The organism is Nostoc sp. C117 (assembly GCF_043099735.1).
GTDB lineage: Bacteria > Cyanobacteriota > Cyanobacteriia > Cyanobacteriales > Nostocaceae > Nostoc.
Genome location: NZ_CP170991.1, coordinates 6,866,413 through 6,924,083 on the forward strand (window position 1 = coordinate 6,866,413; position 57,671 = coordinate 6,924,083).

At 40.4% G+C, this 57,671-nt stretch carries 53 protein-coding genes, 1 tRNA gene and 1 pseudogene (2 of these 55 only partly in view); 33 read left to right on the plus strand and 22 right to left on the minus strand.

Annotated features, from left to right (window positions below):
- From ACFG4S_RS29390 to ACFG4S_RS29400, 3 genes are all read left to right on the plus strand, one after another.
- Window positions 1-514 carry the 3' portion of a DUF2231 domain-containing protein gene (locus ACFG4S_RS29390; protein ID WP_392532421.1) on the plus strand. It extends 38 nt beyond the left edge of the window, so the window shows 514 of its 552 coding nt (coding positions 39-552); its start codon lies off the left edge, out of view; its stop codon occupies window positions 512-514.
- 194 nt (window positions 515-708) lie between these two features.
- Window positions 709-1,125 (plus strand): DUF2809 domain-containing protein, encoded by a 417-nt coding sequence (locus ACFG4S_RS29395; protein ID WP_392532422.1) that lies wholly within the window; start codon window positions 709-711, stop codon window positions 1,123-1,125.
- Window positions 1,103-1,330: a DUF167 domain-containing protein gene (locus ACFG4S_RS29400; protein ID WP_392532423.1), complete on the plus strand. Its 228-nt coding sequence runs from the start codon at window positions 1,103-1,105 to the stop codon at window positions 1,328-1,330. The genes ACFG4S_RS29395 and ACFG4S_RS29400 overlap by 23 nt, the downstream gene beginning before the upstream one ends.
- A gap of 123 nt (window positions 1,331-1,453) precedes the next feature.
- On the opposite strand, the gene ACFG4S_RS29405 is transcribed toward ACFG4S_RS29400, so the two are convergent.
- On the minus strand, window positions 1,454-2,071 hold the full coding sequence (locus ACFG4S_RS29405) for a glutathione S-transferase family protein (protein ID WP_392532424.1): 618 nt from the start codon (window positions 2,069-2,071) through the stop codon (window positions 1,454-1,456).
- A 201-nt stretch (window positions 2,072-2,272) separates the two neighbouring features.
- Between ACFG4S_RS29405 and ACFG4S_RS29410 the strand changes: the two genes are divergently transcribed.
- The 5 genes from ACFG4S_RS29410 to ACFG4S_RS29430 all read left to right on the plus strand — a co-directional run bounded on the left by ACFG4S_RS29410 (window position 2,273) and on the right by ACFG4S_RS29430 (window position 6,502).
- On the plus strand, window positions 2,273-2,998 hold the full coding sequence (locus tag ACFG4S_RS29410; RefSeq protein ID WP_392532425.1) for an SOS response-associated peptidase: 726 nt from the start codon (window positions 2,273-2,275) through the stop codon (window positions 2,996-2,998).
- 327 nt (window positions 2,999-3,325) lie between these two features.
- Window positions 3,326-3,847, plus strand: coding sequence for a photosystem I assembly protein Ycf3 (locus ACFG4S_RS29415; protein WP_392532426.1), 522 nt, complete (start codon window positions 3,326-3,328; stop codon window positions 3,845-3,847).
- Window positions 3,848-3,993: 146 nt separating this feature from the next.
- On the plus strand, window positions 3,994-4,284 hold the full coding sequence (gatC, locus tag ACFG4S_RS29420; RefSeq protein ID WP_392532427.1) for an Asp-tRNA(Asn)/Glu-tRNA(Gln) amidotransferase subunit GatC: 291 nt from the start codon (window positions 3,994-3,996) through the stop codon (window positions 4,282-4,284).
- Between the two features lie 825 nt (window positions 4,285-5,109).
- Window positions 5,110-5,364 (plus strand): hypothetical protein, encoded by a 255-nt coding sequence (locus ACFG4S_RS29425; RefSeq protein ID WP_392532428.1) that lies wholly within the window; start codon window positions 5,110-5,112, stop codon window positions 5,362-5,364.
- 625 nt (window positions 5,365-5,989) lie between these two features.
- Entirely contained in the window at window positions 5,990-6,502 is a 513-nt protein-coding gene (locus tag ACFG4S_RS29430; protein WP_392532429.1) for a hypothetical protein, read from the plus strand.
- Between the two features lie 176 nt (window positions 6,503-6,678).
- Here the strand turns inward: ACFG4S_RS29430 and ACFG4S_RS29435 are convergent.
- A pseudogene (locus ACFG4S_RS29435) lies at window positions 6,679-6,852 on the minus strand (thioredoxin family protein); the annotation flags it as partial.
- 110 nt (window positions 6,853-6,962) lie between these two features.
- Here ACFG4S_RS29435 and ACFG4S_RS29440 point away from each other — a divergent pair.
- The gene (locus ACFG4S_RS29440) at window positions 6,963-7,481 is read left to right on the plus strand and encodes a DUF2996 domain-containing protein (protein WP_392532430.1); all 519 of its coding nucleotides are present in this window, start codon (window positions 6,963-6,965) and stop codon (window positions 7,479-7,481) included.
- A 52-nt stretch (window positions 7,482-7,533) separates the two neighbouring features.
- On the opposite strand, the gene ACFG4S_RS29445 is transcribed toward ACFG4S_RS29440, so the two are convergent.
- Window positions 7,534-8,028 (minus strand): TM2 domain-containing protein, encoded by a 495-nt coding sequence (locus ACFG4S_RS29445; protein WP_392532431.1) that lies wholly within the window; start codon window positions 8,026-8,028, stop codon window positions 7,534-7,536.
- 668 nt (window positions 8,029-8,696) lie between these two features.
- On the opposite strand from ACFG4S_RS29445, the gene acsF reads away from it, so the two are divergent.
- Together acsF and ACFG4S_RS29455 are read left to right on the plus strand one after the other, a co-directional pair.
- The gene (gene acsF, locus ACFG4S_RS29450; protein WP_392532432.1) at window positions 8,697-9,773 is read left to right on the plus strand and encodes a magnesium-protoporphyrin IX monomethyl ester (oxidative) cyclase; all 1,077 of its coding nucleotides are present in this window, start codon (window positions 8,697-8,699) and stop codon (window positions 9,771-9,773) included.
- Between the two features lie 493 nt (window positions 9,774-10,266).
- Complete coding sequence (locus ACFG4S_RS29455) at window positions 10,267-11,223, plus strand: aldo/keto reductase (protein ID WP_392532433.1); 957 nt, start codon at window positions 10,267-10,269, stop codon at window positions 11,221-11,223.
- Here ACFG4S_RS29455 and ACFG4S_RS29460 read toward each other — a convergent pair.
- The 4 genes from ACFG4S_RS29460 to ACFG4S_RS29475 form a co-directional block, all read right to left on the minus strand.
- Complete coding sequence (locus ACFG4S_RS29460) at window positions 11,220-12,401, minus strand: cysteine desulfurase family protein (protein ID WP_392532434.1); 1,182 nt, start codon at window positions 12,399-12,401, stop codon at window positions 11,220-11,222. The genes ACFG4S_RS29455 and ACFG4S_RS29460 overlap by 4 nt on opposite strands.
- A gap of 5 nt (window positions 12,402-12,406) precedes the next feature.
- The gene (locus ACFG4S_RS29465; protein WP_392532435.1) at window positions 12,407-13,033 is read right to left on the minus strand and encodes a restriction endonuclease subunit R; all 627 of its coding nucleotides are present in this window, start codon (window positions 13,031-13,033) and stop codon (window positions 12,407-12,409) included.
- Window positions 13,034-13,227: 194 nt separating this feature from the next.
- The gene (bcp, locus tag ACFG4S_RS29470; RefSeq protein WP_392536107.1) at window positions 13,228-13,719 is read right to left on the minus strand and encodes a thioredoxin-dependent thiol peroxidase; all 492 of its coding nucleotides are present in this window, start codon (window positions 13,717-13,719) and stop codon (window positions 13,228-13,230) included.
- Window positions 13,720-13,883: 164 nt separating this feature from the next.
- The gene (locus ACFG4S_RS29475; RefSeq protein ID WP_392532436.1) at window positions 13,884-15,659 is read right to left on the minus strand and encodes a serine/threonine protein kinase; all 1,776 of its coding nucleotides are present in this window, start codon (window positions 15,657-15,659) and stop codon (window positions 13,884-13,886) included.
- A 190-nt stretch (window positions 15,660-15,849) separates the two neighbouring features.
- Here ACFG4S_RS29475 and ACFG4S_RS29480 point away from each other — a divergent pair, with 190 nt between their 5' ends.
- Complete coding sequence (locus ACFG4S_RS29480; protein ID WP_392532437.1) at window positions 15,850-16,683, plus strand: FAD-binding domain-containing protein; 834 nt, start codon at window positions 15,850-15,852, stop codon at window positions 16,681-16,683.
- A 53-nt stretch (window positions 16,684-16,736) separates the two neighbouring features.
- Here the strand turns inward: ACFG4S_RS29480 and ACFG4S_RS29485 are convergent, their stop codons facing one another.
- Window positions 16,737-16,949 (minus strand): hypothetical protein, encoded by a 213-nt coding sequence (locus ACFG4S_RS29485; RefSeq protein ID WP_392532438.1) that lies wholly within the window; start codon window positions 16,947-16,949, stop codon window positions 16,737-16,739.
- On the opposite strand from ACFG4S_RS29485, the gene ACFG4S_RS29490 reads away from it, so the two are divergent.
- Window positions 16,920-17,774: a bifunctional class I SAM-dependent methyltransferase/HIT family protein gene (locus ACFG4S_RS29490; protein WP_392532439.1), complete on the plus strand. Its 855-nt coding sequence runs from the start codon at window positions 16,920-16,922 to the stop codon at window positions 17,772-17,774. The two genes, ACFG4S_RS29485 and ACFG4S_RS29490, sit on opposite strands and share 30 nt — an antisense overlap.
- A gap of 227 nt (window positions 17,775-18,001) precedes the next feature.
- Here the strand turns inward: ACFG4S_RS29490 and ACFG4S_RS29495 are convergent, their stop codons facing one another.
- The gene (locus ACFG4S_RS29495) at window positions 18,002-18,763 is read right to left on the minus strand and encodes a Uma2 family endonuclease (RefSeq protein WP_392532440.1); all 762 of its coding nucleotides are present in this window, start codon (window positions 18,761-18,763) and stop codon (window positions 18,002-18,004) included.
- Between the two features lie 522 nt (window positions 18,764-19,285).
- Between ACFG4S_RS29495 and serA the strand changes: the two genes are divergently transcribed.
- A complete protein-coding gene (gene serA, locus ACFG4S_RS29500) occupies window positions 19,286-20,866 on the plus strand; it encodes a phosphoglycerate dehydrogenase (RefSeq protein WP_392532441.1) in 1,581 nt (526 codons plus the stop codon).
- Between the two features lie 193 nt (window positions 20,867-21,059).
- A complete protein-coding gene (gene prmA, locus ACFG4S_RS29505; protein WP_392532442.1) occupies window positions 21,060-21,980 on the plus strand; it encodes a 50S ribosomal protein L11 methyltransferase in 921 nt (306 codons plus the stop codon).
- 53 nt (window positions 21,981-22,033) lie between these two features.
- Here prmA and ACFG4S_RS29510 read toward each other — a convergent pair whose 3' ends face one another.
- The 4 genes from ACFG4S_RS29510 to ACFG4S_RS29525 all read right to left on the minus strand — a co-directional run bounded on the left by ACFG4S_RS29510 (window position 22,034) and on the right by ACFG4S_RS29525 (window position 24,720).
- Window positions 22,034-22,198 (minus strand): hypothetical protein, encoded by a 165-nt coding sequence (locus tag ACFG4S_RS29510; RefSeq protein ID WP_392532443.1) that lies wholly within the window; start codon window positions 22,196-22,198, stop codon window positions 22,034-22,036.
- Window positions 22,199-22,474: 276 nt separating this feature from the next.
- Window positions 22,475-22,843 carry a winged helix-turn-helix transcriptional regulator gene (locus ACFG4S_RS29515; RefSeq protein ID WP_392532444.1) on the minus strand — a complete coding sequence of 123 codons (369 nt, stop codon included), beginning with the start codon at window positions 22,841-22,843 and terminating at the stop codon, window positions 22,475-22,477.
- A 251-nt stretch (window positions 22,844-23,094) separates the two neighbouring features.
- Window positions 23,095-23,598, minus strand: coding sequence for a 2TM domain-containing protein (locus tag ACFG4S_RS29520; protein ID WP_392532445.1), 504 nt, complete (start codon window positions 23,596-23,598; stop codon window positions 23,095-23,097).
- A gap of 306 nt (window positions 23,599-23,904) precedes the next feature.
- On the minus strand, window positions 23,905-24,720 hold the full coding sequence (locus tag ACFG4S_RS29525) for a creatininase family protein (RefSeq protein WP_392532446.1): 816 nt from the start codon (window positions 24,718-24,720) through the stop codon (window positions 23,905-23,907).
- A gap of 205 nt (window positions 24,721-24,925) precedes the next feature.
- Here ACFG4S_RS29525 and ACFG4S_RS29530 point away from each other — a divergent pair, with 205 nt between their 5' ends.
- Both ACFG4S_RS29530 and ACFG4S_RS29535 read left to right on the plus strand, forming a co-directional pair.
- Window positions 24,926-25,642, plus strand: a complete 717-nt coding sequence (locus tag ACFG4S_RS29530; RefSeq protein WP_392532447.1) for an ROK family protein — start codon at window positions 24,926-24,928, stop codon at window positions 25,640-25,642.
- Window positions 25,643-26,097: 455 nt separating this feature from the next.
- Entirely contained in the window at window positions 26,098-26,655 is a 558-nt protein-coding gene (locus ACFG4S_RS29535) for a peptidoglycan-binding protein (protein ID WP_392532448.1), read from the plus strand.
- Between the two features lie 100 nt (window positions 26,656-26,755).
- Here ACFG4S_RS29535 and ACFG4S_RS29540 read toward each other — a convergent pair whose 3' ends face one another.
- Window positions 26,756-29,176 (minus strand): sucrose synthase, encoded by a 2,421-nt coding sequence (locus ACFG4S_RS29540; RefSeq protein WP_392532449.1) that lies wholly within the window; start codon window positions 29,174-29,176, stop codon window positions 26,756-26,758.
- A gap of 600 nt (window positions 29,177-29,776) precedes the next feature.
- Window positions 29,777-29,849: transfer RNA gene (locus ACFG4S_RS29545), tRNA-His, on the minus strand.
- 128 nt (window positions 29,850-29,977) lie between these two features.
- Here ACFG4S_RS29545 and ACFG4S_RS29550 point away from each other — a divergent pair.
- The 3 genes from ACFG4S_RS29550 to cobA all read left to right on the plus strand — a co-directional run bounded on the left by ACFG4S_RS29550 (window position 29,978) and on the right by cobA (window position 32,104).
- Entirely contained in the window at window positions 29,978-30,361 is a 384-nt protein-coding gene (locus ACFG4S_RS29550; protein WP_392532450.1) for a DUF4359 domain-containing protein, read from the plus strand.
- Between the two features lie 220 nt (window positions 30,362-30,581).
- The gene (locus ACFG4S_RS29555; protein ID WP_392532451.1) at window positions 30,582-31,328 is read left to right on the plus strand and encodes a sirohydrochlorin chelatase; all 747 of its coding nucleotides are present in this window, start codon (window positions 30,582-30,584) and stop codon (window positions 31,326-31,328) included.
- Window positions 31,325-32,104 (plus strand): uroporphyrinogen-III C-methyltransferase, encoded by a 780-nt coding sequence (gene cobA / locus ACFG4S_RS29560; RefSeq protein ID WP_392532452.1) that lies wholly within the window; start codon window positions 31,325-31,327, stop codon window positions 32,102-32,104. The genes ACFG4S_RS29555 and cobA overlap by 4 nt, the downstream gene beginning before the upstream one ends.
- 142 nt (window positions 32,105-32,246) lie before the next feature.
- Here cobA and ACFG4S_RS29565 read toward each other — a convergent pair whose 3' ends face one another.
- The 5 genes from ACFG4S_RS29565 to ACFG4S_RS29585 form a co-directional block, all read right to left on the minus strand.
- Window positions 32,247-33,365: a response regulator gene (locus ACFG4S_RS29565; protein ID WP_392532453.1), complete on the minus strand. Its 1,119-nt coding sequence runs from the start codon at window positions 33,363-33,365 to the stop codon at window positions 32,247-32,249.
- Between the two features lie 1,330 nt (window positions 33,366-34,695).
- Window positions 34,696-35,187, minus strand: coding sequence for a hypothetical protein (locus tag ACFG4S_RS29570; RefSeq protein ID WP_392532454.1), 492 nt, complete (start codon window positions 35,185-35,187; stop codon window positions 34,696-34,698).
- Window positions 35,188-35,573: 386 nt separating this feature from the next.
- Complete coding sequence (locus tag ACFG4S_RS29575; RefSeq protein ID WP_392532455.1) at window positions 35,574-36,959, minus strand: nitrate/sulfonate/bicarbonate ABC transporter ATP-binding protein; 1,386 nt, start codon at window positions 36,957-36,959, stop codon at window positions 35,574-35,576.
- 25 nt (window positions 36,960-36,984) lie between these two features.
- Window positions 36,985-38,718 carry an ABC transporter permease gene (locus tag ACFG4S_RS29580; protein WP_392532456.1) on the minus strand — a complete coding sequence of 578 codons (1,734 nt, stop codon included), beginning with the start codon at window positions 38,716-38,718 and terminating at the stop codon, window positions 36,985-36,987.
- Between the two features lie 131 nt (window positions 38,719-38,849).
- A complete protein-coding gene (locus ACFG4S_RS29585; protein WP_392532457.1) occupies window positions 38,850-38,981 on the minus strand; it encodes an Hsp70 family protein in 132 nt (43 codons plus the stop codon).
- Between the two features lie 200 nt (window positions 38,982-39,181).
- Between ACFG4S_RS29585 and ACFG4S_RS29590 the strand changes: the two genes are divergently transcribed.
- Window positions 39,182-39,808, plus strand: a complete 627-nt coding sequence (locus ACFG4S_RS29590) for a Uma2 family endonuclease (RefSeq protein ID WP_392532458.1) — start codon at window positions 39,182-39,184, stop codon at window positions 39,806-39,808.
- 159 nt (window positions 39,809-39,967) lie between these two features.
- Here ACFG4S_RS29590 and ACFG4S_RS29595 read toward each other — a convergent pair whose 3' ends face one another.
- Window positions 39,968-40,330 (minus strand): response regulator transcription factor, encoded by a 363-nt coding sequence (locus tag ACFG4S_RS29595; RefSeq protein WP_392532459.1) that lies wholly within the window; start codon window positions 40,328-40,330, stop codon window positions 39,968-39,970.
- A gap of 43 nt (window positions 40,331-40,373) precedes the next feature.
- Window positions 40,374-41,777 carry a response regulator gene (locus tag ACFG4S_RS29600; RefSeq protein ID WP_392532460.1) on the minus strand — a complete coding sequence of 468 codons (1,404 nt, stop codon included), beginning with the start codon at window positions 41,775-41,777 and terminating at the stop codon, window positions 40,374-40,376.
- 836 nt (window positions 41,778-42,613) lie between these two features.
- Between ACFG4S_RS29600 and ACFG4S_RS29605 the strand changes: the two genes are divergently transcribed.
- The 12 genes from ACFG4S_RS29605 to ACFG4S_RS29660 form a co-directional block, all read left to right on the plus strand.
- A complete protein-coding gene (locus ACFG4S_RS29605) occupies window positions 42,614-43,288 on the plus strand; it encodes a VWA domain-containing protein (protein ID WP_392532461.1) in 675 nt (224 codons plus the stop codon).
- A 50-nt stretch (window positions 43,289-43,338) separates the two neighbouring features.
- Entirely contained in the window at window positions 43,339-44,121 is a 783-nt protein-coding gene (locus tag ACFG4S_RS29610) for a PP2C family serine/threonine-protein phosphatase (protein ID WP_392532462.1), read from the plus strand.
- A gap of 55 nt (window positions 44,122-44,176) precedes the next feature.
- On the plus strand, window positions 44,177-46,345 hold the full coding sequence (locus ACFG4S_RS29615) for a tetratricopeptide repeat protein (RefSeq protein WP_392532463.1): 2,169 nt from the start codon (window positions 44,177-44,179) through the stop codon (window positions 46,343-46,345).
- A 963-nt stretch (window positions 46,346-47,308) separates the two neighbouring features.
- The gene (gene rfbF, locus ACFG4S_RS29620; RefSeq protein WP_392532464.1) at window positions 47,309-48,082 is read left to right on the plus strand and encodes a glucose-1-phosphate cytidylyltransferase; all 774 of its coding nucleotides are present in this window, start codon (window positions 47,309-47,311) and stop codon (window positions 48,080-48,082) included.
- Window positions 48,083-48,165: 83 nt separating this feature from the next.
- On the plus strand, window positions 48,166-49,389 hold the full coding sequence (gene lhgO / locus ACFG4S_RS29625; protein ID WP_392532465.1) for an L-2-hydroxyglutarate oxidase: 1,224 nt from the start codon (window positions 48,166-48,168) through the stop codon (window positions 49,387-49,389).
- A 566-nt stretch (window positions 49,390-49,955) separates the two neighbouring features.
- Entirely contained in the window at window positions 49,956-50,984 is a 1,029-nt protein-coding gene (locus ACFG4S_RS29630) for an NAD-dependent epimerase/dehydratase family protein (RefSeq protein WP_392532466.1), read from the plus strand.
- Between the two features lie 94 nt (window positions 50,985-51,078).
- Window positions 51,079-52,362 (plus strand): methyltransferase domain-containing protein, encoded by a 1,284-nt coding sequence (locus ACFG4S_RS29635; protein WP_392532467.1) that lies wholly within the window; start codon window positions 51,079-51,081, stop codon window positions 52,360-52,362.
- 153 nt (window positions 52,363-52,515) lie between these two features.
- On the plus strand, window positions 52,516-53,523 hold the full coding sequence (locus tag ACFG4S_RS29640) for a glycosyltransferase family 2 protein (protein ID WP_392532468.1): 1,008 nt from the start codon (window positions 52,516-52,518) through the stop codon (window positions 53,521-53,523).
- Between the two features lie 49 nt (window positions 53,524-53,572).
- Window positions 53,573-54,424, plus strand: a complete 852-nt coding sequence (locus tag ACFG4S_RS29645) for a phytanoyl-CoA dioxygenase (protein WP_392532469.1) — start codon at window positions 53,573-53,575, stop codon at window positions 54,422-54,424.
- Window positions 54,425-54,587: 163 nt separating this feature from the next.
- Window positions 54,588-55,145, plus strand: a complete 558-nt coding sequence (gene rfbC, locus ACFG4S_RS29650; RefSeq protein ID WP_392532470.1) for a dTDP-4-dehydrorhamnose 3,5-epimerase — start codon at window positions 54,588-54,590, stop codon at window positions 55,143-55,145.
- A 46-nt stretch (window positions 55,146-55,191) separates the two neighbouring features.
- Window positions 55,192-56,430: a glycosyltransferase gene (locus tag ACFG4S_RS29655; RefSeq protein ID WP_392532471.1), complete on the plus strand. Its 1,239-nt coding sequence runs from the start codon at window positions 55,192-55,194 to the stop codon at window positions 56,428-56,430.
- A gap of 236 nt (window positions 56,431-56,666) precedes the next feature.
- Window positions 56,667-57,671, plus strand: the 5' portion of a protein-coding gene (locus ACFG4S_RS29660) for an NAD(P)H-dependent oxidoreductase (protein ID WP_392532472.1). The gene runs 309 nt beyond the window's last position; the window shows 1,005 of its 1,314 coding nt (coding positions 1-1,005); the start codon lies at window positions 56,667-56,669; its stop codon lies off the right edge, out of view.

The following is a 57,671-nucleotide window of genomic DNA, read 5'->3' on the forward strand; positions in this document are numbered from 1 at the left end:
TTTTCCAAATATCCCACCAGTTATTGAAAGTAACGACAGTGAGTATCGTGATACTGGCGTACCTAGCACAGTGGCGATCGCTGGACATCCTCTTCACCCTCTGAGTGTGATCTTTCCCATCGCCTTCTTAGCCGCCGCCTTGGGAAGCGATATCGGCTACTGGTTAACTCGTGATTTCTTCTGGGCTAGGGCTTCACTATGGTTAATCGGACTCGGATTAGTTGGCGGTCTTCTTGCAGCAGCGATCGGGTTGAGTGACTTTTTCAAAATCGAACGAGTCCGCAAACGTAGCGCAGGGTGGGCGCATTTGATACTTAATGTTTCTCTGCTGGTTTTAACCCTTGTCAATTTTCTCCTGCGTTTGGGCGATCCAGAAGCCCGAATACTTCCTTGGGGACTGGTTATCTCATTGATTGTTGGTACACTGACTAGCCTGTCTGGATGGTTTGGTGCTGAACTTTCCTATCGCCACAAAATTGGTGTAGTAGGTGCTGGTAGTCGAAGATATCCATAATTATGGGGACTGGTGACTGGGGACTGGTATGTTTGAGTAGATTTAAGAAAGTTTTTGGCTATTTACATACATATGTTCTCCAGTTCATACTATGCAGTCCTAGTCCCTTATCCCCAGAGGAGACCCCACTTTCCCCAGTCCCCAATCCCTTGTACAGAGGCTAAAATTTTGCTTAGTCTCTAGGCTTTGAGAAAATGCGCCAAAACCAAAATCAAACAATATTTATTATTCTTTCTATGCTCATCGTTGTACCGATGGGTCTTTTGTTTAAGTACTATGCTGGGTTTGCCCATCAGTGGTTTAATGACTACGGAGGAGATATATTTTACGAAATATTTTGGTGTCTGGTTGGATTTTATTTTTTCAGAAGTCGGGCGGCAATAGTTCAAATTCCCATATGGGTTTTTGTTATCACCTGTATAATAGAGTTTTTGCAACTTTGGCATCCGCCACTATTAAACGAAATTCGCACTACATTGATAGGTAAATTGTTACTGGGTACTACCTTTGCTTGGTGGGATTTTCCTCATTATGCGTTGGGTTGTGTTTTAGGTTGGTTGTGGCTGCAACAATTACAAAAAATCGGTTATGCAAAAAAAAGTCAAGGTTAAACCTAATTCAAAACAGCAAAAAATTGAAGAACAACTAGATGGTAGCTTGACAGTTTATTTAAAATCGCCACCAGTTGATGGTAAAGCTAATGAAGAGTTAATTAAACTCCTAGCAGAGAAATTTAATGTAGCCAAATCTGACATCAGAATTAAGTCCGGTTTGTCTTCTCGGCAAAAGCTAATTGAAATTGACACAGTTATTTAATGTTGATTATTTGCTCGCTAATGCTTTGCTAACTGTGAAAACTTCTCGTAATCTCTGAATGTGATACCATACAATATTTGATGGCAAAAGGAATCAAGAGACAGAGATGAGAAAACATAATTTTTATTCTTGTGTATCTTTGATACTAATATACCTGGGCTGAGCTTTGACTCTTTCTATCCAAGCTTTGATGGCAGGAAATTTTGTTAAATCAAACCCACCTTCATCAGCTACATGAGTGTAAGCGAACAAACCAATATCAGCAATTGTGTAACGCTCTCCTACAAGAAAAGTGTGAGAAGTTAAGTGTTTTTCCATCAGGTTAAGTGCTGTATAACCTGGCTCACGTTTTTCCTCGATCGCTTCACTATATTCTTTGGCTTTACCTAAAATAGAAATCCAAAATCTCGATCTGGCAATAAAAGGTTGATGGCTATATTGTTCAAAAAATAACCATTGCAGCACTTGCGCTCGTAAAAAGCGATCGTAGGGTAAAAATTCTGTACCTTCACTCAAATAGACTAATATGGCATTTGATTCTGCCAAATATTTTTCTGGCTCGATTTCGAGAACAGGAATCCTCCCATTGGGATTTTTACTTAAAAATTCTGGTGTTCGAGTCTCGCGTTTCAAGATGTTAACCTCTACCCTTTCAAAAGGCATACCTAGTTGTGTCAATAAAAGACGTATCTTATAACCATTGCCAGAAGGTAAAAAATCGTACAAACGTAGTAGTTCCATGTTAAAATACAGTAAGTAATATGTTGATGGGTAAGGGTTCAAAATACAATATCTTACCAAAAGATTTTGCCAAAACCGGATATATTTTTTATATATTTAGCTTCTGAGTACTAGATAAAATCATCCCAAAAAATAAAAAAGTATTATTTATTTATTTAGAGATTGAGATGTTTAATTCATTCGGGGTTTAAGAAGAAAAGTATGTGTGGAAGATTTACTCTAAATCAGTCAGCAGAAGCTTTAGTTGAAGTTTTCGGTCTCCACCAAGTTCCTGATTTAGCAGCCCAACATAATATTGCACCTACGCAAATGGTGGCAACAGTGTTACAAAATCCTGAAAGCGAAAAGCGTGAATTTAAGCAGTTGCATTGGGGGTTAATTCCCTCATGGGCGAAAGATCCAAAAATGGGGGCAAAGTTAATCAACGCTAGGGCGGAAACTGTTGCTGAAAAACCTGCTTTTCGGTCAGCTTTTAAGCATCGACGCTGTTTAGTGTTAGCTGATGGTTTTTATGAGTGGCAACGCCAACAAGGTAAAAAGCAGCCGTTTTATTTTCGTCTCCAAGATGGGCAGCCCTTCGCCTTTGCAGGTTTGTGGGAAAGATGGCGATGCCCACGGCAACCCCAAGGGGAAACGCCCACTAACGACGAAATAATCTCTTGTACAATTTTGACAACGGCAGCCAACGAATTACTCCAACCCATCCACGAGCGTATGCCAGTGATTCTAGAGCCGCAAGATTACGATTTATGGCTAGATTCCCAAGTGCAAACTCCCGAAACCCTACAGCAGCTATTGCATCCCTATCCAGCGCCAGCAATGGCTGCCTATCCAGTTAGCACCTTGGTAAACAACTCTCGGCATAATAGTCCCGAATGCATTATGCCCCTAACTGAGAAGAATGCTCCCACAAATCAGTTAAATTAACTATTGAGTGTACTAGGGGACTGGGAGGAGATGAGGAGATGGGGAGATGGGGAGATGGGGAGATGGAGAGAGAATTACACCCCATCACCCCATCTCCCCACCACCTCAATGCCCAATGCCCCATGCCCACTTGCCCTGAGCGACTCGTGCCGAGCGGACTTGTACTGAGTTTCGACTACGCGGAAATCGAGCGTTCGCGTAGCGTCTCCGTTAGGAGAAGTCGAGATTCAACTACCGCAAAGCCGAAGTAGCCGAGGTAAGTCGTTCGCGTAGCGTCTCGCAGAGAAGGGATGCCCCATACCCAATACCCAATACCCAGAGATAAATATGCCAAGAACGCAAAAAAACGATAACTTTATTGACAAATCTTTTACAGTGATGGCGGATATTATCCTGAAGATACTGCCAGCTAACAAAAAAGCCAAAGAAGCGTTTGTTTATTATCGAGATGGTATGTCAGCGCAAGCCGAAGGAGAATATGCCGAAGCATTGGAATACTATGAAGAAGCTCTCACGCTAGAGGAAGATACCAACGATCGCGGTTATATTCTCTACAATATGGGGCTAATCCATGCCAGCAACGGTGACCACAACAAAGCTTTAGAGCTATATCACCAGGCAATTGAGTTAAATCCACGCCTACCCCAAGCTTTGAACAACATCGCCGTGATTTATCACTACCAAGGCGAAAAAGCAAAAGAAGCTGGAGATAACGACGGCGGCGAAGCACTATTTGACCAAGCCGCAGACTATTGGATTCGAGCTATTCGCATGGCTCCTAATAACTATATCGAAGCCCAAAACTGGTTAAAAACTACAGGGCGATCGCAAATTGACGTATTCTTTTAGTCATTTGTCATTAGTTCTTTGTCCATAAACAATGCCCTTCACAAGTGCTGTTAGCAGATAGCTAAGGTTTAGCCCGTGCTGAGCCAGGAATCTCACTTATTTACTCGGAATTATTTTGTCCAATGCCCAATGCCCAATAACAATTTATGATTGACCAAGAACAAGTCCACAAAGTAGCTAATCTTGCTCGCTTAGAGTTAACTCCAGAAGAAGAAGAACAATTCACAACTCAATTAGGAAGTATTCTGGATTATATTCAACAACTCAACGAACTTGATGTCAGTAATGTAGCCCCGACAACACGGGCAATTGATGTCAGTAATGTCACACGAGAGGATGTGTTACAACCCTATGCTGACCGCGAAAGCATCCTCAATAGTGCGCCTGAACAAGAAGGCGAATTTTTCAAAGTACCAAAAATCCTCAATGCTGAATAGTTAAAAGCTAGGAATTCAGGAGTCAGAAGTCAGAATCCAGAATCATTGGAAAATCAAGAAGCGATCGCAAGCTTGATTTTTTTAGCTGATTAACCTTGGATATCAAAGTCTTCTGAATCCTGATGTTAAAAGTTAAGCTAATTGTCATTTAAATTGGATTTTTGCCTCTTTGCGTACTGATCCTGATTATGGAATTTAAAAGCACATCAGCTTATTTTTATTCCTGACTCCTCATGTATAAGTTAATGGTATCGGGCTGTCTCAAAAAACATTGATTTTGGCGAAACACCCGTCATAAAATACAAATACTGAAATTCACGACATATAAATAGTGTCTAAATAGACAATTAGAGCTATGAAATTAGTTTTCCCAAGCAGTTAATTTTTTCATTCTTATTACCTAATTGTTGAAGATTAATTTTATAGCTCTATACCAATTATGATTGGTATGTATGAGCCGATATATGGGTTTAGCTATTAATTATCTGAATCCCGTACAGAGTAATTCTAATACGAGGGATTGACGTGTTTAACTGGCAAACTTCTAACACATAAACGTGATTCAGAAATATTCCGTTTGCGTATTGGGTTAACAACGTCATTAAACGACTAATTTTCAGCACAATTTTACAGCAAACAAATTAAATCTTATGAATACGACACTCTACTGGCTCAAAGATTTGAAAAATCGTATTGGTTGTCAAAAAAATCAGTAGATGTCGTATTTGTGTGTGAGGAATAGGAGAAACAGGTAGTAAAGATGCCAATCTTGTTTTCAACAATCGTGTCAGGCTAAATCTCACCAGTAGCTTTAATGGCACAGACTTGTTAATTGTTGGACTCCAAGCTTACAACTTTAGAGCAACTGATTCACTGTATAGCCGAGGAACCATTCAAGGACAATTATTACCAAATTCGAGTTTTTTGGGCGCAGGTTCAACTAAACTCAGCTTTGAACCTCAATTTCCTGGTTTTAATGCTCAGACATTGCAACCTGATGGTGGAGCCAATTCAGTTAATCTTTATAATGCTAAGGGGTGGGGTACAATGACTCTGAAAATCATTGCCAGCCAAGCATAGGCAAGCAATAGGCAACAACCAATCATTGCTAGCTAAGTTCTGCTCAGCTTCATTTTTAGGTAAAATGCCCAGCATCAAAGCACAGTGAGAGATCGATTATCCTCAAGTAACTAAATGCGATCCTGTAAGATAGCCCAAGAGGGAATCGCTAAATAATTAACTTGTGAGCAAGTTTTTCTTGAGTTTCTACGGTTATGGCAGAAGCCGACATTAGGATACACTGGCTTTTGAATACACTAGAAGTTCATCAGCGAGTTGGTTTGTTGTTCGTGTTTACTTCATCCTTAGTATCCTCGCTTTTTCTTGTATGAAACTTACTCAAATCTACGGTAAGTCCCCTTAAGAAGGTTTTTCCGCATCTACTTAAAGACTCCACTGTTTTGGGCTATAGCCTTAGAATATTTACAAGCATTAATTACAAATTAGCTTTCTCTAGAAAAAGCGCTGTCTTTGTTGTCTAAGCTCACATCCTAGCTGTTTCTATCCTGATTTGTATAGCTTAGCCAATCAGCAGATTCAATTAATATTAAGCCTGTTTTACTATTTAGTTTCTTACTCTGACCTATTAGCCCCCTAGTGTTCATCTCATTTTGTTCATCAATAGCTTTTAGCCCTTATCGCTCCCATGCTGACCCATCATCGCAAGCCCGTGTGCTTATCAATTATTTCTACTGACTTACCAATCTGGTCTGTTGTTGAAACTGCTGGTACATTGTATCAAAAAGATACTAACCGATTTCATTTGCTGTTAACCGCACCGCCCCTAATTACTTGCGAAGTAGAGAGTGTCCTCAGTCCAGAGGAGACTTCTTCACAAACGAAGAGCAAACCTTATGCCCCTAGTAGTCCGAGAATTTTGTGGTTGGAGATTTCCCCATACCGAGTAATTATGACTATGCAAGGTAATGCCCAAGTTAGTTACCGTCACTTCTGGGAACAGGGCGTTTATGGTATTAGTCGTTATTGGTTACCAACTGAGTCATTCCAATCTAACGACCCCATTCGTTTACGAAATTTTACTAGTAGCCTAATTCTTAGCGGACATCCCTTACCAGAGCATTTGCGGCTCGAATATGAATTGTGGGCAGAAAAAGTCCAACTAGGATGCTACATCCTGAATTTGGAAATTAAGCATTGATATTTGGAAACTGGGGACTGGGGACTGGGGACTGGGGACTGGGGACACTTCTCTGCGAGAGGCTGCGCCAACGACAAGCTCAGTGCATCACTGGGGACTGGGGATAGAGAGACAGAATTCCTAACTCCTTGGAAGCGGAGCTTTCCTGGCTCCGCTCAACAATCAACAGTCAACAGTCAACCAAAATAACTCGGTTGTTTTCCAGGTTTCCATTTAATATTGCAACCAACACTCGGCTTTTGCTCAGTCGTAAGAGGTTTATCCACGAGTAGTGCGTCAATGGCTGCACGCAAATCTGCACCCAAATCTGCACCCATTACGGGTTTACCATTACTAGGACGACTATCATCTCCTTTATCTCCGACTCTTTACTGCTGCACTATTATGTCAGAATGAAAATAACAAACATCTCAAGGTGAGCGATCGCTCCGAAAGCTAGATTAAAGGATTGACCTGAGCAATGGCAGAAGAACCCAATCACAATCAAGCGGGAGAAGTAGCTCCCAGTGTCGCCGAAGAAAATGCTTCTAGTACAGACTCACGTGAAGCACCCAAGACAGAAAAACCCGCCGCCGCAGCTAAAGCCGCTAAAAAAGAAAAAGCCCCATCTGTTGAAGATAAACCATTTGTAGAGTTTATTGAGCAATACTACTTGCCAGCTTTACAAAAAGCGATCGCTCAGCAAGGTGTGCAAGATTTAGAAGTGGCTTTTGCAAAACAGAAAGTGCCAATCAAAGGCTTTGAATCAGCCGAAGAATCCTGGCAAGTGATCGGTAGTTTACAAAACGGTCTGTTTCACTTTAATCTGTATTTCCCTGAAGAAGATATTCAAGGGAAAAAGGGTTTTTCTTGTTATGAAGGCAAAAAAGCCAGTACTCTGGAGTCATTCTTAATTGATGAGCGCAAAATTACACTAGACCTATTGGTATTTGGTCTAGTGCAGCGTTTGGACGGTCAAAAGTGGCTAGGTAGAAATTAGTCATTAGTCATTGGTTTTTAACAAAGGACAAAGGACAAATGACAAAGGACAATTAAAGTTCGTGGAAATGGTAGATAACGGCTCCAGTATTGGGGTCGTTATCAATTTTTACATAACCTGATTTATACATCTCTTTGAGAGTATTTTCGACTTCAGCAAAGCTGGCTCCTGTGGCCTTCACCCCTTGAGTGACGGTGAGAGTACCACCTTTGCTTTCCGCCACTTCAATTAGTTTAATCATGAGTTGGTTACCGGTTGGGCGGTGAACTTGAGAGGCGATCGCAGTTTGGTTTAAAGGTACACCAAAGGGAGATACACCAGCTTTTAGTCTCAGGTTGGTTTCGTATTCGTCAACCATGTTGGGGATGAGAAGCAGATCCACTACCTGCCCTATATAAAATAAACCAAAAGTACACAGCCACAACAATCCTGTCCCAATTTTGCCATTGTATAAACGGTGTAGCCCTCCGACGCCGAAAAATCCGACTCCACACAAAATGTAAGAGACAAGAAGCCGGTCTTTATGCTGATTGTTTTCAAGATTCATCTTGTTGTCAACCCTTTGGATTCACTCTTGTTGTCTAATATGGTTTCCCATACTGTTTTGCCTGAGATTCAGTACGGATAGCTAGATTCACATCTTGCACTAGTTGCTTGATGACAATTTTTGTAGTCTTGACACTGCTTAGCGATGGCTACGCCCGCCGTTCGCGTAGCGTCTCGCAGAGAAGGCATCGCTCAAACCCTGATTTTTATCTTGTGGAGAGTGCCTTATCTACGGTTATTAAAATGCTGCAATCTCTTCAGTAGAGTCATATATAAGTATGTAGTAATTGTGCCAGTCATAGAGTGTTAATCCTAAGGCGATCGACTTAAATAATTAAGACTGCTTAATTTATTGTAGTAACAACCACGGAAAATTACTGAGAGAGTGCTAGGTTCCTGGAAGGAAGTTGCACGCGAGTTGCTTTAAGGGCTATTTTTATTTTTGGAGTTACCCTACGTTAACTTGACTACTAATCCGCCATTTTTGATTCCGCAAAACTTGAATGATTGTTGCAACTCTTAATGTTTTGCTTACTAGTTTGTCACCCGCAGCTTGGTAGACTGAATTTTATACTAAATTGATTATTGTCGGCTGCTGTATTCTGTGAGAGCATTCCCTTTGGCTTTCTAGTGTACTCAAGATAATAAAGACGAAAGAGCAATCAAGACATGGTAGATTCCCTCAAAAAACCAGGCTTTGAAGAAATACGGCCAGGAATTAAAGTCCCGGCAAAAGAAACCCTATTAACACCTCGGTTTTACACTACCGATTTTGAAGAAATGGGGCGGATGGATATTTCCGTCAATGAAGACGAGTTAAGAGCGATTCTCGAAGAGTTTCGCGCTGACTACAACCGCCATCACTTTGTTCGGGATGCCGAGTTTGAACAATCCTGGGATCATATTGACGGTGAAACTCGCCGGTTATTCGTTGAATTTCTAGAACGTTCCTGTACGGCAGAGTTTTCCGGATTTTTGCTGTACAAAGAACTCGGCCGTCGCTTAAAAGGCAAAAGCCCCGTTTTAGCAGAGTGCTTTAACCTGATGTCACGGGATGAAGCGCGTCACGCTGGCTTTTTGAATAAAGCTATGTCGGACTTTAATCTGTCCTTAGATTTAGGGTTTTTGACTAAGAGCCGCAATTATACCTTCTTTAAGCCGAAATTCATCTTCTACGCCACTTATCTTTCTGAAAAGATTGGTTATTGGCGCTATATCACCATTTATCGTCATTTAGAAGCGCATCCCGAAGACCGGATTTATCCGATTTTCCGCTTCTTTGAAAACTGGTGTCAAGATGAAAACCGTCACGGTGATTTCTTTGATGCGATCATGAAATCCCAACCGCAAATGTTGAATGATTGGAAAGCACGGCTATGGAGTCGGTTCTTCTTGTTATCGGTGTTTGCAACAATGTATCTCAACGACATCCAACGCAAGGATTTTTATGCGACCCTTGGACTGGATGCACGAGAATACGACATCCATGTAATTAAGAAGACCAACGAAAACGCAGGTAGAGTGTTCCCACTCATGCTGGATGTAGAAAATCCAGAGTTTTATCAGCGCTTAGATACTTGTATCAGCAATAATGAGAAACTGAGTGCGATCGCTAACTCTAATACTCCCAAATTCCTGCAATTCTTCCAGAAACTTCCGCTTTACATCTCTAATGGCTGGCAATTATTGCGGCTGTATTTGATGAAACCGATTGATGCTGTTTCTGCTCAAGGTTTAGCTCGTTAAGTAATAATAAATTTGCGAAAGCTTTAGTGGTTCTGTTTCGTGCAGAACCACTTTATTTATGCGAAATTTTAACCTAAAGGCTATATGCCGTCTTTTGAGTATGCTATCACTCACAATCTGTCTTTATCTACTTGTTCTGACAACTTGGCAATATCTTCAGTGAATCCCATCTTGTTTGCTCCTGGTAGATCAGTGAGTATTGATAAAACTTTTTCCTAAAATTGGAGTGATTGTAAGGAAAAATAGTACATTTGAATTGAAAGTGTTAGCGCGATCGCCTTCTTGATCACTCCTATAAAAGTATTCCCTAATAAGTAGTACTCTGTAACACTGATGAGTTGTTCATAAGTGCAATTGCAACTTTTGAATACTAAACAAGTAGTTATTAGCTGTCGTGTTTACACTAGGGATCGTTCACACCTGAGATAGCGGTTAAGAAAACATTTGCAGCGTACACTACTAATTGACTCAAAAATTCTTGGAGAAAGTATACATGCAAACTAAACAGCTTGGTAATTCGGAGCTGCACATTACCCCAATTGGCTTTGGTGCTTGGGCGATTGGTGGAGGTGATTGGACTTTTGGTTGGGGAGCGCAGGATGACCAAGAATCGATCGCTGCGATCGCTCATGCTCTCGATCTCGGCGTTAATTGGATTGATACCGCAGCTGTCTATGGTTTGGGACATTCGGAAGAAATTGTCGCTCAGGCGCTCAAAGGTCGATCTAATCGCCCCTACATTTTCACTAAATGCTCGTTGATTTGGGATGAAAAGGGCAAAATTGGTAACAGCCTCAAAGCAGATTCTGTGCGGCGGGAGGTTGAAGCTAGTCTGCGCCGACTGGACATTGAAACTATCGATCTCTATCAAATCCACTGGCCTAACCCTAACTCAGACATCGAAGAAGGATGGACAACTCTCGCCAAACTAAAAGATGAAGGTAAGGTTCGTTACATCGGGGTTTCCAACTTCAATGTAGAACAATTAAAACGTGCCCAGGAGATTGCACCAGTTACTTCATTGCAACCACCTTATTCACTAGTTAAGCCCGATGTCGAAAAAGAGATCCTGCCTTTTTGCAAGGAAAACAACATCGGTGTGATTGTTTATTCACCAATGCAATCTGGCTTGCTGACAGGAAAGATGACGTCTGAACGGATTGCTAATTTTCCTGATGATGATTGGCGTAAGAACAGCAGTGAATTTCAAGAGCCACGTTTATCTCGTAATCTAAAATTGGTCGAGGTTTTGCAACACATTGGCGAAAAACACGATCGCTCACCTGGTGAAGTGGCGATCGCTTGGACTTTAAATAATCCAGCTGTGACTGCGGCGATCGTTGGCGCACGCAATCCCAAGCAGGTGGAAGGAATCATTGCTGCTGGCGAATTTCGCCTGAATCAGCAGGAATTAAATGAGATTGACACTTTTATCCGCGAGAATCCCTAGTCCCCAGTCCCCACAGTGACAAAAGCGGCATTACGTAAACTTTGAATAGTGGCGATCGTATGTTTTGCCACAATATCAATTTCCTCTTGTGTATTAAACCTGCCAATACCAAACCGTACTGATGGATACGCTAGTTTTTCTGAGTGTCCTAGTGCTGTGAGAACATGAGAGGGTGCGGTGGTTGCTGACGAGCAAGCAGAACCAGAAGATACTGCCATCACTGGCTGCAATCCTAGCAAAAGTGCGGCTCCATCCACCCCCTCAATACTGATATTCAAATTTCCCGCCAATCGCGCTTGCGGATGTCCGTTGAGATGAATTCCTTCAAGTTGCGAAAGTTGTTCCCATAATTTTTGCCTGAGTTCGGTGAGGCGTTGGTTTTCTGTGGTTAGTTCAGCCAAGGCGATTTCTACAGCTTTCCCCAAGCCGACAATTTGCGGTGTATACAATGTTCCAGAGCGCATTCCCCGCTCATGTCCTCCACCATGCTGCTGAGGAGCCAGTTGTACTCTAGGGTTGCGTCTGCGGACATATAGCGCTCCGATCCCCTTTGGTCCATATACTTTATGTGCGGTGAGAGACATTAAGTCAATTTTCATTGCTTGCACATCCAAGGGAATTTTACCAATAGCTTGGGCGGCATCGGTGTGGAAAATGATTTGGCGATCGCGGCACATTTCCCCAATTTCTGCCAAAGGCTGCAACACCCCAATTTCGTTATTTGCAGCCATCACCGATACTAAAATCGTCTCCGGACGGAAAGCTTTTTCTAATTGGGTTAAATCAATCAACCCATCTTTTAAAACTGGAAGAATAGTAATTTCAAAACCCAGACTTTTTAAATAATTACAAGGGTCTAAAACTGCGTTATGTTCTGTCACCACAGTAATAATATGCTGACCTTTTTTAAAATAAGCTTCGGCAACACCTTTAATTGCTAAATTATTGGCTTCTGTCGCACCACTGGTAAAAACAATTTCTTCGGGAGTGCCGTTAATTGCTGCTGCTAAAACTTCTCGCGTTTGTTTGACAGCCGCTTCTGCTTCCCAACCATAAACATGACTAATACTGGATGCGTTACCAAAGTGTTGTGTAAAATAGGGGAGCATTGCCGCTAGTACTCGTTCATCTACAGGTGTAGTTGCGTGACAATCAAGATAAATAGGGCGAATAGACATAATTATTAACTCAAAATTTTACTCAAATTTTTTAATATACTTAGAACCTGATACAGTTCATTTTTTCTCTTCAAAAGTGTAAATTGGTCAGAAATACCATACTTCGGCTGATTTTCTTTGCTAAGTTTTAGGAAAATAAAATCACTACCATTTGTTACTAATCCAAAAGTAGGTTTGTCTTGACTAGGATTAGCTAGCATATAAACAAGTGCTTGAGGTACGGCTTCTAAAAGAGAAAAGCTAGACCTTTTAGATTCAATTACTAACAACCATAATTGTTCTTGAATAACTAAAAAATCAATTCTACCTCTAATGATTTCTCCTTCATCTTCCGTCGCAATTTCTAGTGATTGTTCGCCTCTCATATAAAAAGGGTCATCATAAAATCCAGCTAAATTGAGTAAAGGAGATAAAACTACTAATTTAACCGTTTCTTCTGACAAAGGAGGATATTTTACTAAACGGAGAAAATGAAGTTTTATTTTGTCTAAATCTTGCTTTTCTAAATCTGTAATTTCCGGTAAATTTTCCAACCATTCGGCGAAGAATGCTTCATCTTCGACTAACTCTAGACTAAATCTGTCCTCCAAATAAGCCAGCCCGATATTTTGTGCTTGGATAAATTGAACCATAATTCATTTAAAATATCCAGTATAGCTATAATTATACTGTTCCAGTATTAAGCTAGATAGCAATAGCAAAGATAATTATCTGGAAATTTTAACGGACTTTAGCTATCAGCCAGGAACTTTAGTCATAGGCGGTTTATGTCTAGGTTGAAATAGCCCTACTGAACTATACTTACATCCAATCATCTTTACATAACTCATTTTTGACTTTGCGTGGCTGCTAATTCCCGTAATTTAGTTAGCACTATTTGAGCATGACCTTTGGTTTTCACATTTGGCCAAATATAGGCAATCATTCTATCAGGTGAAATGAGAAAAGTTGAGCGAGCAACACCCATATATTCTTTGCCCATAAACTTCTTTAAGCGCCAAGCACCGTAGGCTTCTATCAAAGTATGTTCGGGATCGCTCAACAGGGTAATTGACAAGTTATGTTTGCTGATAAATTTACAATGGGACTTACCCGAATCTGGACTTACGCCTAAGATTTTCGCTCCCAGTGCGCTGAAGTCTTGATACAATTGAGTGAAATCTTTTGCTTCGGTGGTACAGCCTGGTGTATCATCTTTGGGGTAGAAGTAGAGGACAATCCACTGATTGCTGAGGTCATCAAGAGTTAGTAGATTGTCGTTTTGGTCAGGGGTGGAGAAATCTGGCGCTGCTTGTCCGATTTGGGGAATGTTACTCATTGTAAGGTTATAAGAGATTCGGTAGGTGTTACCCGTCGTAGACATTGCTTTAGAATTGTACATAGATTGAGCGATCGCACGTAACCACTAATTACAAATAGTATTAGTTTGGCTTGAACAAGAGCAAAACCCAAACAATTACAAGTAATTTTACTTACAAACTACTACTTGACGGAGAAGGTATCAACGCTTGCTTCAAATACTGGTAAGCGTGCTTCAAATTCATTGGCACTAGTAGAAAAAATTACAGCCCTAATACTGCTTTTATCTTTAATTAAATAGTATATTTGTTTAGCATCCCGAAGCCGTATTTCTGTGATTATTTTTCCTAATTCATAACCTTCAATAGATCCTGTCTTGACATTTATCACCTGAATATCAGAAGGAAACTTATTGAGTGTCTCTTGTAAATAAGTTTCTAAATTCATATTGATAGGTATTTTTTCATAGGAGACAATTACATTAGTTGGGAAGTTTGATTCACCCTTGTACGAGTCAAAAGCCAAGATAGAAAAGGCCGAAGGGTTTAGTTTCAGCATTTGAGCAGACCCTTCCCAGTTTGAACCAAGGCTTTTTATTTTTCTAATCATTGCATCTAGGTTTTGACTGGGATCGCCACCTTCCCAACTTGGAGGTAACCACAATTCTGCACCACCACCCTCAAACTTATTCCAACCAGATGGAAGACCTGAAGATATATTTTCCTCGGAAATAGAAGGTTGTTGACTCGTTGAATCAGTACTTGCTTGCTCAGAATTACTTGCTTGCTCAGAATTACTTGCTTGTAGCTCGGTTGGTGTTGAAGTTACCACTGGCTGACTTGGATGAGATTGAAAAGGCTTATAGATTTCTCGACTACCGAATTTAATTAAAAATAGTATAGCGAAAGCAATTACTCCACCTGTGAATTGGGCAGTCTTACTAGAGAATATATTGGTTTCAGTTTTTGAAGATTGAATTTGAGTAGTCGTTGACGTTTTAACTGGCCTACTGTGTTTAGGCTTTTCTATTTCGGTAGGTGGTAATTGTGATGCTGAAGAACCAGTAGAATATGACTGCCCAGATGATTCTGATAGACACCTCAGAATCATCTGAGCATTTTGAGGACGCTTGCCAGGAAATGCTTCCATCAGATAATCAATCAAACCAGCTACCTGCTTAGATATTTGTGAGGCATTATCTCGCCACATTAACTTACCAGTTCGCGGGTCTTCAGAAAATTGATCTGGAGATTTGCCAGTAAGTAAATAAACAAATGTGCGACCGAGGGCGAAGAAGTCTGATTGTGGTACGGCTTTACCATTGGCTTGTTCTAGTGGTGTATAACCTGGTGAAAAAATCCCTGTTATATTCTGCCCTGCTGCTTTTTGATGATAGGTTGGTGTAACTTCTCTTGCTGTACCAAAGTCTATCAAAGCCAGATGTCCATCTGCTTTGAGCATAATATTTGGTGGCTTGATATCTCTATGAAAAAAATTCTGTTGATGCACCTCATGCAAAATATTTGCCAACTGAGTTAGCCATAAAAGTGCTAACTTTTCATCAATGGGGCGATTACCTCGTTGTTCCATATATTGGTACAAATCCAACCCCTCAATTTTCTCCATTACCAAGCAATGCAGTGGCGCTTGGCTATTTTTGGGAGAGAATGTAAAGTACCCATCTCCCTTTGGAATCCCTGGATGATTCAGATGGCTTAAGACTTGTGCCTCTTGCTGAAACAGTGATACAGCTTTGGCATCATCCAGCATCAGAACTTTTAAGACTTTGAGGGTGTTAGCGTGGTTGACTTCAAATGTCTTGGCAAAACCACCAGCACCTAATTGGCGAGTCACTCGATACCGTCCTTCCAAGAGCAATTCTGAGCCACAGGCTTGACAAAACAGTATATTTTCAGAATTTTGAGGTCTTGGGCAGTGGGGATTAATGCAGAGGTTCATGGTGTTTTTTACAACACAGTTTGCCCTAATAGTCTAGCCTTACTGAGATATTGACGTCACCAGTAAAAATTAGGACAATAAGCAATACCTTCGGTCTACGCTTATATTTGTCCTCTATAATAGTGATTTAGCCTGTTAGTATTTTTATTTAATTAGGAATTACGAATTATCCCCACGCTTCAAAGTTGAAATGACTAAAGATATGCAACGCGAATTTACCAACCGCGATGAGTTGGTAGCCTACCTCCGCGAACAATTCCCAAATGCAGCCGAACGCGATCGCCACATCAGCGAAACGGTGGGAGGACGCAAAGCCGCAGAAAAAGCCCTACACCAAATCGATCCAGTACGCTACGCGCAAACACGTAATTTTTTCACAGGTGCAGTCACGCGTCTTTCGCCTTACATCCGCTATGGCGTTTTGAGTTTGCGCGAAATTCGAGATTATGTGCTTGAGAACGTACAGCACCAAGAAGATGCTACGAAACTAATTAACGAGTTAGGTTGGCGCGATTATTGGCAACGATTATATGTAAAGTTAGGGGATGGAATCTGGAAAGAGCAAGAAGAGTACAAAACTGGTTACACTGTGGCTGAATATGCGCTTGAATTACCCCAAGATATCAAACAAGCAACCACAGACAGAGTTTGCCTTGACAGTTTCAGTCGTGATTTGAAAGAAACTGGCTATTTACATAACCACGCGCGGATGTGGCTGGCGGCTTACATTGTCCATTGGCGGCGTATTCGTTGGCAATCTGGGGCTAAGTGGTTTCTCGAACATCTTTTAGATGGCGATCCTGCTAGTAATAATATGTCCTGGCAGTGGGTTGCTAGCACTTTTAGTCATAAACCGTATTTTTTCAACCGTGAAAATTTAGAACGCTATACCAAAGGCATTTATTGTCAGAAATGTCCTCTTTACGGTCATTGTGATTTTGAAGGCAGTTATGAAGAATTAGAACAACGACTTTTTCCCAAAGGAAAATTTAGCAAACAGCCTAATAGCAAGAGTTGGCGGTAAATTTATTGGGTAAATTTTGCACCTAAGTGATTGATTATCGGAGTTATTTCCAGTTAATAGAGCAAATTTGACCATTTTACTTTTTGTCTGCTTTCAACGGTAAACGATCGCCTGGTTGCACAAATGTCTTCAACCTCTCCAGCAATTAGCCATGAGTCGCCAAGCACTCTGAGGCGATCGCATAACCTCATGGAATGCTGGGAATAATAATTTTGGGACACCAGCACCAAAATTCCATGAAACAGCAAAAAAATCAATTCAGCCATCTTACTGCAATCGAAAGAACTTATCTATCATTTCCTGCACAGTTTTTATTAAATCAAAATCTGCTCCAAGGGAAAATACTAGACTTTGGTTGTGGCTTAGGTAACGATGTTAAAATATTGGGCAAAAAAGGCTGTGATATTACAGGCTATGACCCTTATTATTTTCCAGAATATCCTCAAAATAAATTTGATACAATAATCTGCTTTTATGTTTTAAATGTTTTGTTTAAGGAAGAACAATCTAATACTCTTATGGAAATATCCCACTTATTAAAACCGGGAGGTAAAGCTTATTATGCTGTGAGAAGAGACATTAAAAAAGAAGGTTTTAGAGAGCATTATGTCCATAAAAAGCCTACTTTTCAATGTATTGTTAAACTTCCATTTCCTTCAATTTATTCCGATGAAAAGCGTGAATTATATGAATATATTCATTATAATTATCAGCGGAATTCATTGAATTATTGTATATTTTGTAATCCGCGTAAAAATCTAAAATTATTAACTGAATCTGCAACTGCTTACGCTATCTTTGATGGCTATCCTTTAAGTAAAGGACATGTTTTAGTTATTCCGAAACGTCATGTTAGCAATTATTTTGAACTACCATTTAAAGAACAATCTGCTTGCTGGTTTATGGTGAATAAAGTACAAGAAATTATTAGAACTAAATTTGAACCTGATGGCTTTAATGTAGGAATGAATATCAATCAAGAAGCAGGTCAAAATATTATGCACGCCAGTATTCATATTATACCTCGTTACAAAGGTGATACTCTCTCTACTAAAAGTGGAATCAGAAACGTTATTCCTAAAAACCAATAGTTTTTCTGTAATAATTCAATGGTTTTGAAACATCTGTATTTAGTTAGGGAAATCCAATAAATTATCCGGCTTGAAGTTACTAACTGTGGTCACTGAATCTCGACTCACTTCGACGCCGCTCAGTGCAAGTCGCTCGATTTGAGCATAGCCGAAATGAACCGAAATGAACCGAAATTAGCCGAAGTATTGACTGTGAACAGTGGGATATTTTTTTATTTGGAAGTGCCTTAAGCAAGATTATTTGGATCTATTCCCAGCGCTCTTAATTGTTCCGTCAACTGTTGAACGCGTTGTTCTGCAACCTCAGCGCGTTGTGCTTCTTGTTGAGCGCGTTGTGCTTCTTGTTGAGCGCGTTGTGCTTCTTGTTGAGCGCGTTGTGCTTCTTGTTTTATTTGTTCTGCGGGTGTGAGATACCGTTGTCCTTGCTCATCATACCAATACATCCATTCCCGCGTTACACCGCAATAATTTCCCCTTTCGCAACCAATTCCTAAGCCAATTTCTGGTAACCAAACTGGGTTTCCTTCTTGCAATTCATACTTACCATTAACTAACTTATGTACTTCCAGATGGGGTTTGCGGCGGCGACGAGATGAATAAATTACGTAGTAAAGTACACCCAAAGCTTCATATTCATCCAATTTAGTAGTGTATTCCTTGCGATAATTTTGGGAAACTACTTCTAGTACGAAAATCGGTACGACATTTTCATCCCACAGCACATAACTGGGACGCAGTTCTTCATCATAAAATCGCTCTACCCCTAAGCTCAAAAACCCATCTGGCACAATGGGCGGTTTATCAGGGTGATAATAAATACCCATATCTATGGCAAACAACCAGTCTATGCGTTCTGCCCAAAGTATCAGTAAGATCGCCTTGAGTAAGCCTGGTATCAATTCTTGTAGTTCATTATCCACAGGTGTTTCATCAGAGTCGGGTAGTTCTTCGGCTGAGGGCAAGTACCTTGGCAAGTTGTACTCTAACATGGCTGATTTTCCCAAAACTCAAATGATATTTGGTTCTTTTGGCTCACGAAAATTATAGCGATTTTCAGTGCAAGATGTGTTCTAATAAATCTATGCGATCGCCTACCTACTTGTTTTTGCCTGGGCGATCGTGGATCTATTGCCAGTATAGTTGCGATCGCCTCATAAATAGAGAACGCCTAGAAGTGTAGACTCATTTACCTTAGCAATCTGGCATATTCCGCAAAGTTGCTAAACTCAAGAAAAATTTTGGTAACTCTTAACTATTAATAAATATATAGGTGTTTGATCCTATTCATGCTTTATATTTAGCCACAGGGTAGTGCAAACACTCATTCATCTTCAAATACTAGGAGGCAGTACATATCACCTGGAGCAACTCACGCTCTGATACCTTCAGTACACAGTGTAAGTCAAGGTTAAGTTGATATTAAAACCCATAATCTTTGCTGAATTGCGACAGATAAAGACTAAACTAAAAAGTCTTGTGCAGCAAAACCTGTAGCTTTAAATGAAGTAATCATGTCTAAGGTTCTTGTATCTGATTCTATTGACCAAGCTGGAATTGACATCCTTTCGCAAGTTGCCACCGTTGATGTCAAACTAGGTCTAAAACCACCCGAACTGATCGAAATTATTGGTCAGTACGACGCGCTAATGATTCGCTCTGGTACACGCGTCACCCAAGAAATTATTGAAGCCGGCACTCAGCTAAAAATCATCGGTCGTGCTGGTGTGGGTGTGGATAATGTGGATGTTCCCGCCGCCACCCGCCGGGGAATCGTGGTAGTCAATTCTCCAGAGGGAAACACAATTGCCGCTGCCGAACACGCGCTAGCGATGATTTTGGCTTTGTCTCGCCACATTCCTGATGCTAACGCTTCGGTGAAACGCGGTGCGTGGGATCGCAATAGCTTTGTTGGCGCGGAAGTCTACAAAAAAACTCTCGGCGTTGTCGGTTTGGGTAAAATTGGCTCCCATGTTGCCGCTGTAGCTAAGACAATGGGGATGAAACTCTTAGCTTATGACCCATTTATTTCTACAGAACGAGCCGAACAACTTGGCTGTCAGCTAGTAGAGCTAGATTTACTCTTCCAGCAAGCAGACTATATCACCTTACACATCCCGAAAACCCCAGAAACTACCCACTTAATCAATGCCACAACTCTGGCAAAGATGAAACCCACAGCTCGGATTATCAACTGCGCTCGTGGTGGGATCATTGATGAAGTCGCTTTAGCAGCGGCTCTGAAAGCAGGTAAAATTGGCGGTGCAGCCTTAGATGTGTTTGAGTCAGAACCACTGGGCGAATCGGAATTGCGATCGCTAGGTAAAGAAGTTATCCTCACTCCCCACTTAGGAGCCTCCACCACGGAAGCTCAAGTAAATGTAGCCATTGATGTCGCCGAACAAATTCGGGATGTTCTTTTGGGACTACCAGCACGTTCTGCCGTGAACATTCCCGGACTCGGCCCCGATGTGTTGGAAGAACTCAAACCCTACATGCAACTAGCAGAAACCCTAGGTAATCTGGTAGGACAGCTAGCTGGCGGACGAGTGGAAGTACTCAATATTCGACTGCAAGGCGAACTCGCAACCAACAAAAGTCAGCCTTTGGTAGTAGCGGCCTTGAAAGGATTACTTTACCAAGCTTTGCGGGAACGGGTCAATTACGTGAATGCCAGCATAGAAGCCAAAGAACGCGGAATTCGGGTGATTGAAACCCGCGATGCTTCCATTAGAGACTATGCCGGTACACTGCATCTAGAAGCCACAGGTACTTTAGGTACTCATTCTGTTACAGGCGCTTTGTTGGGTGAGCGGGAAATCCACCTCACCGACGTTGACGGTTTCCCAATTAACGTTCCACCCACCAAATATATGCTGTTTACCCTACACCGGGATATGCCAGGAATTATCGGCAAACTCGGTTCCCTGCTTGGCAGTTTTAATGTGAATATTGCCAGTATGCAAGTAGGTCGTAAAATTGTCCGTGGTGATGCAGTTATGGCTCTCAGTATAGATGACCCTTTACCTGAGGGCATTTTAGATGAGATTATTAAAGTCCCTGGTATTCGGGACGCGTATACAGTAACTCTGTAAAGTGCTGAGTGCTGAGTAACGAGTGCTGAGTGAATAAAAGTTAGGAGTGAATACTTAGGAGTAAACAGTTAAACACCAAAACTCCTAATTCCTAACTCCTAACTCCTAACTCCTAACTCCTAACTCCTAACTCTCTCATACTCAGCACGGGCTAAACGCCCCGCTATCCATGTACAGCACTCAGCACTCAAAAATGGCAAACACCTGGTGGGAACTACAAATTTTATGTGAGCCAGACCTAGAAGATTCGATCTTTTGGCGACTGGAAGATTTTGGCTGTCGTGGTACAGCTAGTGAAAGCAAAGGAAATTCCTCCTTAATCAGGGGTTACTTGCCCACAATTCAAACACAACTATTAGATTTGGCAGCACTATCGCTGTTGCTGCGACAAGATGCTCTCTGTGTAGGACTTTTATCTCCGACTCTGAACTGGCAATTAATTGATGAAGAAGATTGGGCGACTAGCTGGAAACAATATTGGCATCCCCAGGAAATAGGCGATCGCTTTCTCATTAATCCCGCCTGGCTACCATTACCAGAAACAACGGAACGGTTAGTGATTCGTCTCGACCCTGGTGTAGCATTTGGTACGGGTAATCATGCTACGACCCAGCTATGTTTGGAATCTCTGGAAATGCGCCTGAGTCAAGTACCTCAATCATTTGTGGGTACTGGTGGCAAACAGGAACATCTGGTAATTGCGGATATTGGCTGTGGTTCTGGTATTCTTTCCATTGGGGCGCTGCTACTGGGAGCAGAGAAAGTCTATGCAGTGGATACTGACCCTTTGGCAGTGCAATCAACTATCAGCAATGCCACCCTAAATAACATTAGCCCAGAACGTTTACTGTCTGCACAGGGAAGTATGGATGTTTTAACAAAACTCCTAGAAAAGCCAGTAGACGGTATCGTTTGCAATATTTTGGCTAATGTGATTATTGAGTTGGTTCCAGAAATGAGTGCGATCGCTAAGCCTAACACTTGGGCTATTTTCAGTGGTATTTTATTGGAACAATCAAAAGCAGTCGCTGACGCCTTGGAAAAAAATGGTTGGGTCGTTGCTACGTTGTGGAAACGCAAAGAATGGTGTTGTTTGAATGTCAGGCGTTCTTAAGCAAAAATATATTAACTGCGTAGGCTTGTGGTAGATATCGCCCCAGAGATAACCTAATTCTTTCTTTTAGCGGAGCGATCGGCTTTAGTTGAAAATTGGTACTTTTGTATGACTTGCTCAATCTGGCAAGTCACCGAATTTATTCTGTGTTTAACTTTATCAAAATCAATACTTACCCAAATGTAGGCTTTGTCAGGTATTTCTGGCTTTTTATTCATAGATTGCCTCTATTGTCAACATGTTTTCTTATATCTATACAATATAGCTATCCTAATATCTAAACTACTTTCTCAAGACGTATAAGTAGATATGCTTAATCTTTACTTAAGATTTTACCTAGTACCGCTGCGGGTAATTTGTAATTTCGTGTTAGCCTGGATTTCAGGCATTTCAAATGGTTGGCTTATTTATACCGTAGTGTAGTAGTATTTCAATTAAAAAATAGCAGGAGGTAGTGAGGAAATATATTACTTACTCTCCGTCGGAAAATGTCTTTAATTTTGAATTTTGAATTTTGAATTGTTAAGGTGATTGGTTTGAGCAAAATGCTTAACACCCCATTCATGCATAGCATAGAGAATTGGTTGCAAAGTTTCTCCTAAAGGTGTGAGTGAATATTCTACCTTTGGGGGAATTTGGGGATAAACTTCTCGATGAATAATGCCGTCTTCTTCCATTTCTCTAAGTTGCTGAGTCAGCATCTTTTGAGTTATTCCAGGTAAAGCTCGCTGCAACTCGCCAAAGCGTTTGACGCCAGCCATTAATTCTCTAATAATCAGAACTTTCCACCGTCCGCCAATAACCTTTAGTGTAGTTTCGACTTCACAAGTCAGCCTGCTATGGTTTTCCGCTTCAGCTTTCATCTAAACCTCCCAGGAGACTTCCAAATCAGTATTATTATATTCGCCTAATGCTGTTTTATGTCTATTGATAGATTTAGATATCTGTATAAAGATAGAAATAATACTTCAAGCGTCGGGTTAGATTGATTCTAATCCTAATAATTGCTGTATTTGTTCAGATTCAATCAAGTGCTATTAGACAACAATTTTTGCGGTAAATGTTACCCCGATTTCTCCTGCGGGGTTTTTCTATGAACGATGCACCAAATTTACTAAGTCTGCAAAGCTTTAAACCACTTATTCAAAACTGTACTGATAGTTTTTTTAATCTGATGGTTACGGTTCCACTTCTGGAATGCCATTTCGTACTCTTCACCTTTGATTTGAAAGGTATTCCAGACATCAAGCCCTAGTGGCAATCCGCAGAATAGTAAAATATAGAGCGACCAAGAAATTCCGCCACCAGCGATTAAATCTACGAGGAGCAAAAAGCCATTAAAAATTACATAATTGCCTAGACGCTTCTGAAATCTTCTTATGCGGTACGTGTCAAAAGCTTTTCGCTGTTGCACTTGACCTTGTTGGACTACCCAATCGCGTTCTGCTAATTTTAAAGACTCAGGTGAAATTTCTAACTCAGCAGCAATTTCTAATATCTGCTGATAAGAAAATTCTGTGTCTTTCTCATCAGCTTGACGAGCGATCGCCAAGTGCAGAATTTGTTGCACGTCTTCTTGGCTATAAGAGCGGATGCTTTGAGGTTCAAAGGCCGTCATAATTCTTTCTTTTAGATACTTTTAATACAAACTACCCTGTTAGCACAGATGTCAAACAGCTACGCCACTACTATTTCTATTATCTCTACATTAGCAAATTTAGATGATATAAGTAGGTCGGTGCAATTAAAGCTAATTGGCGGATGCTGTTATTGGCCATTGGTAAGGATTTGAAGCGTATGTATGTTTCGTAATATAATTTGGTTTATTCCCAACGACTTAACTTAGCGCATCCAAAGTATTGAATTTTGAGTCAAAAGTGTCAATCTTTCCCTTACTTTCCTAAAAACGCAATTAATCGAATGTCTAACGACTTTCTCCACCTACTTTTGGTTGTTGAAAAGCATAAATATCTTGAATAACTTGTACCCAACCGTTAGCGACAGATTCGAGAATGCGATCGCCTTTTTCTTTAGTTGCGGTTGTAGCGTCGCCAATTACTCCACTTTTACTGATATCTCGCGTCACCCAAGCCACTGGTAACTTACCCTCCCAACTCAGTAAAGTACTTTCTAATTGTTCTGGTGGATACTCCGCAACAGCTTTTTCTAGCTTCACTTGCTCTGGTAAAATCGATAGCATAATGCTAGTTTCTGCATCTCCAGCGTGCATTCCTAACGCCGCCTCTTTCGGCGTCAATAATTCTTTAGTAATATTAGGCACACGCCAAGTAAACAGCGGAAATACCAAAAAATCATCATACTGAACATGCAAATCTCGTGCTGCCATTTGCATTACTTGGGGTTGTCCGCCGTGAGAGTTCATTAACACCAGTTTTCTAAACCCAGCACGATAGATACTTTCTCCCACTTCCATAATGATTGCCGTCAGAGTTGCCGTGCTTAGGGTAATCGTACCGGGAAAGTGCCAGTGTTCATTAGATTTGCCATAATTAAGGCTTGGTAAAGCATAAGCCGGAATGTTAGCATCCAGCTTTTCCAATGCTTTTCCCAGCACCCCTATACCAATCGCCGCATCTACAATTAACGGTAAATGGGGGCCATGTTGTTCAATTGCCCCTACTGGTTGAATAATTACAACATTTTCCTTATCTGGCATTGCCTGGATGTCAGTCCAAGTCAGGTAGGGAAAAAAGCGTTGTGGGGGAATAAAGCTGTGCATATGACTTAAATTTATATTTTAGGGCATTGGGCAAAACAGTTCTGAGTGCTGAGTGAGGAGTGAGGAGTTTTGTTTATCTCCTTATCCCCTCATCCTCCCCATTCCCCATGCCCACCAATAATGAAAACTCTCCAAACATCCGAATATTAGCAGATGCAGCAGAGGATAATAACGAAATAACTAGCAGTAATAAGGATATAACTCAATGATTGAAGAAAATGGCTCGATTCGTACTTTATCGGTTGATATTGGTGGTAGTGGCGTTAAAGCGATGGTTTTGGATATTACGGGAAATCCGATAACTGAAAGAGCGCGTTTAGATACACCCCAACCTGCCACACCAGAGGTTGTAATTAATGCAATTGTTGTGTTGGCTGCGGCTCAAGGTGAATTTCATCGCGTTTCCGTAGGTTTTCCTGGTGTGGTGCGGTGTGGAGTCACGGAAACAGCGGTAAACCTGCATCCAGATTGGATCGGATTTGATTTGGAAACAACATTATTAAAACAATTAAACAAGCCTGTACGGGTGATTAATGATGCAGATATGCAAGGACTTGGGGCGATCGCTGGTAAAGGTGTAGAATTGGTGATTACTCTGGGTACAGGCTTTGGTTCAGCTTTATTTATAGATGGTAAGCTCGTACCGAATATGGAAATGGGACATCATCCGTTTCGTAAAGGAGAGACTTTTGAGCAACAACTAGGACGTGCAGAGTTGGAAAAAATTGGCGAGAAAAGATGGAACAAGCGTTTAGAAAAGGCGATCGCCTCCTTGCAACATCTATTCAATTATGATTACCTTTACATTGGTGGTGGTGAAGCTGTGAGAGTGAATCTTCAGTTACCTTTAAATGTAAAACTCATCCCCAATATCACTGGTTTATTAGGCGGTATTGCTTTGTGGCGAGATGAGAAAAGGTAAGGGCTTCAACCCTGATTTTGAGGACTAAAGTCCTCACTACAAACTAAAAATAATATGCCAGTTGCGTAAGTCCTGATTCTTTTCGAGATGCACAGCAAAAGAGTTGATACGTCATTGTTAAAAACTCTTCCCTTCATCAGAGAGGTTTCCTCCTGCCTCCTGCCTCCTTCTTGTTGATGGCATTCCCATACGATCGCATAGTATGTTATTGTCTAAACCGTTGATTTAGATAGGATATCTGACAACTTGATAACTTGATTAAAGATAAAAAAAGCACAAAGGCTAATGATATTAGGCTAATTATACGGAATAGGAGGCGAGCAAATATGATTGTGAGAATATTATTATTGGAAAAAATTACTACATAATTTTTGTATTTGAACAGTATGCACTATCCCGGACAGCATTACTGTTGTTTGTTAAAAGAAATATTGCTTTAAGTAAAATGAACTACAATGACTGAAATTGGTCTGATGATGACGGGCGTGTTAATAACAAGACAAACATCTGGGTATAATTTGCCAGAGCAGCAATTATTTCAGATGGAAAATGACGTAAACCAGTCCATGCAGAGTGAGTTAGAGATAACTGCTCAAGTCACACCACCTGAATTCATACAGACGGATGAAACTTCCCAAGCTTCTCTAAGAGCGATCGCACCAGACAAAGAACATATACTTAAAAAAATCAGCAAAAATAATCAATTACTAGCTTCTTCTGATTTAGCTGAGTCCAAGAAAAAGTATCCTCAGTCCTTAGCTAAAAGCCGTCCTAAGCCTGGGGGAAGATTCCAAAAGTATAGTAGTCAGCCTCTACCAACTCTCTATTTCGGTAGCTCTGGCGTTGCGGTTCGAGCCTTACAACGGCTGTTACTATCTAATGGATATACCGTTAGAGTCGATGGGATTTTTGGGGCGCTGACAGAGACTGCTGTCAAAGCATTTCAAAATCAGCGCAACATAGCAGTAGATGGAATAGTTGGTCAACGAACCTGGCGGGCATTGACCATTTAGTTGAGAGTTAAGAGTTATGAAACTTCGTATTATTCATAATTCCTAATTCATTGGTGAAAATCTCAGAAAGAATCACTTTTGTAATTAACGAACAGCTTTATTATCGGTACTGATGCTGCTCTAATAGCTGTTGCGCTCTTGGCTTATAAATTAAATAGAATAAAGCCTCAAGATAACGCAATAAATCTTCCCGATTCTCCTTTGACGTAAAGTTCCAGAAGCCGTAAATCCGTGCTAATGATAAGAGCTTCGTAGTGTGAATTTTCCAAGTATAGGTGCTGTAAACTCGGTCAATAGCTCGATGGGAAATTTCATTCCAATAGTTAGGATTTTGTTCGCATTTTGTGATAAAGTCAACAATTTTTGTGGCCGTTTCCTCTAAATTTGTTGGGTTAATCAAAAAGCCATTAACTTTATCTTGAATAATCTCCAGTGGACCTCCAAATTGTGTAGCAAAAGTCGGTAATCCTGAAACCATCGCTTCTAAAATTGTCAAACCAAAAGCTTCAAATAAAGCTGGTTGTACAAAAATTCCCTGGCGATCGGCAATGACTCGGTAAATTTCACCAGAATCATTTTTAGTCAACCGCACACCCAGCCAACGAATTTTTCCGTGGAGATTGTACTGGTCAATTACTTGGTAGAGTTTGATAATTTGATCGCGTTCTTCGTTGTCGCTTGATTCTTCAACGCGCAATTTACCCGCTACTAAAATTAAGTTGCAATGCTCCTGTAATTCTTTACTTTGACCAAAGCATTCAGCTAAACCTGTAAGGTTTTTGATGTGGTCAAGACGCGCCATTGAGAAAAGAGGACGCTTGTTAGGATCTTCGAGTTTGCCAAAGATTTGACTGGGGTCATCTAAGGTAAAAAGTATTTCTGCAAGACGTTGGCGATCGCTCTCCACCCGATCTTTAGTCCGGGTGTAAGGGAAGTAATTATTTTCGTTGACTCCAGGCGGTACGACATTAAATTTGGGGCTAAATAATTCAATGCCATTCGTTACATGATACAACTCCGGCATGGTGAAGCACTTATAAGACTCGTACTGTCCCACACTATCCGGCGTTCCCACAATTTCTTGGTAGGTGCTGCTGATCACAAAATTGGCAGCATTCATCGCAATTAAGTCAGCTGTGAATTGTAATGAAAAATGGTATTTATCCTCTAATTCTTGCCAGTAAAGATTACTAAACAAGTATTTAGATTTTTCCAAAGCATGGGCAACATTGCATTGGGTAACTTTCAGCCGTCGCGCCAGCAAAAATGCCACTAAATTCCCATCAGTATAGTTACCAACTATTAAGTCAGGTGTGCCGTGAAATTCTGCCCGTAGTTCTCTTTCTGAGTCAATGGCGAAAGTTTCTAGATAAGGCCAAAACTCAAACCGGGAAATCCAGTTTTGAGTCATATTAGGGTTAAAATCTCGTAAAGGCACTCGCAAAATCCAGGCATTTTCGCTACCGTGGACTTTTTCTAGCCGTTGATTACAAAGGGTACCATCACTGTTGGGAATCAAGCGGGTGAGAATAATTACCTTTGGCTCGACATTCAATCCTTCTAAACCAGCTAGCAAAACATCTTCTTGTAGCTGCTTCTCTAGGCTCTTTGCCTGGTCAAGGACGTAAACTACCTGACCGCCGGTATCGGGACGCCCTAAAACACCCTCTTGGCCAAACCAACCGTGAGCTGACACCAAGACAATTCTAAAAATCATCGGAACCCTTGAAATGAAGGCTTCTAGGGTCTGAGGATCGGCAGAATCAATCAATCCATCGAGAATATTTAGGGTTTCTCGGACTCGCCCTGCGGTGTTACCCCAACCTGGCTCAAAACCCATTGACTGCAATTGGAATCGGAATTGTTCGTAGGGTTCATCATCGGGGCGATTATTAACAAAGCCGATCGCTTTCTTAACTTGCTCAGAAAGTTGCTGCTGTGATTGAATGCGATCGTTGACTAGCAGTTGAACACCGTTGTAGTGATGCAAGCGCAAGAAATTCAATAAGCTATCCAGCAATTGTTTAGAATCTTGAAATATTTTGCTGGATAGATAGCGGTTGAGGAATTGTACCCCTTTACCAATGTTTTTGGGATCGCGGATGACTGGGGTGTAGTCATAAAATGGGCCGAAGTCCAATTCTAGCAAGTCGCCATCGTTGGGATGAAATTTGTTCACCAAGCGATCGCGTAAATCCAATAAATCCTGCACCGTCATCGGCTCAATACTCAAGTCTGATGTTAACCAATAAACTTCTTGGCTAGCAATCTTTGAACGGATGATAAAACAGAAGTTTGAGTCCTCCTGAATAATTTCCTGAGTATAGTAAATGAGTTTACCTAGATCGGAGTTAGTGTAAGATGCCTCAGATTTTTGGTACTTGGAGCAATATTCAGCATATACATTCAGTATGTCGTTTCGCAGCAAGTACTTCTTTTCTTGTTGGCGTAATTCACTAATGAAGGAACGCAAATCACTTTTTTCTTCACTATCTAAGACTACTTGAAGCAATTCAGACATGGTAACTCCAATGGATGACGATGTTTGCATTGTTAACTTTCAAGGTGAGACAACCAAGCGTCTACCTTTTTTGCACCATGTATAAACACGAAAGCACACAGATAAACTATATTTATCTGTGTATCTCTGAGTATCTACTTTTCAGCAGCTACTGACATCATGTTCTACTTTACCTAAAGTATCTATGACTCAGTATTTTTGACTCTAACGAAAGGAATACAATTTTTATTTCTTTTGATAGACGTTGTGAAATAACTGACAAAATCATCTATGCTAATTCTCAATTAGTAATTCGTCAGAAAAAATTTTTGAGTTTTTAATTCTTGGGTTGCTAGTATTATATTGCCCAAGCTAGGGAAATAAAAGTTATTTTTTAAACTTAAAATTTAACTATTTCTACTTCAAATAGAGTTTTTATAAGTAGATTTACTTATATGCTTCAAATTATTTATAAGATAAACTAATCATTTATAGCGAGTTTGTGGTTCTTTCAAGTCTATAAAGCTATATATGACAGATTCTTGTTAAAGTGATGGCTATGAGTGTTCACACTTATAAACATCTTGTACATAAGTGTAGACATCTGAGAAAACTACTTAGGGCGAACGATGGGACTCGAACCCACGAATGGTGGTACCACAAACCACTGCCTTAACCACTTGGCTACGCTCGCCATTCAACAATTTGAATTATAACAATTTTTTGAGAAGCGATCAAGGGTTTTTGTTTAAGGAACGGACTGATTTGATATATAGTCTCTGGAATTTAACAATTATAATCAATCTTACTTGCTTGGCAAACATGAAACAGCTAACCATCATCGCATATACTGGAGTAGCAGCAGGACTCGCCGCCTTGGGTATGACAATGGCGAAGACTAATCCGAGTCAGGTTGCATATGAAGAATATGCAGTGCAGCAGCTGGCAAGCTACTTAAAAACCGATGTATGCAAAAAAACCACGAATTTAATAGAAAATTTAATCCGTTTTAATTGTGCAAAGTTGGTTGATGAAGCTAATCCGCAGATGCAGGAAATTGTTGCTAAGACTACAGAAAGGCAAAATTACATTATTTTTAGTATTTACCGTACAGATTTAAAAATAAATTCTTGGATACCTGCTTACAGATTTGAAACGGTGGGAGCTTTTGATCAATTTTATACTTACACTGCCGAACAAGACTAAGGCAAGCAGTGACTAGAATAGTTGTATTGATTATATTGATAAACTAATGAGGATTTAAGTTGGATAAAACTAGGGCTAGAGCAGCTTAATACAAGCGAATCATTCTGGTAAATGAATGATGATTAGCTTAATAGTGTTGGCGATCGCCAATCTAGCCATTACACTAGCTTAATTTTAAGTAAAATATGAAAATTATTCACTAAAAGTTTCAGCTTGCCCCATGTCATCTGCATATTTATTGGTCTCTCACGGAAGCCGCGATCCGCGCCCTGAAATCGCTATGCAGCAATTGGCAACGCTAGTATGTCAGAAATTACACAACAATCTTCATCCAGCAAATAGCGAAGATGTGGTAGGTATAGCTGCTTTAGAAATGAGTTCTCAGCCTCTATACGAGCAGATTAAACAATTTGCCGAGAGCGCTTTTGGCATTGAGAAAGTGTCTCAAAACAACAATCGCCTCAAAATTGTACCGCTATTTCTGCTGCCGGGAGTTCATGTAATGACAGATATTCCCACCCAAGTAGCACTGGCACAGGAAGCTACTGGTGAAGATATTATGATTGAATTGCAACCATACTTAGGTTCTCACCCAGATTTAGAAAAATTGCTGGCAAAACAAATCTCTAAAATAGAAGCAGAAGCATGGATTCTTTTATCTCATGGTAGCCGTCGCCCTGATTCTCAAAAATCAGTTGAAGCAATGGCGACAAGTTTAGGAGCAGTGGTTGCTTATTGGTCTGTCCCTGCTAGTTTAGAATCACGGGTGCAAGAGTTGGTAACTGGTGGCTATCGGGAAATTGCAATTTTGCCATACTTTTTATTCACTGGTGGAATAACCGATGCGATCGCTACTTCACTAGAAAAGCTAAAATTACAATTCTCGGCGGTAACTTTTCACTTAGCAGAACCTTTGGGAGTAAGTGCAGAATTAGCCGATTTAATTGTGGATTTAACAGAGAAATGAACCGCACAATCACAGAGAGGAACAAGTATTTGGGAAAGGTTTATTTAGTAGGTGCGGGGCCAGGAGATCCAGGACTCATAACCCTGAAGGCGAAAGGTTTATTGGAATGTGCAGATGTAGTCATCTATGATGCTTTGGTGAGTCCAGCAATTCTAGCAATGATTAATCCCCAAGCCGATCGAATTAACGCTGGTAAACGTGCTGGGAGACATTCTTTATTGCAAGAACAAACAACTCAATTGCTGATTGATAAAGCCCAGGATCATGCCATAGTAGTCCGCTTAAAGGGTGGCGATCCGTTTATCTTTGGTCGCGGTGGCGAGGAAATGGCAGAATTAGTCAATGCGGGGATTCCCGTTGAGGTTGTGCCTGGCATCACATCGGGAATTGCTGCCGCAGCCTATGCAGGTATACCTTTGACTCATCGGCTATATAGTTCGTCAGTTACATTTGTTACTGGTCACGAAGCATCAGGTAAATATAGACCGATAGTAAATTGGAATGCGATCGCCCACGGTTCTGAAACGATAGTGATTTATATGGGAATTCATAATCTGCCTTACATAGTGGAAGAATTAAGTAGGGCTGGGTTGAGTTTAGAAACGCCTATTGGTTTGGTGCGTTGGGGTACCCGCCCAGAACAAGAAGAATTGATTGGAACATTGGAGACAATTGTAGAACAAGTAGAACAGACTGGATTTGGTGCGCCGGCGATCGCAGTAATTGGACAAGTAGTAAAGATGCACGAAATTCTGTCTGGTTGTCGTCCAGTTTGATGGTTGGCGTAAAGCTTGTTGAAAGTAAAGCTCAGGTAAATATGACATTAAGCAGAATAGTTACCACCCAGGTAATACTCAACCTTAAACCTCCAAAAAAATATCTTTCTTATTTAAGAGTAGCTATTGTATATAGGATTAATTATTTTATATGTTTAAATATTACTTTTAGTAGATCTCCTTGTGTAAAAGGCTTGCTTAAATAACCTGAAGCCCTAACTATCTTAGCTTTAGCTCTATCTAGAAATCCTGATTTTTCTGACACCATAATCACAGGTGTATTTTTAAAGTGTGAGTGTTTACGCAACAAAGAGCATAGTTCATATCCATCTAAATTAGGCATGGAAATATCCAACAAAATTATATCAGGTTTTGTCCGGATAATGTGCATTAAAGCTTTGAAAGAATCAGTAACTCCAACAACAGAAAAGGTTTGCTCATCTAAATAACTTTTAATCGTATTCAATACTGTAGGACTATTATCAATACAGAAGATTGTGTAGATTTTTTTGTTAGTAGGGGGTTGTATGATTTGCTGACCGCTATTATTAGTAGTATTAATAATATATGTTGGTGAGTTATTACCGTTGTATGGTCTAGGCAACTTTTGTCCAGTTTTGGCTTTAGGTTGTAGCTCATTTATTTGAAACAGTTGTGACGGGTCTGATTTATAAGTTGGCGATGTTTGCCGATAAATCATTTCTCTACGAGAGGCTTCTTTTTCAGAGAGGCTAAAGGTTCGGGGTGTTTGACATCGTTCAACTAGTAAACGGAGATTTAGATGACAAAACTTTGGCATGTCATCCAAAAAGCTTTCAGGGATAAATTCATAACTTCCCTCTTGTAAGTTCAGAAATGACTCTAGAACTTCTAGCGCCAATTGCTCTATTAGTATTGCTGCTTGAGAGGAGCTGATATATTTTTGATTGACTAACCAGCAAATAGCTAGATAATCTGGGTTCGGTATTGCTTGATTCTCAATACCAGTTTCAAATATTGCGCGCAGCTGTTCTTTAATTCCATCAGGGAGAGTAGAAATTTGCTGACTCAAGCGTTGCAAATTTCTATAAAGCGGCTCAAACATTTTCTCGGAGTAGCACGCATAAATTAGTTTCCCCTCGTCTACATATATTGACCAAGAACCTGAGGTACTAAATACTTGTAAACAACCAGTAACCGACTTGCTAGTGATTTTTTTTAATAGAGATAGGGGCTGGAGCTTTTGGAAAAACCTGTATCTACTAATGGGAAGTGTCTTCATTGGAATGGCTCTAGAATAAAATTAATATTTGTTTGCAAGCAAAATTAATGAATTACCTTTTCGGAATTCATGGCGACAATTAATTAGAAGCACTGTTCAGATAAATATAGCGGTCACATTTAAGTTAGTACAGAGATTTCACACCCCCAACACCTAATTAACCAATTTCTGGTAAGCTATAATGCACAAATACAACTAAATAAATCCATTTAGATGCTATTGTCCAATAGCAAAATGACCTGACTATCGTCAGGAAATAGTATTTCAAAAATTAGATTCATTTTCTGTATCTTTCGTTAATCTAGCCAATCTAACAGTAACTCAAGTGCGACGCATAGACCATTGGCTCTCGCCCATCAGTCGTAAAAGTATCACTAATATCCGTATTTAATATGCTAAAATTGCAAGCACTAACCGATGAAGTAAAATCGGTAAAAGGTTGCTAGTAGATACTTTTAGCACAAGTTTTTTCCTAACAGAAACTGCATTCAGGAAAAGTATCCTTTAAAACTAAGCATTGAATAACTTCAATATCTTACTTAGATTTGCCATTGTAGAATTTACCTGTGTAGGGATTTAGCAAAGGTATGAGTTGCAAAACAAGAATGGTAACTTCCGACTAAATCGACGCCATGATGATGTGTAGTGAGATGCACAGGCGACTGACTCAGCACTAGGGAATCTCGTCATAAGTCCTGAAAAATGGTTCTAATCTTGTCTGGGGATAAATAGTCACCGTAGACAATGTTGCGTAATAAACTCAAGAACTTACAGCAAAATTCTTGAATTGTGGTACATACCTGAAAAATAACAATTTTTAGGTCGATGGTAGATCGCAAGTAACGTACTCACTAAAATTCAGGTTACTATAATTTTCAAAGAAAGTTAGCAGAAATATATAAACTTCATGATAAATCAGTAAAGTAAATATGAAAATTAATTAATAGCATATTGCAGACTATTGTTATAAATGTTTATTTATTCAGATGTCCGGAAAGAGTGAAAATATTCAGTAAAAGTTAGTTTGTACGCTTACAGTAAAAGTAAAAATTTACATATAAAACTAGCTTTATGACTGAGTAATAGACATAGTTTATGTAGTTCAGCAACTTGAAATATCTTGTATTTAATTCCACTTAGAAAGAACTGAATGATTAAAAGTAGAAGGTTTTAAAAATCACAAATATAAATAGAAAATCCTACACTTAGGTATAGCTCGTGGTGGACATCACATTTATGAATATTTACCAAAAAGACGCAAAGAATATCTTTGCGTCTTGGGTGTGAGATTTAAAAGTGGACATTCTCGCCGTTATACTTGACTATCTAATTAAAATTGTTCCCGCCAGCACCAGCTTAAAAGTGTACCGCCTACCACCAACTTAACTAATTCCAGTAGCCAATAACCACCGTGCAGTAAATTCATTGTCGAAGGAATAGCAGCAGCAGCTTCAAATAAGTTGAGTTGAACTCCGATAGCGCACATTTGCGGAGTTAAAAAATAGGTGTCAAGCACAGCTATAGTTAGCAGCAGCACAGATAAAACAATACTGCCAATACGCCAATGATATTGGGTTTTGCCTAAAGCTAGTGCCCCAGTCAATACTACAGCCGCAGATAATAATTCCATGCGATTAAAGTTCCAAAAAATCGCATACCCTGCTGTCGTAAAACCAGCTTGGCTCATCATACCAGAAACATAAAGACTAGGCATAATTACCCAGTCTAAAACTAGACTAGCACTGAGCCAAAAGCCCAAAGTCAATACGATCGCAGTTTGCCAAATTGGCCGTTTGAATTCAACGCTAGAAATAGCAGTCATAAAATAATTGCGTGTGTTGTATTTCTTAGTTTGTAACTTCACCAGCAGTTTGACAAGAAATATCAACTAACCTTTACAAAGCGATCGCTCTTAATAATTATGAACTCAATGCCAATTTTTTTGAAACTTAGTTGAGAAATATTAAGTTTTTGTAAAAACTAATATCATGTCTGGTTGAAGACTTATCATTCTGCCTGATATGGGGATCTAGGAAGATTTTAATAATAAGTGATTAGCCAGACCTGATGCGCGTCTCAAGTATATAAAGACTTTTGATGCTCGTTGACTGTTGACGGTTAACAGTTAACAGTTAACAGTCATCATGCGTAACAGCTTATAACCCAATACAGTTTTGACAAAAAGTCTTAACTTAGTTTATTTACCCTTCAAACTTCGCTTGACAAACTACTACTTTCCGTTGCTGCTGTCTCTGGAAGATAGAGTCTATCTTCACTGGCATCATACTCAAACAATTCAGCATAACGCCCCCAATCTACAGCTGTGGCAAATTGTCGCTCCGCTTCTTCATGGGGATAGTATTCATCAAGTAAATCGATAAAGAAATCCGCTCGCATTGACCGATTTCGTTTTTCCCGCAACGTCTGCACCATGCTGACTACAACTGGTACATTTTCCAACACCTGTTGGCGAAACAGGTCTTTACTGCGGAGAATGGTTGTGGTTGCGAAATCTTGCCCAATTTCGGTCAGCTTGACATCTCCCTCTGCAACCTTAGCAAACCCCAGCATCACAGCTGCATCCAGGATCGGCAGGAGATCGTCTACAGCGAGGCGGATTCTTTCTGCCAAGCGGGGAATATCATCTTTGCCCTCTGGTTGATCCACAATTAACTCCAGCAGACCGCTAATGCCGCCGACTCGTGCATGGGGAAAGGGTTTTGCATAGGGTGATTGTTGGATTGCCCCAGGTGATGGCGATACTTGTATAGGTGATATGGATGCTGCAACTGCCCCGCTCACTTCAACTTCTGGGTTAGTCATCACCGTGTAGATATAATCTATCAGCGATTTGAAGCGGATACTGGTGCGATCGTGAGGCCGCGGCAAATCAATCACAACCTCACCGCGAATATGCCCCGGATTCGATCCCAAAATAATTACCCGATCTGCCAGGAATACCGCTTCTTCAATGTTATGGGTGACAATCAAAATGCTTTTGGAGGGAAAAGTACCAGCATTCCATAAATCATCAATTTCACCCCGCAGGTTCTCAGCCGTCAACACATCTAGGGCGCTGAATGGCTCATCCATAAATAGTACTTGTGGCTCCAGCACAAATGCCCTGGCAAAGCCAACCCGCTGCCTCATTCCCCCAGACAATTCTTTGGGATAGGCACTTTCAAAACCATCTAAGCCTACCAAGTCAATGGCTTTCAGCGCTCGTTGTCGTCGCTCATCCCGACCAACACCTTGGGCATCTAGACCTAACTCGACGTTTTCCTGTACTGTCAGCCACGGTAACAGTGCAAAGCTTTGAAATACCATTGTGACATCTGGGTTGGCACCTTGTAGGCGTTTATTATTGCTAATCACCCTGCCTTCACTTGGTGGAATTAGGCCTGCCATAATCCGCAGTAACGTACTTTTGCCACTGCCACTGCGCCCCAGCAACGCTAATACTTCGCCCGCATCTACCGTCAGATTAATGTTGCGGAGAACCTTAAACTCTCCTTTGCTCTCTGGTAGCGGAAAACTCTTATTGACCTGCTCGACAGCGATTAGGACATTATTAGTAACTTGTGTAGAAGTCATGCTTGCTCCTCTAGCGAGCGATGGTTTAGAGATGGTATTTGGTTTCCGCTAGCTCATACAGTCGCCGCCAAAAAACTCTGTTGAGCCCAACAACGAATAGACTCATCATGCCAATCCCTAAGGTAATCCGAGGCCAGTCACCTGCTCCTGTTGCGTGAGCAATATATGCTCCCAATCCGCTAGCAGTCAGGGTGGTTTGTCCCCAAGCGACAACCTCGGAGACAATGCTGGCGTTCCATGCGCCACCAGTGGCAGTGACACCACCTGTTACCCAGGCGGAGAAGATGCCGGGAATGATTAACTTGCGCCACAGCAACCAACCACGCAAACCGAGGCTGGTTGCCATCTCGCGCAAATCCGTTGGGACGCTCATTGCTCCAGCAATGGAGTTGAACAGGATGTACCACTGGGCACCGAGGGACATCAAGAAAATACTACCCCAATCAATGCTGATATGGGAACGGATAAAAAAGAGCGTAGCGAAGGGAAAGATAAAGTTTGCTGGAAAAGAAGCCAGGAATTGCACCACGGGCTGCAACAAACTGGCCAGTCGCGGATTAAACCCAATGGCTACTCCAATAGGTGTCCAAACCAGAGTTGAAAATACCAGCAATACCAGTACACGTAACAGAGTGAGTAATCCTAGCCCAAAGGTCTTGAAGACTTCACCCAGTCCTACTGTTGTGAAAATGAAGTGCAACCCGACAACCAACAGCCCACCAATCAAAGCTAGGAGGATTGAGTTGTAGACGCGATCTGCGATTTGTGACCCACCAGTTTCCAGAATTCGGGGAGTTCGAGGTGGTGTTAGCGATGAGAGAATGCGGTTGATAGTTTCAGCCAAAGGAGTTAGTGCCCGTCCCAACAAACGAGGAATTCGGGCTGCTTTGAGCAGATCGTAAACCCAGGATTCGGGCGCTTGTGCTGCTGCACTCTGTTCCAACCGGAACTTATCTGCCCAAGCGACTAACGGTCGCCAAAATAGTTGATTTACCAGAACAATTACTAGAGCGATCGCCAATAGCGCCCAACCCAAGGCAGGTAAATTCTTGGCTGCAACTGCGGCTGCAACATAGGAACCAATTCCTGGTAATGTGTATTGCTGATTCAGAACGCTAATAGCTTCACTCGCTGCGACAAAAAACCAGCCACCGCCAAAACTCATCATGGCATTCCAAAGCAGCCCAATCATGGCCGTCGGAAATTCCAGCTTGGTGAACCGCTGCCATCCCGACAACCGATAGAGCCTGACGGCCTCATCCAGTTCCGGTGGTAGTGTTCTCAGTGAGTGGTAAAAGGAAAAGGTCATGTTCCAGACCTGGCTGGTGAAAATCGCAAAAATCGATGCTGCTTCCAGTCCTAATAGGCTTCCAGGAAATAGGGCAATAAAACCTGTAACCGTAATGGACAAAAAGCCTAGTACTGGAACTGACTGCAAGATATCGAGTAACGGAATCAAAACCCGTTCGGCACGTCGGCTTTTGGCAGCAACGTAACCATACATTAAGGTGAACAGCGTTGAGTAAAACAGGGCAATAAACATTCGCAGGGTTGAGCGCCCAGCGTAATAGGGTAGATTACGCGGGTCAAGGCTGATACCTGGGACTACATCTGGTGGGACAAAGCTCACCAACGTTCCAGCACCGACACGTGCAATCAGCGCCAGCAGTACCAATGTGCCAAGAATGAGGGCAATATCAGCCAGACCAAAAGGGAAGCGTCGGAGTGCTTCAGGGGAAGGAAAAGTTTGCTTCAGCATTTAACGATAATTACTGGACTGATATACCTTTTTGAGCTAGGAGAATAATTTATTTTTTAAATTGATTTTCCTGCATTAATAAGGTAGGTTTTAAGCAGGATTTTACAAGATTTTGGGCGAATTCTGATTTCTTAAGGGCGATCGCCTGAGAAGTTACATAACCTCAGGTTGCCATCTTCTCCTGGTAATACCCGCACTTGTCCGTTTTCGACAATCGCCACTTCGGAATTTGTTGTGCCTAAGTCAATACCAAGTGCTTTCATAAAATTTAAAAGTTAAAAGTTAAAAGTTATTTGCCCCTGGTTTTAGTTTTCTAAAGCTTTGGTGTTTTGGCAAGCCTTACTCCATTTAGTCTGTACAATTTTCTCAGACATTTTCAAGCTTATCTGGTTGCATAGGTAAATATTGTTTCAGTCTCCTAGATTAGAGATAATATTTCCAAAGGATTAATTCTCTATCATCTATGACTAAAGCCATACCCAAGCTAGTAACCTTTGAGAAATTTGTCGATCGCCTACGTGAAAATTCAGGTCTACGCTACGAACTACATAATGGGGAAATCGTGGAAATGGCACAACCAGTAGGGGAACACGAAGAAGTTAAAGGTTTTTTAGGTATTGAAATTCCTTTTGAAATCAAACGTTTAGGACTACCCTACATTGTCCCTAACCAAGTTATAGTTAGACCTCTGGAAAAAGATTCGGGTTACTTTCCAGATGTGTTGGTACTAAATCGGGCAAATCTGGCAAATGAACCGTTGTGGAAAAAACAATCTACTCTGAGTTTGGGTGCATCAATACCTCTATTAATTGAGGTTGTATCAACCAACTGGCGGGACGATTACCACTTGAAATATGCTGACTATGAAGAGATGGGTATCCTCGAATACTGGATTGTCGATTATGCCGCCTTGGGTGGACGTAATTTTATTGGCAACCCCAAACAACCGACAATCTCTGTCTGTAACTTGGTTGATGGGGAATATCAAATCAGTAAATTTCGAGATAGCGATCGTCTCATCTCCCAAACTTTTCCCGAATTGAATCTCACCCCAAACCAGATTTTTGAAGCTGGTTTAGTTAGTTCGTAGTTCCTAGTTCGTAATTTTCCACTGTCTTAACTTCTCCAAGTCTCTAGTACAGCACCGCGGAAATAAACCACCCATTCCAAATCAACGAAACGCTTACGTAGTATTCATATCTCCTACACTCCTTTGCCCCTCTGCTTGCTTATCCTCCACTGCCCTACCTCACTCCACAAGAGACTTGAGAGCATGTAATAATTGTTGTCTGGTAAAAGGCTTAGTTAAATAAACGTCTGCACCTTGTCGCATCCCCCAAATCCTGTCTATGGGCTGATTTTTAGAACTACAAATAATAATTGGAACTTTTTTAGTTGCTGGATTTCTTTTGAGTTGGCGACAAAATTCAAAACCGCTAACTTCTGGCATTACCACATCAGTAATTATTGCATCAGGCTGGTGATTGATTGCTTTGGTCATACCATCTTTGGCATCATAAGCTTTAATTACTGTGTGTCCACTATCTCTTAAAAAAAAATTGATTAACTCCAACTGAGAAGGAGTATCTTCCACAACTAAAACTGTAGCCATATTAATTTATTCCTACTAAAAAGAAGTTAGTCTATTGATTTATTTAAGTTAAATGGCTGAAAATAATTTTCAGTAATTCGGCACGAGTAAACGGTTTGGTTAGATATCCAGATGCCCCTACCAATCTGGCTTTTACTTTGTCTATAATTCCTTTATTCCCAGTGACAAAGATAATGGGAGTTCGCTTAAATATCGAGTTATTTCGTATAATTTTACACAATTCATAACCATCAATTCCAAGCATATTTAGATCCAGTAAAATTAAGTCTGGTTTGTGCCTGATAATAGACAAAACGGCTTTTACTGGATCGTTGATAGTAACTACAGAAAAATTCTCATTTTCTAAAAAATGGCTAATTTCTTTAAGAATCGTGGGACTATCATCTACAGAAACTATTTTGTGGACTTTTGGGGCACTGATAGTAGCAGCCGTTACTCTTTGTGCAGGAGAATTTATGTTATTTGATATTGTTGGTTCTTGAAATTTTTCTTTTGCAGGAGTAGAAATCTGTGGTAATCGCTCAACAGAAGCTATATTTTCTTCATGAAGATTTGGAAAAGTATTGATAGTAGTATTTACTTCTTGTTTAGTATTAACTAATTCTGTAATTAATTTTGGGAAAAGCGTAGGCGTAGACCGTCGTAGACATCCTTCTTCCAATATCTTTGGTAATCTATCAAATGGTGGATCTGGTTCATGTAAAATAATTTCCCCATTAACGATGTAAGGGTATAATTGACGAGCTAGTTGAATTTCATCTTGATTCAAAATCGCAGCTAAATGACAAAGACTAAAACCTTTCATCCAGTTAGTTATCTGGTGGAGATTTGGTAAATCTTTTTCCGGAAATTTGCTGTCAGCCAACATATGTGGGCGTTGATATGGAGAGGAAATTTGTGGAACAAAAGACTGCCAATTCTCTAATCTTGCTTGGCAGCGTTCTAAAAGTTTTTCTACATCTAACCTGCAAATTTTTGGCATTTTATACAGTGCTTCTGTTAATTCATAAGTACCTTCTTTGATTAGTAGAAATGATTCAATTACCTCTTTAACTAATTCTTGAATCAAAACAGCTGCTTGTGTAGAATGTAAATGTTCTTGACTAACAAGCCAGTATATTGCTTGATATTCAGGAGGCTGGCTTGTCGATTCACTGTTATGCCCGATTAACTGACTGTGTGAGTCAAGTTCAAATATGAGGCGAAGTTGTACGCGAACCTCATTGGTAAGTAGTGGAATTTGGTGGCTAAGGCGACGCAAATGACGTTCTAATCGATCAAAAGGTTCTACTGAATGGGTAGCGTAGGTTATTTTGCCCTGTTCTAAGTAAATCGACCAAGCAACTGAGTTACTCAATGCTTGCAAACAAGTACTGTCAGAACAATTAGATAACTGTCTTAACAAACTTATTGGACGTAGTTTTGTAAATACACCTGAATTATTCATATTTTTCAACTTTTTTTGCGGAATTAGCAACCGAACATTTGTAAATTAAAAATATCAGCTATGAAGTATTTTCTTCTTTGTAAGATTTCTCTATGCACAAATTATTTCTTTTAAATATGTAATGTATATTAAAATTTATAATTTTTGTAACTCTATATAGGAATAGGATTCGTATTTGATTTGGGAAAAAACTCAGTACACATATCTTATCTTCTTTCCTCCAACCCCTGCTATGCAAGTAATTCCAGTCATTCAAACGAATTACAGTAGTTGTATTTTATACTTTTGGTTTGATTGAATAATTAAGTAGCTAGACATAAATAAATGTAACTATATTATCAGTAGATGTTGCTTAGTTTTAACTTTACTCACAATTGATAAATTTTTACCCAAGTCTTTCATAATTACGTTGATTTATGCCCATTCATTTCTGAAGGAAGTTGATTGAAAGTTCTCACAGTTACAGTGCTAAATCTAATGCTTTTAATTATGGTTAATTATTTTTCTATAAAGAAACGATTCTCCTACATAAAATCTTTAAAAACTTATCTAGGAAAGTTTACGTATTTATTGTACTCTAGGTTTGATAGATATAAGTTTTTGGTAGATTTACTACAACAGGTAATGCTGAGTTTTGATAAACTCTTTTTTGCTAAACTAGACCCCACTCAATCTCTCGTTAAATATGTAAAGAATTTGGTGAAAATAATTTGTTTAATGACAATTAGAGGATCTACCACTAGATACTATATCTGTAGTCCCCTAAGTGACTGAAACTATATACTTTTGCAAAAAAGGGAAATAAAACTTTGGACTTTAACATAACACAAAAAGTTATGCATGACACATTAAGACTTGATGAAGTTGTAGAATTTGCTGAGAACCCGGAACCACGTTGTCCGTGTGTACTGTTACTAGATACATCTGGCTCAATGCAAGGAGATCCGATTGAGGCTTTAAATCAGGGTTTATTAAGCTTAAAGGATGAATTAGTCAAAAATTCTTTGGCAGCGAGACGGGTAGAAGTGGCGATCGTCACGTTTGATACTAATATCAATGTAGTACAAGATTTTGTGACTGCGGATCAATTCAATCCGCCGATTTTGACAGCCCAAGGATTGACTACAATGGGTGCAGGAATTCATAAAGCTTTGGACATAATTCAAGAGCGGAAATCTCAGTATCGTGCCAATGGTATTGCTTACTATCGTCCTTGGGTATTTATGATTACCGATGGGGAACCGCAAGGTGAGTTAGATCAAGTGGTAGAACAAGCATCCCAGAGGCTACAAGGAGATGAAGCTAATAAGCGAGTAGCATTTTTTACAGTAGGTGTAGAAAATGCGAATATGACGCGGTTAAATCAAATAGCTGTGCGTACTCCCTTGAAACTCAAAGGGCTAAACTTTATTGAAATGTTTGTCTGGCTGTCAACTAGTATGTCAGCTGTTTCACATTCCCAGGTGGACGAACAGGTAGCACTACCGCCGATTGGTTGGGGGACTGTTTAATTAAAAATCGCAGCTTGATGTTTACACAGTCAGCTGTTGGAACAAAATCTATGAACATATCAAAACAGATTGCTCAATGGCGGATTGTGGCTGCGTCAGTATGTGGAACAAGTCACTTAAAAAACAAACAGTTATGTCAGGATGCCCATCATTGGCAGATGTTGTCAGATGACATTTTAGTAGCGGCCGCAGCAGATGGCGCTGGTTCTGCAAGTCAAGGAAAAGTGGGAGCGATGATTGCTGTGGAGACAGCAATTGAAAACCTTTCGACTAAAGGACTCACACGAAGTACTTTGACTAATGATGCTCATGTGCGATCGCTTTTAAATGATGCCATGCTAGCCGCCAAAAAAGCTATTGAGAACGAGGCTGTTGCTTGTGAAAAACAACCTCACGACTTAGCAACTACCTTAATTATCACCATCGCCACACCAGAAGTTGTGGCTGTAGCACAAATAGGTGATGGTTTAGCAGTGGCAAAAGATCGTACAGGCAATCTTCTGGCACTCACCATGCCTGACAGCGGCGAATACATCAACGAAACCACTTTTTTGACCTCGCCTACGGCCTTAGACACAGCTCAGATGAGATTGTGGCGTACAGACATAGTAAATGTTGGTATAATTACTGACGGGTTACAAATGCTGGCTTTAAATATGGTTGTTGGCGAACCGCACAAACCATTCTTTTTCCCGCTGTTTGAATTTGTAGCCAATGCCGAGGATAAGACGGCAGCAAAGGAGCAGTTGGTAAAATTTTTACGCTCAGAGCGCATTACTCAACGCACTGATGATGATTTGACGCTGATTATAGCTGCATTCAACAACTCATAAGCATTAACTTTAAAAGTTTGAGATTTTAAATAACTCCCGTTAGCGGTAATTGACTATGCAGGTACTACGTTGTTCTCCTAAAAAAGAAATCCTCAGTCTGAGTCTGGCTTTGGGGCGTGGCGGTGAAGCTTGTGTTTATGCAGTGCCATCTGATGGCAACTTGGTAGCCAAGATTTACCACAAACCAACCACTGCCCATGCCGAGAAACTGCAAGCGATGCTTGCCAACCCACCGGAAAACCCCACGGCTAGTTTAGGGCATATCTCCATTGCTTGGCCAGAGGATTTATTGCAAGCAACAGATGGTAGCAAAGGCATCCTGGGCTTTTTAATGCCACGGATTCAGGGAATGCGTCCAATCATCGACTTTTATAATCCCAGAACCCGACGCCAACACTGCCCCTTATTTAACTATCAGTACCTGCTCCGCACGGCTCGTAACCTGGCGGCAGCAATTGCTGCTTTGCACGCTAGCGGATATTGCATTGGGGATGTGAATGAGTCAAACATCCTTGTCAGTGACACAGCATTGGTGACCTTGATAGATACTGACTCTTTCCAGGTCACGAACCCAACCACTAACGTTGTTTATCGCTGCCCAGTCGGTAAACCAGAGTTTACTCCACCAGAACTACAAAATAAAACATTTGCCCAACACGATCGCGAAATTTCTCACGATTTATTTGGGTTAGCGGTGCTGTTATTTCAACTGTTAATGGAAGGGACGCATCCATTTTCAGGAATTTTTCAAGGCGCCATTGAGCCACCACCTTACGAAGCACGCATTGCATCCGGTCATTTCACTTACAGCCAACAGCGACGCGTACCGTACCTACCTACACCCATCGCACCTCCTTGGGAAATTCTTCATCCCAGCTTACAAGAATTATTTGTCCGTTGTTTTGAAGACGGTCACAACAACCCATTGCTACGCCCCAGCGCCCAAACTTGGCTCTCAGCCATCGCCGAAGCCGAAGATTCCCTGATTACCTGCACAACTAATCCCCAACATCGCTACAACAACCACATGCGTAGTTGTCCGTGGTGTGAACGTAGCGTGCGATTAGGTGGACGCGACCCCTTTCCATCACATCGAGCCATCGAAGCCAGAGAACATTTACAACCGCGAATCAAACCCAGAAAGCGCTACAATCAAACACCACGTTTGCCACAAGGAGTCATGTCATCGCACCTAGCGAATTATTGGCAACCAATGACACCAACCGGTGGAACTTACAGACCGAAAAAGTCAAAATTGTCCCCAGTTGTTTTTTGCTTGTTGGGTTTTAGTTTATTGGGATTGGGATATGCAGACTTAATGATTAAATTTACTGAGCCGTTAGTTTCCCACAATGCTTACACTCAGCAATCATTGAAATCTGGCCAGGGAACTAATAAACTCAGCTTCGCTGATTACTATCAGCAGGGTCATCTTGCTTACAAATTGCGAGACTATGAAAAAGCAATTGCCAATTTTAGCCAGGCGATCGAACAAGAACCTAAACATGCTAGAGCAATTGTAAATCGTGGTAATGCTCGTTACAACATGAAAGACTACGAAGGAGCAGTTGCAGATTACAGCCAAGCCCTGAAAATCAAGCCCGATGAAATCAAAGCTCTAGTAAATCGGGGAAATGCCCGCTATATGCTTGCCGAATATAGCAACGATCCTGATACAGAATATAATCTAGCGATCGCCGATTATAATCGTGCTATTGGTCTTGATAGTCATGAAGTGGAAGCTTATATCAGACGCGGAATTGTCCGCGGTCAAATGGCAAAATATAGCGGTGAATCTCAACAAGCTTACAAAAGAGCGATCGCGGATTTTACTCAGGCAATCAAGCTGAATCTATCCAAAGCAGAAGCTTACTTTCAACGCGGTGTTGTTTATTATCAAATTGCCCAATATAGCAGTAATTATGAGCAAGAATATAGTCAGGCGATCGCTGACTTTAATCAAGCATTAATCATCAGCCCCAAATTAGCGAAAGTCTATCTCAAACGAGGTATGGTTCGTTATGAACTAGCACAATATGGTGGTAGTCAATCTAACCAAAATCAAACAAAGGCGATCCAAGATTTACAGACAGCAGCTAAAATATTTCTTGAGCAAGATGATATGGATAATTATCAGCAAGCACTCAGTAATATGTGTGTAGTTGTCGAAAACAAATGCGATCCTTTATTCCAAAACCCAACTAGTTTGGAAAAAGTCAATTAAAAATAAGAAAGTTTTGTTACTTTCATATTTATTGGTTTTGATTTAATAAATCAAGCCTAATTAGGGTTAGCACAAGCTAACCCTAATTATTTTTTATCCGGGTAATTAGTTATGATTCCCATAGTAAGGGACTTTCAGAAAATAAATTATCCGATTTTCATAGTGGCAGATTCTTTCTCCTCTGCCTCCTCTGCATACACAACGATGGAATATTTTTTTAGTTGGAAATCCCTAAGTGTACCCCTCGCGTTGCGAAGGAGCTACTTAATACAGTTCGGTTAGGGCTTTTTGATGAAAATTCTAAATCACAAAGACGCGATAAATCGCCGTCTATTGGCTTAACCGAACCGTATTGAGAGGCTACTCTCTTCCTTCGCGTACTTCTCTTCTCTAGGAGACGCTGGCTGGCGCGTAGGTTGCTTTGCTGTAACGGTATGCGGTTCGTTAAAAAAATAACTTTGACAAAAAGTTTTAACCTTAACTGAACCGTCTTGGGCTTTAGTCATCGCTTCAAAACTTAGGATGTCTACTTCATCAAGTTGAAATTTACTGTATATGTCAATACGATTCACTTAAGGAAAATCGTATTGTTTTATATGTGACATTTTTGTTCAATTGAGTAATCCATTAAAAAAGAATCAAGGCATTATTTGTCAGAATTTAGAAGGATTTATGTACCTAAAATTACGTGGATTTTTATACTTACATGATTTATTCTAACTGCTGTTACCGCAGCGGAGCATAGCCCATTTTGACTTCTGAATTCTGTTGTATAGATATTCATACAGCTTTTATATAGAAAAGATTTTATTTTATATCTTCTTCATAATTTTGCCGCAAATTATAGTTAGATTATTGACTGAGAAAAACAAATTAGAAATCAATTTTTCTCCATCCAAGTGCATCCTCTTCATCTCAGTAAAGTCAAATAATAATATCCCTACAAACCTCCGAGGTAATTGCATGAAAGCGGTAATTTTGGCTGGAGGGCTTGGTACACGCCTCAGTGAAGAAACTAGTATCAGACCCAAGCCGATGGTTGAGATTGGTGGTAAGCCAATTTTATGGCACATAATGAAGACTTACTCTGCCCACGGTATTAATGATTTCATTATTTGTTGTGGTTACAAAGGTTACATCATTAAAGAGTATTTTGCTAACTACTTTTTACACATGTCGGATGTTACTTTTGACATGCGATTTAACCAGATGAATGTCCATTCTGGGTATGCTGAACCTTGGCGTGTCACCTTAGTAAATACAGGTGACCATACAATGACAGGTGGACGTCTAAAACGAATCAGCGAACATGTTGGAAATGAGACTTTTTGCTTTACCTATGGTGATGGTGTCAGTGATATAAATATCACCGAGCTAGTTAAATTTCATAAAGAACAAAATACTTTAGCAACACTCACCGCCGTTCAACCCGCAGGACGTTTTGGTGCTATTTCTTTAGGATATGAGCAAACTAAAATCACCAGTTTCCGGGAAAAACCTGAAGGTGATGGCGCTTGGATTAATGGCGGTTATTTTGTTCTAGAACCAGAAGTGATAAACTTGATTGCTGATGACTCTACCGTCTGGGAGCAAGAGCCATTAGAAAAGCTAGCTGATATGGAACAGCTATCTGCTTTCAAACATCATGGTTTTTGGCAACCGATGGATACTTTACGCGATAAAAACTACCTCGAAGGGCTATGGAATAGCAATCAAGCTCCTTGGAGGGTATGGTAGGAGATGGGGAGAGAATTACACCCCACCACCCCAATGCCCAATGACAAAATAGATTTACTATAACTTGAAGTGCGATAATACTAATGTATGATTTTGCGATTATAGGTGGGGGAATAGTTGGACTCTCGACAGCATTGGCTTTAGGAAAACGCTATCCCAATGCACATATTTTAGTACTAGAAAAAGAGAGTCAATGGGCTTTTCACCAAACAGGCAATAATAGCGGAGTGATTCATTCTGGTATTTATTACAAGCCGGGGAGTTTCAAAGCTAAATTTTGTCGTGACGGTTCTCGCTCAATGGTGGAATTCTGTCAAGAGTATGGAATTGAACATGAAGTGTGTGGTAAAGTAATTGTCGCAACTGAAGAAAAAGAACTACCACGCTTAGAAAATCTCTACCAACGCGGCTTAGAAAATGGCATAGAAGTCCAGAGAATTAGCCCCGAAGAAGTCAAGGAAATTGAGCCTCACGTAAAATGTGTAGGTGGGGTGCGGGTATTCTCAACTGGTATTGTTAATTACAAGCAAGTTTGTTTGAAATATGCCCAGCTAATTCAACAGCAGGGGGGACATTTACACCTAAATACAAAAGTACTGAAAATCTCCCCAAGTGGTAAAAATCAAATACTGCAAACAAACAAAGGTAGCTTTGAAACCCGCTTTGTAATTAATTGTACTGGATTGCATAGCGATCGCACCGCCAAATTAGGTCAAGTTGAACCCCAAGCAAAAATAGTTCCATTCCGGGGAGAATACTACGAACTCACCCCAGAAAAACGCTATCTGGTCAAGACACTAATTTACCCAGTTCCTAACCCAGATTTTCCCTTCCTGGGCGTCCACTTTACCAAAATGATTGATGGTAGCGTTCATGCAGGGCCAAACGCGGTTCTGTCGCTCAAACGCGAAGGTTACAAAAAAACTGACTTTGACTTAGGCGATTTTCTGGAAGTTATCACCTATCCTGGTTTCTGGAAATTGGCAGCAAAACACGCCGATGAAGGTATCCAAGAAATTATTCGTTCCTTTAGCAAAGCAGCCTTCGTTAAAAGTTTGCAAAAACTCATTCCAGAAGTGCAAGCAGAAGACTTAGTTCCCACCCATGCAGGAGTCCGCGCTCAAGCTTTAATGAACGATGGCAAGCTTGTAGAAGACTTTTTGATTGTTTCCGGTCAAAACTCCATTCATGTTTGCAATGCTCCTTCTCCTGCTGCCACATCTTCTCTAGAAATCGGTAAAGCGCTGGCTATGCAAATTCCCCAACCTTCCCATCTAGTAGTTCGCGAAGGAAACTTGGCGGGGTAAAGGGTAAGGGGAAAAGGGAAAAGGTTTTAATTCCTTCCCCCAACCCCAGTCCCCTTTTCCCAGTCCAAACTTAGCAATTTTGGGTTGGCAGACTACTAGATAATGTAGTAACTGCATAGATAAGATAGTTATTACTTCCGGTGCAGCTGAATTAACGGATGAATCTTGTAGGGTGAGCATCTTGCTCGCCCGAAAATACAAAGGACGGGCAAAAGATGCCCATCCCACAAGAAAAAGCATCAATTCAGAACTGCTATAGAGTGCTGCTACCCAATAGGTAACCCAGCAAAAGGTTTTCGTAACTACGTAATGACTTTTAGCAAAGTCATATATAGTGCTTCTGGATTTAGTCCAATGACCTAACCCTAACCCCCTTCCCTACAAGGCAATGGGAGTAAGATTCCAAGCCTCCTCCTTCTTAGGAGAAAGGTTTGGAGACAGGTCAAGTATTGCATACAAACGAAAAATATAGCGGTTCCTTTTTGGATGCAACACCTCCTTTGGGCACACATCTGTGCGCCTAACGAAATCGAATTTAATTCATAAATACAAAGGCATTAACCACAATGAAAATATTAGTAACTGGCACAGAAGGCTATCTGGGTTCATTATTACCCTCTTTGTTAATCGAACGTGGACATGAAGTTATTGGTCTAGATACTGGTTTCTATAAAGTTGGTTGGTTGTACAATCCTGCTGGAGTCACACCCAAAACCCTTAATAAAGATATCCGCAACATCACACCTGATGATTTGGAAGGTATCCAAGCAATAGTTCACATGGCGGAACTTTCCAATGACCCAGCCGGACAATTAGCACCTAATATTACCTACGAAATCAACCATATAGGTTCAGTTCGTCTAGCTAATTTAGCTAAGACTATGGGTGTGCGTCGTTTTATATATATGTCTTCGTGCAGTGTCTACGGCGTTGCTACTGAAGGTGATGTGACAGAAAGATCCCCAGTTAATCCCCAAACAGCCTACGCAGAATGTAAAACTCTCGTAGAAAAAGATGTTGCACCATTAGCTGACGATGACTTCTCGCCTACCTTTATGCGGAATGCTACTGCCTTTGGTGCTTCTCCTCGGATGCGCTTTGATATTGTTTTAAACAACTTGGCAGGGTTAGCTTGGACTAGCAAACAAATCAAAATGACCAGTGATGGTACACCTTGGCGTCCATTAGTCCACGCATTGGATATTTGCAAAGCAATAGTTTGCGCTTTGGAAGCACCACGAGATGTCGTACATAACCAAATCTTCAATGTTGGAGATACAGCTAATAATTATCGCGTTAAAGAAATCGCTGAAATTATTGCTGATATTTTTCCAGATTGTAAGTTGTCCTTTGGTGAGAATGGTGGAGATAACCGCAGCTATCGGGTATCCTTCGAGAAAATCAACACAATCCTACCTGGATTTAAGTGTGATTGGAATGCCCAACTTGGTGCCCAGCAACTATTTGATTTATTCAATCAAATAGATATGGCTGAAGATACTTTCTTGTTTAGAGGATTTACTCGTTTAAAACAGCTAGAGTATCTGATTCGTACTGAGCAAATTGACAAAGATTTCTTCTGGAATAAAAAATAGCTAGAGTTGCCTAGCAGCGAACAAACAATCTAAGTTTCCGAATCAAATTTTATTGATTCGGACTTATTTCACCTAGCATTTTGTTCACTATTATATGAGACTTAAAATTATGGCGATCGCAAAATGTCGTTTCAGTGGTCAAACTTTAAACCAAACCTTTATTGATTTGGGAATGTCACCTTTAGCCAATGCTTATCTGAGAGCAGAACAGCTAAATAATGCCGAGAAATTTTATCCTCTTCATGCTTATATTTCTGAAGACACTCTTTTAGTTCAATTAGAACAATTTGAAACTCCAGATCATATTTTTAGTGACTACGCTTACTTTTCTTCTTACTCGGCAAGTTGGCTGAAACATGCTAAAGACTACACGGATATGATGACAGAAAAGTTTAACTTTAATCATCATAACCAAGTTATTGAAATCGCCAGTAATGACGGCTACTTACTACAATATTTTTTAGAGAAAGGAATCCCAGTCTTAGGAATAGAACCAGCCACAAATATAGCTAAGGTTGCTCAAGATAGAGGTATTCCTAGTATTAACAAGTTTTTCGGTGTTGAAACTGCTAAAGAACTGGTTATGCAAGGAAAACTAGCAGACCTTTTAATAGGTAATAATGTTTTAGCTCATGTACCAGATTTAAATGATTTCATCGCTGGTATGAAACTCATCCTCAAACCAAATGGAATCTTGACGATGGAGTTTCCTCACATTTTGCAACTCATTGAACAAAATCAGTTTGATACTATTTATCACGAGCATTTTTCCTACTTTTCATTCCTGACAATCGAAAAAATATTTGCAGCACATAACTTGCAACTTTTTGACGTAGAGGAATTAGCAACTCATGGCGGTTCGTTAAGAATTTATGTCAAGCATGACTACGCTGAAAATCCCAGCATTAGCGAAAGAATTAGGCATCTCAAAGAAAAAGAAATCGCTGCTGGACTACATTGCATAGAAACTTACATTACTTTTGCAGAAAAAGTCAAAGAAACAAAGCGCAAGCTATTAAGTTTTTTATTGACGGCTAAAGCAGAAGGTAAAACAATTGCCGGTTATGGCGCACCTGCTAAAGGCAACACATTACTCAATTACTGTGGGATTGGGAAGGATTTTCTTGATTACACAGTAGACTGCAATCCCTACAAGCAAGGCTTATTTTTACCTGGAACTCATATTCCTATATTTGAACCAGAGAAAATTAGTGAAACCAAGCCAGATTATGTACTAATTTTGCCTTGGAATCTCAAAGAAGAAATCATGGAACAAATGGCATTTATTGGCGAATGGGGTGGACAGTTTGTAGTCCCAATTCCTGAAGTCAAAATTTATCCATGTCCTGTTGCTGATAGGCTTTTAATAACTTTGTAATTACTAAATATAAGCAAAACGCCTATTGTTACTATTATTTAGTATTCATCATAAATAATATTTAAAAAGTAATCAAAAGGCGTATTCCTCATCTCAATCAAAACCTAGCCTATTTATTTAGATCCTCGATCAATTTAATTACTCTTTATTGCCATGTCTAAATTACTGACAATTGCCATTCCTACTTATAATCGGGCTGAATTACTAGACAAACAATTAGCATGGCTGGCTCAAGCTATTAAAGGTTTTGAAGATGACTGTGAAATTTTAGTTTCTGATAATTGTTCAACAGATAATACTCAAGAGGTGATCAAAAAATGGCAAGCAGTACTTAGCAGTATCACATTTAAATCGAATAAAAACTATAAAAATTTAGGCGTAGTCAAAAATATTATGTATTGCCTAAATTCTACAACCACAAAATATGTTTGGACAATTGGTGATGACGACCCAATTCAAGATAGAGCTATTGCTTATGTCATCAATAAAATCAAACAATATGAAGATTTATCATTATTGTTTCTTAACTTTTCCGGTCGTAACCAAATCACTGGCGAACCAGTTCATCCACCAACAATTGTTGGTAATCGGTGGTTTGATCTAGATAGCGAAAATGGTGATGGTGATGGTAAAGCCATATTTGAACATTGTTTCTCAAAAAGTGTCGGTGCAGTCATTTTTCTGACTGCTATAATCTACCGCACTGATTTAGTAAAACGCGCTTTACAAATATGGCAAGACGCTGAAAATAACTGGATATCTTTAGCATATTTAGCCGGCTTTTGTGCTGCTAATGGCCGTGTAATTGTGACTAAAGAAACTTATTTGGAATGTGTTGTTGGTGTGAGTTATTGGCAGAAAGAACCAAAATCTGCACTGTTAATGCAATACAAACACATACCAGAAGTTATTTTGAAACTCGAAGAGAATGGATATTCTAAGCAGTTTTGCAGACGAATGCTTTTGCAAAATGGCAAAGAAGTCAACTTCAAAGTTTTTTTGGGTGCTTTAAGAAGATGGCCTATGTCCGCCATCAAAATAGTAGTTCCATTTTTGGCTTTGGTAAGCTTGTCTGCTTTTGACGTGATGATTTCTAAAGAATTAAAATTAGCAGAATCAAGTGAAATATCTAGTCAAGAAGTACGGAGTTATAAGCCATAAACTACTAAATTCTGAAAAATATACATCAACAATAGAAGGTAACCACGCCATGTTTAGTGTAATTCAACGCAAAATATCTACATTATTTTCTGATTTGGAATACTATGTAGCTCTTGTGAAGCATAGCAGAAAATTGCCAGCATTAGAAGAAGGCGATCGCCAAATTCTAAATACTCTCAAAAAAGACGGTGTTTATGTTACAACACTTGCAGATTTAGGGTTAAGCTCTAACTCCGAATTACTCAAGGCTGCTTATCATCAATTGTCTCAGATGGAAAATCCCAATAACAACCATCTAGATGAAAAGTTACCCCAAATTTCCACAGTTACAGGCTTGGCAGAATTTTATGCCTGGGGAAAGGAGAAAAGGCTACTGAACATCATCGAAAATTATATCGGTCTTCCCGTTGCTTTTCATGGTGTACATTTACGCAAAGATTTTCCTAGCAAACATCAGTTTGGGACACTGTTATGGCATAGCGATGCGGAAGACCGTCGGATTATCAAAATCTTTGTTTACTTAAATGATGTAGAAGAAAAGACTGGGCCATTTGAATACATTCCCCGTTCTTTAACTCCTTTTTTTAGTTGGAAATATTTTCGCCTTTATTATAGACTTTTCAAGTCTGGTTATATGGGTATTGACGATGAAGAAGTCAAACCAGTCATTCCTAAATCAGCTTGGAAATCGTGCCCAGGGCTAGCAGGTACAGTCATTATTGTAGATACGAAAAATACTTTACATCACGGCACAGTCCGCACAGAAGAACGGTCAACACTATTCTTTTGTTACACTGCTAACCCCCCTGAAAGACCAGACCTCTGTACTCAATATTGGGATGATACTTATCCGAGAGCAGAGTTACGTTCTGGTTTAGATGCAGTTAAAGTTTCGATTTAGTATCTCACGCAGAGGCACAGTACTTAGGCTCATTTGGACTACGCTCAATGACCAACGCTCAAATCGAGCGACTAGCACTGAGCGGCGTCGAAGTGAGTCGAGATTCAGTGACCCGCGCAGAGAGAAGAGTGAGTAAGTCAACATTTATTTTCAAGGAATCATCATGATCTTTACTAAAACAGAACTCAAAGACGCATTCATTATTGACTTAGAAGAAAAGCCAGATCATCGTGGTTTTTTTGCCCGGAGTTTCTGCGCTCAAGAATTTGAAGCACACGGCTTAAAGCCAACAGTTGCCCAATGTAACCTTTCTTTTAACTATAAAAAAGGCACTATTCGGGGAATGCACTATCAAATTTTGCCAGCAGCAGAAACAAAATTAATTCGCTGTACTAAAGGCGCTATCTATGACGTAATTATTGATATGCGTCCGGAATCTCCCACTTTTCTATCACACATCGGTGTAGAACTAACCCCAGAAAACCGCCGCGCTTTGTATGTTCCAGAAATGTTTGCCCACGGTTATCAAGCACTCACAGATGAGACTGAAGTTGTTTATCAAGTAGGTGAATTTTACACACCTGGATATGAGAAAGGTTTACGCTATGATGACCCATTTTTTAATATTGATTGGCCTTTAGATGTAACTGAAATCTCTGAAAAAGATTTAAATTGGCCTTTATTAAGAATGATGACCGTCGGTGGTACAACTTCCAGATAATCTCAACTCTTCCTCTCCGTGCCTCTCCGTCTCTGCGTGAAAATAAATGCCAAATCCCATCTTATCCCGCATCAGCAACACTGTTTCTTTTGTCTCCAAAAAAGTCCAAGCTCGCATCAATTACGCTAAGACTTTACAAGTTGTTTCCCTAACACCCAAACAACCTTCTAAAGGAAACGTACTTCTTTCTTATCGGATTGAACCATTCTTATTAAAACCAGGTCAGTCAATGCCTAATGACCATACTTGGTATTGGGAAGTCTGGCAAATAGCCCAAACTTTTTTAGATCTCCGCTATAACGTTGATGTCATTCAGTTCCACAATGATAAATTTGTTCCTCAAAAAAATTACACATTTTTCATTGATATTCGTCATCGAATGGAAGCCCTAGCACCAAAGCTGAATCAAGATTGCATCAAAATTTTTCATGTTGACATTGCTAATATGGTATTTCGCAATGCAGCTGAATGCAACAGGCTTTTAGAACTTCAACAACGCAAAGGAATTACTTTAAAACCACAGCGTTTTGAAATCCCGAATTTGGGAATTGAATATGCCGATTGCGCTACCGTCTTAGGTAACGATTTTACAACTGGCACATTCAAATATGCCAACAAACCAATGTATCGCATCCCCATTTCTTCACCTGTAGTTTATCCCTTTCCGGATAAAAAAGATTTTGCAGCTGTCAGAAAAAACTTTCTCTGGTTTGGTGGTAGCGCTTTAGTTCTTAAAGGGTTAGATTTGGTTTTAGATGCCTTTGCCCAAATGCCAGAATACCATTTAACGGTTTGTGGTCCAGTCAGTAATGACAAAGAATTTGAGAAGGCTTTCTATAAAGAACTGTACGAAACATCTAATATTCACACTTATGGTTGGATTGATGTTACTAGCCCTGAGTTTATAGATGTGACAAATAATTGTTTAGGACTTGTTTATCCTTCCGTATCTGAGGGACAGTCAGGAGCGGTAATCAGCTGCTTACAAGCCGGATTAATTCCAATTTTGAGCTATGAATCTGGTGTGGACGTTCACGATTTTGGTGTGATTTTTGACAACCTTTCCCTCGAAGAAATTAAGGCGAAAGTAACAAAAATTTCAAATTTGCCTGTTGAAGACCTAAAACTTATGTCTGGTAAAGCATGGGAATACGCAAGAGCAAATCATACCAAAGAAAAGTTTGCTCAAGCATATAAAAATGCTGTGGAGGAAATGCTTCAAGACCAGAACTCTAAAAAACAGAGCTATTCTATAGAGTCTAGTAAACAACTAGTTAATAATTAGCTCTGGTGATTATAAATTGCGGCTACACAAACCCAGTCCGCACTTCTCAACGATACGCTGCGCGAACGACAAGCTCAGTGACCACCTGTGCGGACTGACAAAAAATTAAGTGTAAGATGTCGCGAATGCCAATTTATCTGGAAAATGTACCTAATATTTAGCTGTAAAAAATTATTAAGTACAAAATTATCGGGAATTTGTAACACAACAAACAGTTCTATAAAGGAGTTTAGTTCATGATTATTATCGATCGCGCCTTACAAGCCAGAGCAGCAGCAGGCAATCCTATTAAAGTGGGAATGATTGGTGCTGGTTTTATGGGTCGAGGAATTGCCAACCAAATTGTCAATTCTGTGCCAGGAATAGAGTTAGTTGCTATCTCCAATCGCCAGATTGATGCAGCCAAACAAGCTTATTCAGAAGCAGGGATTGAAGATATTCAAGTTGTTGCAAATATCGGCGAATTAGAAGATGCGATCGCCAACGGTAAGTATGCAGTCACAGAAGACGCTAAATTACTGTGTCGCGCCGAGAGTATCGATGCACTCATCGAAGTCACAGGTGCGATCGAATTTGGCGCTCAGATTGTTATGGAAGCGATCGCTCATTGCAAACATGTGATTATGATGAATGCCGAACTCGATGGCACCATTGGTCCCATCCTGAAAGTCTATGCCGACAAAGCAGGTGTCATCCTCAGTGCTTGTGATGGCGATCAGCCAGGGGTACAAATGAACCTCTACCGATTTGTGAAAAGCATTGGTTTAACTCCTTTATTGTGCGGTAACATTAAAGGACTCCAAGACCCCTATCGCAATCCCACCACCCAGGAAGGATTCGCTAAACGTTGGGGTCAAAAGCCCCACATGGTGGCTAGCTTCGCCGACGGAACCAAAATTTCCTTTGAGCAAGCGATCGTTGCCAATGCCACAGGCATGAAAGTCGCCAAACGGGGAATGCTCGGATATGACTTCAACGGTTATGTCGATGAAATGACTCAGTTATATGATGTTGACCAACTCAAAGAACTGGGCGGTATTGTTGATTATGTAGTTGGAGCAAAACCCGGCCCCGGCGTCTATGTATTTGCGACTCACGACGATCCCAAGCAACGCCACTATCTGAACTTATACAAATTAGGTGAAGGTCCCCTTTACAGCTTCTATACTCCTTATCACCTCTGTCATTTTGAAGTTCCCCTATCTGTAGCCCGCGTTGTTTTGTTCGGCGATGCGGTGATG

Bases quoted from the DNA above. Each gene is read 5' to 3' on its own strand.
- ACFG4S_RS29550 (WP_392532450.1), top strand. From the start codon at position 29,978: ATGAAACAGCTAACCATCATCGCATATACTGGAGTAGCAGCAGGACTC.
- ACFG4S_RS29590 (WP_392532458.1), top strand. From the start codon at position 39,182: ATGACTAAAGCCATACCCAAGCTAGTAACCTTTGAGAAATTTGTCGAT.
- ACFG4S_RS29515 (WP_392532444.1), bottom strand. From the start codon at position 22,843: ATGAAAGCTGAAGCGGAAAACCATAGCAGGCTGACTTGTGAAGTCGAA.
- ACFG4S_RS29630 (WP_392532466.1), top strand. From the start codon at position 49,956: ATGAAAATATTAGTAACTGGCACAGAAGGCTATCTGGGTTCATTATTA.
- ACFG4S_RS29555 (WP_392532451.1), top strand. From the start codon at position 30,582: ATGTCATCTGCATATTTATTGGTCTCTCACGGAAGCCGCGATCCGCGC.
- acsF (WP_392532432.1), top strand. From the start codon at position 8,697: ATGGTAGATTCCCTCAAAAAACCAGGCTTTGAAGAAATACGGCCAGGA.
- ACFG4S_RS29465 (WP_392532435.1), bottom strand. From the start codon at position 13,033: ATGGTTCAATTTATCCAAGCACAAAATATCGGGCTGGCTTATTTGGAG.
- ACFG4S_RS29655 (WP_392532471.1), top strand. From the start codon at position 55,192: ATGCCAAATCCCATCTTATCCCGCATCAGCAACACTGTTTCTTTTGTC.
- ACFG4S_RS29475 (WP_392532436.1), bottom strand. From the start codon at position 15,659: ATGAACCTCTGCATTAATCCCCACTGCCCAAGACCTCAAAATTCTGAA.
- ACFG4S_RS29525 (WP_392532446.1), bottom strand. From the start codon at position 24,720: ATGCACAGCTTTATTCCCCCACAACGCTTTTTTCCCTACCTGACTTGG.
- serA (WP_392532441.1), top strand. From the start codon at position 19,286: ATGTCTAAGGTTCTTGTATCTGATTCTATTGACCAAGCTGGAATTGAC.
- ACFG4S_RS29415 (WP_392532426.1), top strand. From the start codon at position 3,326: ATGCCAAGAACGCAAAAAAACGATAACTTTATTGACAAATCTTTTACA.
- ACFG4S_RS29565 (WP_392532453.1), bottom strand. From the start codon at position 33,365: ATGAAGACACTTCCCATTAGTAGATACAGGTTTTTCCAAAAGCTCCAG.
- ACFG4S_RS29570 (WP_392532454.1), bottom strand. From the start codon at position 35,187: ATGACTGCTATTTCTAGCGTTGAATTCAAACGGCCAATTTGGCAAACT.
- ACFG4S_RS29490 (WP_392532439.1), top strand. From the start codon at position 16,920: ATGAAACAGCAAAAAAATCAATTCAGCCATCTTACTGCAATCGAAAGA.
- ACFG4S_RS29495 (WP_392532440.1), bottom strand. From the start codon at position 18,763: ATGTTAGAGTACAACTTGCCAAGGTACTTGCCCTCAGCCGAAGAACTA.
- ACFG4S_RS29455 (WP_392532433.1), top strand. From the start codon at position 10,267: ATGCAAACTAAACAGCTTGGTAATTCGGAGCTGCACATTACCCCAATT.
- ACFG4S_RS29585 (WP_392532457.1), bottom strand. From the start codon at position 38,981: ATGAAAGCACTTGGTATTGACTTAGGCACAACAAATTCCGAAGTGGCG.
- rfbC (WP_392532470.1), top strand. From the start codon at position 54,588: ATGATCTTTACTAAAACAGAACTCAAAGACGCATTCATTATTGACTTA.
- ACFG4S_RS29645 (WP_392532469.1), top strand. From the start codon at position 53,573: ATGTTTAGTGTAATTCAACGCAAAATATCTACATTATTTTCTGATTTG.
- ACFG4S_RS29640 (WP_392532468.1), top strand. From the start codon at position 52,516: ATGTCTAAATTACTGACAATTGCCATTCCTACTTATAATCGGGCTGAA.
- ACFG4S_RS29410 (WP_392532425.1), top strand. From the start codon at position 2,273: ATGTGTGGAAGATTTACTCTAAATCAGTCAGCAGAAGCTTTAGTTGAA.
- ACFG4S_RS29605 (WP_392532461.1), top strand. From the start codon at position 42,614: ATGCATGACACATTAAGACTTGATGAAGTTGTAGAATTTGCTGAGAAC.
- ACFG4S_RS29575 (WP_392532455.1), bottom strand. From the start codon at position 36,959: ATGACTTCTACACAAGTTACTAATAATGTCCTAATCGCTGTCGAGCAG.
- rfbF (WP_392532464.1), top strand. From the start codon at position 47,309: ATGAAAGCGGTAATTTTGGCTGGAGGGCTTGGTACACGCCTCAGTGAA.
- ACFG4S_RS29485 (WP_392532438.1), bottom strand. From the start codon at position 16,949: ATGGCTGAATTGATTTTTTTGCTGTTTCATGGAATTTTGGTGCTGGTG.
- ACFG4S_RS29400 (WP_392532423.1), top strand. From the start codon at position 1,103: ATGCAAAAAAAAGTCAAGGTTAAACCTAATTCAAAACAGCAAAAAATT.
- prmA (WP_392532442.1), top strand. From the start codon at position 21,060: ATGGCAAACACCTGGTGGGAACTACAAATTTTATGTGAGCCAGACCTA.
- ACFG4S_RS29580 (WP_392532456.1), bottom strand. From the start codon at position 38,718: ATGCTGAAGCAAACTTTTCCTTCCCCTGAAGCACTCCGACGCTTCCCT.
- ACFG4S_RS29440 (WP_392532430.1), top strand. From the start codon at position 6,963: ATGGCAGAAGAACCCAATCACAATCAAGCGGGAGAAGTAGCTCCCAGT.
- ACFG4S_RS29535 (WP_392532448.1), top strand. From the start codon at position 26,098: ATGACTGAAATTGGTCTGATGATGACGGGCGTGTTAATAACAAGACAA.
- ACFG4S_RS29395 (WP_392532422.1), top strand. From the start codon at position 709: ATGCGCCAAAACCAAAATCAAACAATATTTATTATTCTTTCTATGCTC.
- ACFG4S_RS29480 (WP_392532437.1), top strand. From the start codon at position 15,850: ATGACTAAAGATATGCAACGCGAATTTACCAACCGCGATGAGTTGGTA.
- ACFG4S_RS29610 (WP_392532462.1), top strand. From the start codon at position 43,339: ATGAACATATCAAAACAGATTGCTCAATGGCGGATTGTGGCTGCGTCA.
- ACFG4S_RS29615 (WP_392532463.1), top strand. From the start codon at position 44,177: ATGCAGGTACTACGTTGTTCTCCTAAAAAAGAAATCCTCAGTCTGAGT.
- ACFG4S_RS29635 (WP_392532467.1), top strand. From the start codon at position 51,079: ATGAGACTTAAAATTATGGCGATCGCAAAATGTCGTTTCAGTGGTCAA.
- lhgO (WP_392532465.1), top strand. From the start codon at position 48,166: ATGTATGATTTTGCGATTATAGGTGGGGGAATAGTTGGACTCTCGACA.
- ACFG4S_RS29600 (WP_392532460.1), bottom strand. From the start codon at position 41,777: ATGAATAATTCAGGTGTATTTACAAAACTACGTCCAATAAGTTTGTTA.
- bcp (WP_392536107.1), bottom strand. From the start codon at position 13,719: ATGAGTAACATTCCCCAAATCGGACAAGCAGCGCCAGATTTCTCCACC.
- ACFG4S_RS29510 (WP_392532443.1), bottom strand. From the start codon at position 22,198: ATGAATAAAAAGCCAGAAATACCTGACAAAGCCTACATTTGGGTAAGT.
- gatC (WP_392532427.1), top strand. From the start codon at position 3,994: ATGATTGACCAAGAACAAGTCCACAAAGTAGCTAATCTTGCTCGCTTA.
- ACFG4S_RS29530 (WP_392532447.1), top strand. From the start codon at position 24,926: ATGATTGAAGAAAATGGCTCGATTCGTACTTTATCGGTTGATATTGGT.
- ACFG4S_RS29430 (WP_392532429.1), top strand. From the start codon at position 5,990: ATGCTGACCCATCATCGCAAGCCCGTGTGCTTATCAATTATTTCTACT.
- cobA (WP_392532452.1), top strand. From the start codon at position 31,325: ATGAACCGCACAATCACAGAGAGGAACAAGTATTTGGGAAAGGTTTAT.
- ACFG4S_RS29405 (WP_392532424.1), bottom strand. From the start codon at position 2,071: ATGGAACTACTACGTTTGTACGATTTTTTACCTTCTGGCAATGGTTAT.
- ACFG4S_RS29520 (WP_392532445.1), bottom strand. From the start codon at position 23,598: ATGACGGCCTTTGAACCTCAAAGCATCCGCTCTTATAGCCAAGAAGAC.
- ACFG4S_RS29540 (WP_392532449.1), bottom strand. From the start codon at position 29,176: ATGTCTGAATTGCTTCAAGTAGTCTTAGATAGTGAAGAAAAAAGTGAT.
- ACFG4S_RS29595 (WP_392532459.1), bottom strand. From the start codon at position 40,330: ATGGCTACAGTTTTAGTTGTGGAAGATACTCCTTCTCAGTTGGAGTTA.
- ACFG4S_RS29460 (WP_392532434.1), bottom strand. From the start codon at position 12,401: ATGTCTATTCGCCCTATTTATCTTGATTGTCACGCAACTACACCTGTA.
- ACFG4S_RS29445 (WP_392532431.1), bottom strand. From the start codon at position 8,028: ATGAATCTTGAAAACAATCAGCATAAAGACCGGCTTCTTGTCTCTTAC.